Origin of the sequence: Streptomyces sp. NPDC050509 (genome assembly GCF_044457965.1) — a bacterium.
Classification (GTDB): domain Bacteria; phylum Actinomycetota; class Actinomycetes; order Streptomycetales; family Streptomycetaceae; genus Streptomyces.
On the sequence record NZ_JBITHL010000001.1, the window covers coordinates 55,501 to 113,171 of the forward strand.

The 57,671-nt window shown below is 71.2% G+C and carries 31 protein-coding genes and 1 pseudogene (2 of these 32 only partly in view); 14 read left to right on the plus strand and 18 right to left on the minus strand.

Annotated features, from left to right (window positions below; all coding sequences use genetic code 11):
• Nucleotides 1-922, minus strand: partial view of a DUF6397 family protein gene (locus ACIBJC_RS00270; protein WP_399285708.1) — the 5' portion only. Its footprint begins 140 nt before the window's first position; the window shows 922 of its 1,062 coding nt (coding positions 1-922); it begins with the start codon at nucleotides 920-922; the stop codon falls past the left edge of the window.
• A 112-nt stretch (nucleotides 923-1,034) separates the two neighbouring features.
• Nucleotides 1,035-1,448: a roadblock/LC7 domain-containing protein gene (locus ACIBJC_RS00275; protein ID WP_329822723.1), complete on the minus strand. Its 414-nt coding sequence runs from the start codon at nucleotides 1,446-1,448 to the stop codon at nucleotides 1,035-1,037.
• Between the two features lie 146 nt (nucleotides 1,449-1,594).
• Between ACIBJC_RS00275 and ACIBJC_RS00280 the strand changes: the two genes are divergently transcribed.
• The 4 genes from ACIBJC_RS00280 (at nucleotide 1,595) to ACIBJC_RS00295 (ending at nucleotide 4,130) form a co-directional block, all read left to right on the plus strand.
• Nucleotides 1,595-2,023 carry a PPOX class F420-dependent oxidoreductase gene (locus ACIBJC_RS00280; RefSeq protein WP_399285710.1) on the plus strand — a complete coding sequence of 143 codons (429 nt, stop codon included), beginning with the start codon at nucleotides 1,595-1,597 and terminating at the stop codon, nucleotides 2,021-2,023.
• Between the two features lie 49 nt (nucleotides 2,024-2,072).
• Nucleotides 2,073-2,672 carry a class I SAM-dependent methyltransferase gene (locus ACIBJC_RS00285; protein WP_399285712.1) on the plus strand — a complete coding sequence of 200 codons (600 nt, stop codon included), beginning with the start codon at nucleotides 2,073-2,075 and terminating at the stop codon, nucleotides 2,670-2,672.
• Nucleotides 2,673-2,845: 173 nt separating this feature from the next.
• The gene (locus ACIBJC_RS00290) at nucleotides 2,846-3,136 is read left to right on the plus strand and encodes a hypothetical protein (protein WP_399285714.1); all 291 of its coding nucleotides are present in this window, start codon (nucleotides 2,846-2,848) and stop codon (nucleotides 3,134-3,136) included.
• Between the two features lie 82 nt (nucleotides 3,137-3,218).
• Complete coding sequence (locus ACIBJC_RS00295; protein ID WP_399285716.1) at nucleotides 3,219-4,130, plus strand: hypothetical protein; 912 nt, start codon at nucleotides 3,219-3,221, stop codon at nucleotides 4,128-4,130.
• Between the two features lie 46 nt (nucleotides 4,131-4,176).
• Here the strand turns inward: ACIBJC_RS00295 and ACIBJC_RS00300 are convergent, their stop codons facing one another.
• The 3 genes from ACIBJC_RS00300 to ACIBJC_RS00310 form a co-directional block, all read right to left on the minus strand.
• Nucleotides 4,177-4,647, minus strand: a complete 471-nt coding sequence (locus ACIBJC_RS00300; RefSeq protein WP_399285718.1) for a GNAT family N-acetyltransferase — start codon at nucleotides 4,645-4,647, stop codon at nucleotides 4,177-4,179.
• A gap of 141 nt (nucleotides 4,648-4,788) precedes the next feature.
• On the minus strand, nucleotides 4,789-4,971 hold the full coding sequence (locus tag ACIBJC_RS00305; RefSeq protein ID WP_329822718.1) for a hypothetical protein: 183 nt from the start codon (nucleotides 4,969-4,971) through the stop codon (nucleotides 4,789-4,791).
• A gap of 68 nt (nucleotides 4,972-5,039) precedes the next feature.
• A complete protein-coding gene (locus tag ACIBJC_RS00310) occupies nucleotides 5,040-6,116 on the minus strand; it encodes a fatty acid desaturase family protein (protein WP_399285721.1) in 1,077 nt (358 codons plus the stop codon).
• A 368-nt stretch (nucleotides 6,117-6,484) separates the two neighbouring features.
• Between ACIBJC_RS00310 and ACIBJC_RS00315 the strand changes: the two genes are divergently transcribed.
• The 7 genes from ACIBJC_RS00315 to ACIBJC_RS00345 all read left to right on the plus strand — a co-directional run bounded on the left by ACIBJC_RS00315 (nucleotide 6,485) and on the right by ACIBJC_RS00345 (nucleotide 18,600).
• On the plus strand, nucleotides 6,485-9,454 hold the full coding sequence (locus ACIBJC_RS00315) for a DEAD/DEAH box helicase (RefSeq protein ID WP_399285723.1): 2,970 nt from the start codon (nucleotides 6,485-6,487) through the stop codon (nucleotides 9,452-9,454).
• Nucleotides 9,451-10,821 carry an SWF or SNF family helicase gene (locus ACIBJC_RS00320; RefSeq protein ID WP_399285725.1) on the plus strand — a complete coding sequence of 457 codons (1,371 nt, stop codon included), beginning with the start codon at nucleotides 9,451-9,453 and terminating at the stop codon, nucleotides 10,819-10,821. Before ACIBJC_RS00315 ends, ACIBJC_RS00320 begins: the two co-directional genes overlap by 4 nt.
• 99 nt (nucleotides 10,822-10,920) lie before the next feature.
• The gene (locus tag ACIBJC_RS00325) at nucleotides 10,921-12,174 is read left to right on the plus strand and encodes a GAF domain-containing protein (RefSeq protein ID WP_399285727.1); all 1,254 of its coding nucleotides are present in this window, start codon (nucleotides 10,921-10,923) and stop codon (nucleotides 12,172-12,174) included.
• A gap of 145 nt (nucleotides 12,175-12,319) precedes the next feature.
• Nucleotides 12,320-13,789 (plus strand): aldehyde dehydrogenase family protein, encoded by a 1,470-nt coding sequence (locus ACIBJC_RS00330; RefSeq protein ID WP_399285729.1) that lies wholly within the window; start codon nucleotides 12,320-12,322, stop codon nucleotides 13,787-13,789.
• Complete coding sequence (locus ACIBJC_RS00335; RefSeq protein ID WP_399285731.1) at nucleotides 13,786-15,345, plus strand: APC family permease; 1,560 nt, start codon at nucleotides 13,786-13,788, stop codon at nucleotides 15,343-15,345. The genes ACIBJC_RS00330 and ACIBJC_RS00335 overlap by 4 nt, the downstream gene beginning before the upstream one ends.
• A gap of 53 nt (nucleotides 15,346-15,398) precedes the next feature.
• On the plus strand, nucleotides 15,399-16,976 hold the full coding sequence (locus tag ACIBJC_RS00340) for a GMC family oxidoreductase (protein WP_399285733.1): 1,578 nt from the start codon (nucleotides 15,399-15,401) through the stop codon (nucleotides 16,974-16,976).
• Nucleotides 16,977-17,076: 100 nt separating this feature from the next.
• The gene (locus tag ACIBJC_RS00345; RefSeq protein WP_399285735.1) at nucleotides 17,077-18,600 is read left to right on the plus strand and encodes an aldehyde dehydrogenase family protein; all 1,524 of its coding nucleotides are present in this window, start codon (nucleotides 17,077-17,079) and stop codon (nucleotides 18,598-18,600) included.
• Between the two features lie 268 nt (nucleotides 18,601-18,868).
• On the opposite strand, the gene ACIBJC_RS00350 is transcribed toward ACIBJC_RS00345, so the two are convergent.
• On the minus strand, nucleotides 18,869-22,228 hold the full coding sequence (locus ACIBJC_RS00350; protein ID WP_399285737.1) for a S8 family serine peptidase: 3,360 nt from the start codon (nucleotides 22,226-22,228) through the stop codon (nucleotides 18,869-18,871).
• 360 nt (nucleotides 22,229-22,588) lie between these two features.
• On the opposite strand from ACIBJC_RS00350, the gene ACIBJC_RS00355 reads away from it, so the two are divergent.
• On the plus strand, nucleotides 22,589-22,822 hold the full coding sequence (locus ACIBJC_RS00355; RefSeq protein ID WP_399285739.1) for a hypothetical protein: 234 nt from the start codon (nucleotides 22,589-22,591) through the stop codon (nucleotides 22,820-22,822).
• 174 nt (nucleotides 22,823-22,996) lie between these two features.
• On the opposite strand, the gene ACIBJC_RS00360 is transcribed toward ACIBJC_RS00355, so the two are convergent.
• Complete coding sequence (locus ACIBJC_RS00360; RefSeq protein ID WP_399288008.1) at nucleotides 22,997-23,917, minus strand: IS3 family transposase; 921 nt, start codon at nucleotides 23,915-23,917, stop codon at nucleotides 22,997-22,999.
• A gap of 125 nt (nucleotides 23,918-24,042) precedes the next feature.
• Here ACIBJC_RS00360 and ACIBJC_RS00365 point away from each other — a divergent pair, with 125 nt between their 5' ends.
• Nucleotides 24,043-25,167 (plus strand): IS30 family transposase, encoded by a 1,125-nt coding sequence (locus ACIBJC_RS00365; protein ID WP_399285741.1) that lies wholly within the window; start codon nucleotides 24,043-24,045, stop codon nucleotides 25,165-25,167.
• Between the two features lie 8 nt (nucleotides 25,168-25,175).
• Here the strand turns inward: ACIBJC_RS00365 and ACIBJC_RS00370 are convergent.
• The 5 genes and pseudogenes from ACIBJC_RS00370 to dpgA form a co-directional block, all read right to left on the minus strand.
• A pseudogene (locus ACIBJC_RS00370) lies at nucleotides 25,176-25,397 on the minus strand (IS3 family transposase); the annotation flags it as partial.
• A gap of 47 nt (nucleotides 25,398-25,444) precedes the next feature.
• Nucleotides 25,445-26,767: a PLP-dependent aminotransferase family protein gene (locus ACIBJC_RS00375; RefSeq protein WP_399285743.1), complete on the minus strand. Its 1,323-nt coding sequence runs from the start codon at nucleotides 26,765-26,767 to the stop codon at nucleotides 25,445-25,447.
• Nucleotides 26,768-27,020: 253 nt separating this feature from the next.
• The gene (dpgC, locus tag ACIBJC_RS00380; RefSeq protein WP_399285745.1) at nucleotides 27,021-28,391 is read right to left on the minus strand and encodes a (3,5-dihydroxyphenyl)acetyl-CoA 1,2-dioxygenase DpgC; all 1,371 of its coding nucleotides are present in this window, start codon (nucleotides 28,389-28,391) and stop codon (nucleotides 27,021-27,023) included.
• Nucleotides 28,388-29,125, minus strand: a complete 738-nt coding sequence (gene dpgB, locus ACIBJC_RS00385) for an enoyl-CoA-hydratase DpgB (RefSeq protein WP_399285747.1) — start codon at nucleotides 29,123-29,125, stop codon at nucleotides 28,388-28,390. Before dpgB ends, dpgC begins: the two co-directional genes overlap by 4 nt.
• Nucleotides 29,126-29,145: 20 nt before the next feature.
• Complete coding sequence (gene dpgA / locus ACIBJC_RS00390; RefSeq protein ID WP_399288011.1) at nucleotides 29,146-30,183, minus strand: 3,5-dihydroxyphenylacetyl-CoA synthase DpgA; 1,038 nt, start codon at nucleotides 30,181-30,183, stop codon at nucleotides 29,146-29,148.
• A 2,031-nt stretch (nucleotides 30,184-32,214) separates the two neighbouring features.
• On the opposite strand from dpgA, the gene ACIBJC_RS00395 reads away from it, so the two are divergent.
• Nucleotides 32,215-34,749, plus strand: coding sequence for an ATP-binding protein (locus ACIBJC_RS00395; RefSeq protein WP_399285749.1), 2,535 nt, complete (start codon nucleotides 32,215-32,217; stop codon nucleotides 34,747-34,749).
• 158 nt (nucleotides 34,750-34,907) lie between these two features.
• On the opposite strand, the gene ACIBJC_RS00400 is transcribed toward ACIBJC_RS00395, so the two are convergent.
• From ACIBJC_RS00400 to ACIBJC_RS00425, 6 genes are all read right to left on the minus strand, one after another.
• Nucleotides 34,908-37,139, minus strand: a complete 2,232-nt coding sequence (locus tag ACIBJC_RS00400; protein ID WP_399285751.1) for a pyridoxal-phosphate dependent enzyme — start codon at nucleotides 37,137-37,139, stop codon at nucleotides 34,908-34,910.
• On the minus strand, nucleotides 37,129-38,046 hold the full coding sequence (locus ACIBJC_RS00405; protein ID WP_399285753.1) for a kinase: 918 nt from the start codon (nucleotides 38,044-38,046) through the stop codon (nucleotides 37,129-37,131). Before ACIBJC_RS00405 ends, ACIBJC_RS00400 begins: the two co-directional genes overlap by 11 nt.
• Nucleotides 38,043-39,533, minus strand: a complete 1,491-nt coding sequence (locus ACIBJC_RS00410; RefSeq protein ID WP_399285755.1) for an argininosuccinate lyase — start codon at nucleotides 39,531-39,533, stop codon at nucleotides 38,043-38,045. Before ACIBJC_RS00410 ends, ACIBJC_RS00405 begins: the two co-directional genes overlap by 4 nt.
• Entirely contained in the window at nucleotides 39,524-41,167 is a 1,644-nt protein-coding gene (locus tag ACIBJC_RS00415; RefSeq protein WP_399285757.1) for a condensation domain-containing protein, read from the minus strand. Before ACIBJC_RS00415 ends, ACIBJC_RS00410 begins: the two co-directional genes overlap by 10 nt.
• Nucleotides 41,168-41,213: 46 nt before the next feature.
• A complete protein-coding gene (locus ACIBJC_RS00420) occupies nucleotides 41,214-44,390 on the minus strand; it encodes an amino acid adenylation domain-containing protein (RefSeq protein WP_399285759.1) in 3,177 nt (1,058 codons plus the stop codon).
• Nucleotides 44,391-44,459: 69 nt separating this feature from the next.
• Nucleotides 44,460-57,671, minus strand: partial view of a non-ribosomal peptide synthase/polyketide synthase gene (locus ACIBJC_RS00425; protein ID WP_399285761.1) — the 3' portion only. 5,997 nt of this gene lie beyond the right edge of the window; the window shows 13,212 of its 19,209 coding nt (coding positions 5,998-19,209); the start codon falls outside the window, past its right edge — the gene reads right to left on this strand; the stop codon is at nucleotides 44,460-44,462.

Consider the following 57,671-nt stretch of genomic DNA (forward strand, 5'->3'; position numbering starts at 1 on the left):
CCTCGGCCCGCGGCGCCGGACGAGCCCGCCTCGCCTCCGCCAGAAACGTCTCCAGACTGGCGCGGTGCCAGCCGATCTCGTCCGGGTGGTCCGCCAGCAGCAGCCGCCCCACCGCCGACCTCGCCGCCTCCGACTCCGGATACGGGCGGAAGAGATCGGGCGCCAGCCGGTTCAGATAGGCGCGCTCGTACGGATCGCGCACCAGCTCGGCGAGATGGGCGGCGTCGAGCACACACCCCACGACGGCCACCCGTTCCCAGGGGTCCTCGCTCTCGTGCAGAAGATGGCCGATACGCCGACCCCTCCAGTTGCGCGGGCGCCGGTCGTCGCTCTCGTCGACCCCCGCACAGAGCCCTCGCGGCAGCCGCCCGACGCGCAGCCTCGGATCCCCGGCGGCGCACGCCCGCAACTCGTCGGCCAGATACAGCCAGACCACCGTGCGGTAACGGTTGAGGTAGAAATTCACCGGCGCGACGAAACCCGCCCTCGCCAGCCGGGTGAACCGGCCCGGACTGACGGACATCAGCGCCGCCCCCTCCGCCGTGCCCACCGTCCGCACCCGCTCGCGCAGCGCGTCCGGGAACCCCTCCGCCGCCCGCAGCCGCCCGATCTCCCGCCGGCTCACCTGCCGTCGGCCGCCGGCCGTCCCCGCCTCGGTGCGGATGTGCCCGAGCTGCGTCGCGAGCTCGAACTCTCCGCGCTTCAGTTGCAGTTCCCGCGCGGCCCGGATCAGTCCGACCCCGCCCGAGGCACTCTCCTCGACCCCGGCCTCGAACGCGGCATCGGCCTCGGCCTCGGTCTCGAACGCGATGCCGGACCCGATCCGTAACCCGGCGCCGTACCGGGCCCCGATCCCGAACCCGCCCCCGGCTCCCCCGTCGTCGCCGGTCCTGACCTGGGTCCGCGTCTCGCTGATGGACATGGTCGTCGTCCTCCCGTGAGTTGGAAACTACTCTCGGTGACGACCGTAGCGCGTCCGCGGACTTTCCCGCCCGGCCTGTGGATAACTCCGGCGGCCGAGCGAAGAGACCTGGTCAGAGGCCACTCAGCGTGGTGTGGTCGGGCTGTCTGGCCGCGACACCGAGATGCTCACCGACCCGGTTGACGAGCAGAGTCATCTCGTAGGCGACCTGGCCCACATCGGCCTCGGCCGCGGTCAGCACGCACAGGCAACTACCGTCCCCCGCCGCGGTGACGAAGAGCAGCGCCTCGTCGAACTCCACCATCGTCTGCCGCGCCTTGCCCGCCCGGAAGTGGCGTCCCGACCCCCGTGCGAGGCTGTGCAGCCCCGAGGAGACCGCCGCGAGGTGTTCCGCGTCCTCGCGTGCCAGCCCCGTACTGGCACCCGTGACCAGACCGTCGTTCGAGAGCACCAGCGCGTGCTTGATGTGCTCGACCCGTTCGGTCAGGTCGTCCAGCAACCAGTCAAGTCCCTTTTCGAGTGGCATTGCCGTCCCTCCCCGTTCAGATGTTCCCCAAGTCCCACGACGCCGTAGCCTTCCGCACCGACCGTCTCCGGGCAAGCCGCGCCCTGGACAAGGGAGTGTCGGTGCGTCACTTCGCGCCGCGTCACCTCACGCGGGAAAATGCGGGCATGGCGACAAACATGAGCAAGGACGAGTGGCACGCCTTCGTCTCCGAGGGCACGCGCACCGGCAAGCTGTCCACCGTACGAGCGGACGGAGCCCCGCACATCGCACCGATCTGGTTCGTCCTCGACGGGGACGACCTGGTCTTCAACACGGGCAAGGAGACCGTGAAGGGCCGCAATCTGCTGCGTGACGGACGGCTGGCGCTCTGCGTGGACGACGAACGGCCGCCGTTCGGCTTCGTGGTGATCCAGGGCCGCGCCGAGACCGATGAGGACCCAGAGCGGCTGCTCCACTGGGCGACGCGCATCGCCGCGCGGTACATGGGCGAGGAGCGCGCCGCGGAGTTCGGCAGGCGCAACGGCGTTCCGGGCGAACTGCTGGTGCGCGTACGGATCGAGAAGGTCTTGGCGTACACGGGCGTGGCGGACTGATCCGCACCCGCGCGCCGTGCGTGGCCCGGCCCTGGGGGATCATGGGCGTATGGCCCATGACCACACGCAGGTACGGGAATTCTTCGGCGCGCGGGCGGCGGGGTGGGACGCCCGGTTCCCGGACGACGGCCCCGCCTATGCCGCCGCCGTCGCCGAACTCGGGCTGCGCCCCGGCGACGCGGTCCTGGACGCCGGATGCGGTACGGGGCGGGCGCTGCCGCCCCTGCGGGACGCCGTGGGCGAGCGGGGCACGGTGCTGGGCGCCGATCTGACGCCGGAGATGCTGGCGGCGGCGGTACGGTCCCGGCGGCACCGTGCCGGGCGGCTCCTGCTCGCCGATGTGGGCCGGCTGCCGGTGCGGTCGGAGGCGCTGGACGCGGTGTTCGGCGCGGGCCTGATCGCGCATCTGCCCCGGCCGCAGGAGAATCTGTGCGAGCTGGCCAGAGTCGTACGGCCCGGCGGACGGCTGGCGCTGTTCCACCCCATCGGCCGGGCCGCGCTCGCCGCCCGGCAGGGGCGCCGGATCACCGAGGACGATCTGCGCGCCGAGCCCCGGCTGCGCCCCCTGCTGGCCGGTGCCGGCTGGCGTATGGAGTCGTACGCGGACGAGGACACCCGCTTCCTGGCGCTGGCGGTACGGGCCGGCTGACGGCCGGGGCGCCCTGGACGCGCCACGTCCGGCCCGGTGCCCGTGTCCAGGCCCCGGGCGCCGGTGACGCCGAGGGACCTCTTCTGTCGGGGCGCCGCCGCCCGTACGTTGGAGGGGCGGCCCGCTCAACCGTGCGGTTCGCATCGCACCAGGCAGCAGGGAAGGCGGACCCGGTGTTCAGCAGACTGCGCAGGATCCTTGTGTCGGACGGTGCCGCCGCACCGGCCGTGAACCACCCCCGGCCGCGGCAGCACAACCTGTTCGAGGCCGCCGCGACCTATGTGTCCGCGTGCGCGGAGGACGATCAGCAACGGATCGACGAGGCGGCGGGCTGGGTCTCGCCCGAGGCGCTCTCCTTCGGCGTCAACGAACTGGCCTGCCGGGCGGTGATCGCGCTGGCCCGCGAGCGGGACGAGTCGCCCCAGGCCGTGGCCCGCAGCCTGCTGGGCCTGCCGACCGCGTGAGAAGCGCGCCCTCCCGGCCCTCGACGCCCGGGTCACCGACTGGCTAGGGTGCGCCGACAGACCCTGGGGATGGGGAGGTGCCGTGGCCGCGACGGACGACTCCGTGGACGACGACGCGCTGTACGTGCTGACCGCCGCGCTGCTCACGCCCGCGCGGTTCCCCTCCGTGCTCGGCGACGACTACGCGCAGGCGTGCGCCGCCCTCGGGCTGGAGCCGTACCCGGGCGGATACGGCCTGGTCATGGGCCAGGACGGCGAGGGTGCCCGCTGGACGGTCGTGGTCGACGACGTCTCCCTGGTCGCCGTCGCGATCGCGTCCTGGGACTGCGGGATGGAGTACGACCTGTCCCCGGGCGAACGTACCGTCGTCTCCGCGCTGCCCGGCTGGCCCCTGGCCCTGGCCGTCGCGGCACCGGGCGTGCCGGCCCCGCACGACCCGGAACCGGCGGCCTCCGAGGACGCCGGAGCCGGGGAGAGCGCCGTACGGCTGCCCCTGACGCCGCCCGACACCGAGGCGTGGGGCCCGGCGCAGCGGCGCCTCGGGGCGGACGAGGTGGCGCTCCAATGGGCGTCGTGGCGTGAGCGGTTCGAGGGCGCCGAGGACTCTGCCCCTGAGGCCTCCGATGCACCCGCGGCTTCCGATGTGCCTCAGCCCTCCGATGCGCCTGAGTCCTCCGGGCTCCCCGCGGCCTCCGGAGCCGGCGGCATGCCGACGCCCTCGCATCCGGGGGTGGTGCGCGCCCTGGCGGAGCTGCGCGCCTATGTGGACGCCGGCGCGGCGCCGCCGCCCGGCCGGATACGGTCCGCCTTCGCCCCGGACGAGGCGCGGACGCTGCGCGCCGACGGCCCCGGCTGGTCCTTCGTGGCCAGGACCGACGACATGGCGTTCGTCCTGCTGGACGAGGAGCCGGGCGAGGTGCTGCCGGTCGGGCGCGGCCCCGAACTGCCCGGGCTGCTCGAAGCACTCGACGAGATCGCCGTACGCCCTGCCTGAGGCGGGCACGGCACCACCGCGGCGGCGGCGCTTTCACGGCACCGTGTCACAGGGGTTTCTGGAAGAACGTGCTGTCCGGATGGTCGCGGTAGAAGCCGAAGCCCGTGGTCGGCACATAGCCGCTGGACCGGTAGAGCCCGACCGCCTCGGCCAGCACATCGCCGGTCTCCAGGACCATCCGTACCCGGCCCGCGCGCCGAGCGCTCTCCTCCAGCTCCGCCAGCACCCGGCGGGCCAGCCCACGCCCGCGCGCCTCGGGGACGACGAACATCCGCTTCAGCTCCGCGTCCCCGCCCTCGTACCCCTCGGCCACCATGTCCTGGGCGCGCCAGCCGCCGGAGGCGACGGGCGCGCCGTCCCGGTAGGCCACGAGGAACAGCCCCAGCGGCGGGTCGAAGTACGACGGACGCAGGGGCGTCAGGTCGTCATGGCCGAAGCGTTTCAGGTACTCCGCCTGCGCCTCGTCACTGAGCTTGACGGCGTCGGGGTGGTCGAAGGCTATGGGGATGATCTCCACAACCGACGACCCTAGCGCCTCTCGTTCGACGCTCCGCGGCCGGAACCGGAAACGTATTCGCGGGGGCCGGGAGCGCGCGCGTAAGGCCCCGGACCGGTCACCCCGGTCCGGGGACCCCGCCTACGCGCCACGGTCCGCCGCTCAGCGGCCCAGCTCCTTGCGGCTGATCCTGCGCAGCCTGCGGCGCTGCGACGGGTCCAGCATCAGATACGCGGCTGTCGGCACCCCTATCACCACCAGCAGCGAGAACCAGAATCCGATCAACGGCATCAGAAGAAGGCCAACGGCCACTCCCCCAATGGCGATCTTCGCGCTTGTCGACATCTCGACGCCTCCTTCGCGGCGTGGCCGCTTCCTGCTCATTGAACGCACACGGTCGTCCGCCAGTTCCACTATGCGCCCGCGCGCAGCGGTTCGCCGACCTCGTGCATGTGGCTGAGCGCCTGGCGGTACGACTCGATCAGTCCGGTCTCGGTGTACGGGATCCCCAGCGTCCTGCAGTGCGCGCGGACCAGCGGCTGCGCGAGCCGGAGGTGGGGGCGGGGCATGCTGGGGAAGAGGTGGTGCTCGATCTGGTAGTTCAGCCCGCCCAGGAACCAGTCCGTGAACAGGCCGCCGCGGACGTTGCGCGAGGTGAGGACCTGACGGCGCAGGTGCCCCCAGTCCGCGCAGTTCTCCGGGTCGGGCATCTCCATGCCCTTGTGGTTGGGCGCGAAGGACATGCCGAGGTGCAGTCCGTGGAGCATCTGGTGGATCACCGCGAAGACGACGGCCTGTCCGACGCTGAGCGTGGTCAGCAGCAGCGTGGCGTAACCGACGGCGTGGGTCAGGAGCAGCAGGCCCTCCGTCACCCGGCGCCGGGCCGGCATCCGGTCCTCACCGCGTGCGAGGACGGCCTGGACGCCGTAGACCTTGAGGGCGATGCCCTCCAGCGTGGTCAGCGGGAAGAACAGCCAGGCCTGGTGGCGGGTGAGCCAGCCGCGCAGCCCGGAGCGTCCCTCGGTCTGGTGCTGGGTGAAGACGAGGATGTCGGCGGCGACGTCCGGGTCCTTGTCGATGTGGTTGGGGTTGGCGTGGTGCCGGTTGTGCTTGTCGTTCCACCATTCCTGGCTCATGCCGAGCAGCAGGTTGGCGTGCACGAGCTGGACGAGCCGGCTCTTCCCCCGGTGGGCGGTGATCTGTGAGTGCCCGGCGTCGTGGGCGACGAACGCCAGCCGCCCGGAGACGAGGGCCAGCGGTGGCGCCAGGAGCAGCGCCCACCAGGAGGGGCCGACGAGGACCAGCCCGGCGACGATGGCGGCCATGAGGAGGAGGTTGACGGTGATGCCCCGCGCGTACCAGGCGACGCGGCGTTCCAGGAGTCCCTGTTCCCTGACCGTCCGCAGGAGGGGTGCGAAGTCACTGCCGGCCGCGCGGGGCGCGGGGGCGGGTATGGGCTCCGCGACGGGGGCTGCGGCGGTTCGGGGCATGTCGGTCTCCGGTCTGTCGGCCGAGATGAGTACGGGACGGTGGGTACGCGGTGGGTGCGCGATGGGGACGGTGGGGACGGTGGGGACGTGAGGGGAACGGTGGGGACGGTGTGGACGTGATCGAGGGGCGAAGGGCGCCGCGCGCCTGACCTTCTGAAACGTACGGCGGCGCGGCCTACCCGGGCCATGGCGCCAACCCCCGGAAGGGGTGGGGGGTTTACGGGGGGTGGGGGTGTTGCCGGCTACACCTGTCCGGTCGGCGGGGTGAGCCACGTCACGGCCGCGGCAGCTCCGTGTGAGGGCGTGGGTGGGGTACCCTCGGCGGCTCCGACCCCGCATTAGTCAAATTTGAGGAATGCGTCTTCGCTGTGCACAGGCTTCCCGCGGCAACGCTCTCCCGGACCACCGAACTCGCCCGCTGTTCCACCGTCTTTCTTCCCGCGGATCCGGCCCGCGCCGGCCGGATCGCCTACTGGCATCCCGACGGCGCGGCGCCGCCGTCCGCCCCGGGCTCCCTGGAGGAACTGGCCGTCGTCGACACCGAGGGCCACCTTCTCACGGTCAGGGCGCTCCTGGTGCCCGTGGCCGGCGCGCTTCCCTCGCTGACCCGCGGACGCGCCGCGCCCGACGCCTCGCCGTCGGCCGCTTTCTGGGGCACGGCCGCCCTGTTCGCGCTGCAACTCGTCGCCCGCGGGCTGCTGTTGCCCGGCCTCACCGGTACCGATCACGACGGCTGGCGGGCCGGCCCGCTCACCGCACGGGACCTGGAGCACGTACGGGCACTCGCGGCGTCGATGCCGCCGACCGCACACGCCGTCCCGCTGCTCACCCCGCCCGCCACCACCGCCCGTACCACCACGCCGGCGCCCGACACGCTCCTTCTGCCCGCGCAGGAAAGGCTGTTGCGGGACTTCCTGGACGCGGTCGCGGACACGCTGCCGCGGACCCCCGCCGCCTCGGTCGTCGCCGGCGGGCCCGCGTTCGCCGCCGCCCCCGCGACGCCGCCGCGCCGGTTTCCCGAACTCCGCGGCTGGGCCGCCGATGTGGCCGCCGGACACGACGCGGGTGTGCGCCTCTCGCTCCGCGTCGAGCTGTCCGGCCTGCCGGGTCCCGACGTCCTCCCTGACCTCCCCGACGCCGCCGAACCGGCGCCCGCCGGGGGCGACATGGCTGCGGGGTCCGGGGCGGTCTTCCGCGCCGTGCTCCAGATGCACAGCGTCAGCGACCCCGCGGTCGTCGCCGACGCCGCCGACGTGTGGTCCGGCGCCGCGGGTACGGGCTTCGCCCCGCGCGCCCGGATGGACGCCCTGCTCGCCCTGCGCCGCGCCGCCCGCGCCTGGCCGCCGCTCACCCCGCTGCTCTCCGCCGCCGCGCCCGACGCCGTCGACCTCGCCGACGAGGAGGTCACCGAGCTGCTGGGCGAGGCGTCCGGGGCGCTCGCCGCGACCGGCGTCCAGGTGCACTGGCCCAAGGAGCTGGCCCGCAGCCTGACGGCACGCGCCGTGATCGGACCGTACGGCGACGACGCCGAGCCCGCCGACGGGCCGGGCCCGAGGGAAAGAGCGGACGGCGAACTGTCCTCCTTCCTCTCCGCCGACGCGCTGCTCGCCTTCGACTGGCACTTCGCGCTCGGCGATCAGCGGATCGGCCGGGCCGAGCTCGACCGGCTCGCCGAGGCGAGCCGCCCCCTCGTACGGCTGCGCGACCAGTGGGTGCTCATCGACCCGGCGGAGATCCGGCGGGCCCGGGAGAGCCAGGACCGCGAACTCACCCCGGTCGACGCGCTCGAAGCCGTGCTGACCGGCTCCACGGAGGTCGCGGGCCGCCGGGTCGAGGTGCGGGCGGCGGGCTGGCTCGCGGCGCTCCGCGACCGGATCGCGGACCCCGCGGGCGTGGAGCCCGCGATCGGGCAGCCCGCGGCGCTCGCCGCGACGCTGCGCGACTACCAGGTGCGCGGGCTGGACTGGCTGCACCGGATGACCTCGCTCGGTCTCGGCGGCTGTCTCGCCGACGACATGGGCCTCGGCAAGACCATCACCCTCATCGCCCTCCATCTGCACCGGCAGACCGACCCGTCGGCCGCCGGCCCCACCCTGGTCGTCTGTCCCGCCTCGCTGATGGGCAACTGGCAGCGCGAGATCGAACGGTTCGCGCCCGGCACGCCCGTACGCCGCTTCCACGGCGCCGCCCGCGCCCTGGACGGCCTGGCGGACGGGGAGTTCGTCCTCACGACGTACGGCACGATGCGGCTGGACGCGGAGCGGCTCGCCGGTACGGACTGGGGTCTGGTCGTCGCCGACGAGGCGCAGCACGTCAAGAACCCGTACTCGGCGACGGCCAAGCAGCTCCGCGTCCTCGGCGGGCGGGCCAGGGTCGCGCTCTCCGGCACCCCGGTGGAGAACAACCTCTCCGAGCTGTGGGCGATCCTCGACTGGACGACTCCCGGGCTGCTCGGCCGCCTCGGCACCTTCCGTACCCGCTACGCACGCTCCGTGGAGAGCGGCGACGATCCGGCGGCGGCCGAGCGGCTGGCGGCGCTGGTCCGCCCGTTCCTGCTGCGCCGCCGCAAGTCCGACCCGGGCATCGCGCCCGAGCTGCCGCCCAAGACCGAGACCGACCGGGCGGTCTCCCTGACCGCGGAGCAGACGGGGCTCTACGAGGCGGTGGTACGGGAGACCCTCGCGGCGATCTCGGCGGCGGACGGCATGGAGCGGCGTGGTCTGATCGTCGCCCTGCTGACCTCGCTCAAACAGATCTGCAACCACCCCGCGCAGTATCTGAAGGAGGAGCAGCCACGCCTCGCGGACCGCTCGGGGAAGCTGGAGCTGCTGGACGAACTGCTCGACACGATCCTGGCGGAGGGCGCGAGCGTCCTGGTCTTCACCCAGTACGTACGGATGGCGCGGCTGCTGGAGTCCCATCTCGCGGCGCGCGGCGTGCCGACGCAGTTCCTGCACGGCGGTACGCCGGTCCCGGTGCGCGAGGCGATGGTGGACCGCTTCCAGAACGGTGAGGTCCCGGTGTTCCTGCTGTCGCTGAAGGCGGCGGGCACGGGGCTCAATCTGACCCGCGCCGAGCATGTCGTGCACTTCGACCGCTGGTGGAACCCCGCCGTCGAGGCACAGGCGACGGACCGCGCCTACCGCATCGGCCAGCACCGCCCCGTACAGGTCCACCGGATGATCACCGAGGGCACGATCGAGGACCGCATCGCGGACATGCTCGCCCGCAAGCAGCGGCTGGCCGACGCGGTGCTGGGCTCCGGCGAGGCGGCGCTGACCGAACTGACCGACGCCGAGCTGGCGGACCTGGTGGAGCTGCGAGGGGGCACCCGATGACGAACGGCACGGAGAACGGTGGGGAGTTCACCCGTACGGAGGGCCACGAGCACGACACCGAGCGGACGTTCGCCGCGCTGCCGCCGGCCCATGGCCGCGGCTTCGCCGGGACCTGGTGGGGCCAGGCCTGGCTGAAGGCGCTGGAGGACACCGCGCTCGACGGCCAACAGCTCAAGAAGGGGCGGAAGATGGCCCGGGAGGGCGCGGTCGGCGCGGTCTCCGTACGGCCGGGCCGGATCACCGCGGTCGTCAGGGACCGGGACGGTACCGCGCAGCGCAGCGACGTGCTGCTCCAGCGGCTGGGCGCGGAGGAGTGGGACCGCTTCCTGGACATGGCGGTCGACCGGGCCGGCCATATCGCGGCGCTGCTGGACCGGGAGATGCCGCCGCACCTGCTGGAGGACGCGGCGGACGTCGGTATCGAGCTGCTGCCCGGCATCGGCGATCTGGAGCCGGAGTGCGGCTGTGAGGCGTGGGACCACTGTCCGCACTCCGCGGCGCTCTGCTACCAGGTGGCCAGGCTGCTCGACCAGGACCCGTTCGTCCTGCTGCTGATGCGCGGCAGGGGCGAGCGCGGGCTGCTCGACGAGCTCCAGGTACGGAGTGTCGCGCGGGCCGCGCGGACGCGTCAGGACGACGGGGAGGCGGCGGACTGCGCGGCGTCCGAAGGGCCTGAGGGGGTGTCCGCCGTGGCGGCCTTCGCGGCGGGCGGCCTCCTGCCGCCGCCGCCCGCTCCCCCGGAGCCGCCGGCCGGTCCCGGGCAGCCGCCGTCGCTCGACACGGAGGCCGCGCCGCCCGAGGGGATCGACGCCGACGCGCTGGAGTTCCTGGCCGCCGACGCGGCGGCGCGCGCCCTGCGGCTGCTCGCCGAGGCGCTGGCCCCGGACCCTCACGAGGCGCCGTGGGAGGAGGAGCTCACACCGCGTCAGGACGGGGTACGGCTCGCCGCCGCGAGCGGGGGCGAGCGGTTCGCGGCGCGGCTGGCCTCCGGCACCGGCCGGCAGCGGGCGGAGCTGGATCTCGCCGTACGGGCCTGGCGGTACGGCGGCGCCGCGGCCCTCGCCGTACTGGAGGACGAGCGGGCCCCTGAGCCCGAGGAGCTCGCCCGCGCCGGAGCGGCGCTCGACGCGGCGTGGGAGGGCGGGGACCGGCCGGGGCTGCGCGCCGTCGGCCGGGGCCGCTGGACCGTGCCGGGCGCGGGGGTCCAGCTCCGGTACGGAACGGACGGGCGCTGGTGGCCGTACCGCAAGGAGGGGGCCCGCTGGGCCCCGGCGGGACCGGCGGACCACGACCCGGCGGCGGCGTTCGCGGACGCCCTCGGGGCACAGGACGGCCCGTCACCGGGGTCCGAGGCGCCCGCCGGCTGACCCGGGCGCGGCCCGCGTTCCCGGCGCAGGACGCTTGCCGCGCCGGGGCGCCCGGGCGACGATGGTCGGGTCCGGTGGGATCCGACCGGGGAGGGCGCGGTGACCGACACCTGGGTGGCTCTCGAAGCGGGCGCCGACCCGGCCGAGCGCCGTGGCGCGCTGGGCAGGGCGTACGAGTCGTTCGCGACCGCCGGCCGGGTGGACCGGCCCGTACGCTCCGTGGTGGCGGCCTCCTGGCGGCGGTCGGCGCGGGCCCGGGTCAGCCCGGAGGGCACCGCGGCCGTCGAGCTGTCCGACGACGAACTGGCCGCGCACCGGGACGGCCATCCGCTGGCCGGGGTGATGCCGCTCATCCGCGAGTTGACGGACGCGTATGCCCTGGACGGCGAGCATCTGATGGCGGTGTGCGACGCGCACGGCCGGCTGCTCTGGGTCGAGGGCCACCCGGCGACGCGGCGGCTCGCAGGCCGGATGAACTTCGTCCCCGGGGCGCGCTGGGCGGAGGCGGTGACCGGTACGAACGCGCCGGGCACTGCGCTCGCCGTCGACCGCCCCGTGCAGGTCTTCTCCGCCGAGCACTTCCAGCGGCCCGTACACCCGTGGACCTGCGCGGCGGCGCCCGTCCACGATCCGCACAGCGGGCGGCTGCTGGGCGCGGTCGACATCACCGGCGGCGACCGGCTGGCCCATCCGCACAGCCTGGCGTTCGTCGGCGCGCTCGCGCGGGCCGCCGAGTCGCATCTCGCGCTGGTCGCGCCGCCGCCCGCCGCCGACTCCCTGCGGCTCTCCTCGCTGGGCCGGGACGAGGCGCTGCTCGTGGCGGGCGGCGACAAGCTCCGGCTCAGCCGGCGGCACAGCGAGATCCTGACCCTCCTCGCACACCGCCCGGAAGGCGTCGCCGGGGAGGAGATGCTGGTGGAGCTGTACGAGGACGAGTCGGTCACCCCGGTCACGCTGCGCGCCGAACTCTCCCGGCTGCGCGCGCTGCTCGGCCCCGGGCTGCTGCGCTCCCGCCCGTACCGGCTGGCGGCACGGGTCGACGCGGACTTCGACACGGTGGGCCGGCGGATCGCCTCGGGTGCCGTGACCGCCGCGATGAGCGTGTACGCCGGTCCGCTGCTGCCCGCCTCACGGGCGCCCGCGGTGGTACGGCTGCGGGAGCGGCTGGCCGGTGAGGTGCGCGCGGCGCTGATCGCCCGCGGCGACCCGGGGCTGCTGGCGGACTGGGCGTACAGCCCCTGGGGCGAGGACGACCTGCCCGTGTGGCGGGCGCTCGCCGCCGTGCTCCCCGTACCGCAGCGTCCGGCGGCGCTGGCGCGGGTCCGGGAACTCGACGCGTGGCAGCGCGCCTGACGGGACGTCCGGCGGCCGGGCGGCCCGCCCCCGCAGGCGAAACCGGGCATATCTCCTTACTGTCGGTGGAGAGCGCGCCCTGGTGCGCGGCCGGCGGGAGCCGCCGGACCGCTCCGGGCGCCCCATCCGAACCGGAGGAGCCCGCATGCCGGAGCTGTTCATCGGCGGCATCTGGACCGCCGCGGTCGGCGGGCAGGTGCGCGAGATCCGCTGCCCCGCGGACGGCACCCTGGTCGCCACGGTCGACGAGGCCGGACCGCCGGACACCGCCGCCGCCATCGTGGCTGCCCGTGACGCCTTCGACAGCGGCCCCTGGCCCAGGACCCCGGCCGCCGAACGGGGCCGACTGCTGCTGCGCGTCGCGGACCTGCTGGAACGCGACAAGGCGGTGCTCGCCCGAGCCGAATCCCTCGACACCGGGAAGCGGCTGGTGGAGAGCGCGTACGACATGGACGACATCGCCAACTGCTTCCGCTACTTCGGCCATCTGACGGCCGCGGGCGGCACGGACCGGATCGTCGACACCGGCGATCCGAACGTCGACAGCCGGGTGGTGCGCGAGCCGGTCGGGGTGTGCGCGCTGATCACACCGTGGAACTATCCGCTGCTCCAGACCTCCTGGAAGGTGGCCCCCGCGCTCGGCGCCGGCAACACCTTCGTCCTCAAGCCCAGCGAACTGACCCCGCACACCGCCATCCTGCTGATGCGGTTGCTGGCCGAGGCCGGACTGCCCGACGGGGTCGCCAATCTGGTCCTGGGCGCCGGGCCGACGGCGGGCGGGCCGCTCAGCACGGACCCCCGGGTCGACATGGTGTCGTTCACCGGCGGGCTGGTGACCGGACGGCACATCATGGCCGCCGCGGCACCGACCGTGAAGAAGATCGCCCTGGAGCTGGGCGGCAAGAACCCGAACGTCGTCTTCGCCGACGCCGACTACGAGGCGGCCGTCGACTACGCGCTGACGGCGATCTTCCTCCATTCGGGCCAGGTCTGCTCGGCCGGGGCGCGGCTGCTGGTCCAGGACGAGCTGCACGACAGGTTCGTGACGGACATGGTGGAACGGGCGCGGGCGATCCCGCTCGGCGGCCCGTTCGACGAGCACGCCCGTACCGGACCGCTGATCTCCGCCGCGCACCGCGCCAAGGTGGAGGCGTACGTGGCGGCCGGGCTCGCCGAGGGCGCGGTGCTGCGCTGCGGCGGCGCGCGCCCCGACGACCCGGCGCTGAGCGACGGCTTCTACTACCTGCCGACGGTGCTGGACGAGTGCACGCCGGAGATGTCGGTCGTACGCGACGAGTCGTTCGGCCCGGTCCTCACCGTCGAGCGGTTCCGCGACGAGGAGGAGGCGGTCGCGCTCGCCAACGACACCATCTACGGGCTGGCCGGGGCGGTCTGGTCGCAGGACGTGGGCCGGGCGCACCGGGTCGCGTCGCGGCTGCGCGCCGGCACCGTATGGATCAACGACTTCCAGCCGTACGTCCCGCAGGCGGAGTGGGGCGGGATGAAGCAGTCCGGCTTCGGCCGTGAACTGGGCCCGGCGGGACTGGCCGAGTACCAGGAGGCCAAGCACGTGTGGCGCAATCTGTCCCCGAAGCCGCTGGGGTGGTTCGAATGAGCACCGGTCCGGGACAGGAGCCGGCGGGCCCCGCGCCCGAGAACCGTACGGCCGACGAGATCCAGAGCCAGGACGACGACGACTCGCTCAAGGCGTTCGGCTACAAGCCGGAGCTGAAGCGCACGCTGGGCAACTTCCACACTTTCGCGGCGGGGATCAGCTACATCTCGATCCTGACGGGGACGTTCCAGCTCTTCTACTTCGGGGTCAAGTTCGCCGGTCCCGCCTACTGGTGGTCGTGGCCGATGGTCTTCCTCGGCCAGCTCATGGTGGCGCTCTGCTTCTGCGAGCTGGCCGCGCGCTACCCGGTGGCCGGTTCGATCTACAACTGGTCGAAGAAGCTCGGCGGGCCGCACATCGGCTGGCTGGGCGGGTGGATGATGGTGACGGCCACCATGGTCTCGCTCGCCGCGGTGGCCCTCGCGTACCAGATCACGCTGCCGCAGATCTCCAGCGTGTTCCAGGTGATCGGGGACGGCACCGGGCCGACCGACGCGGCGGCCAACGCCGTACTGCTCGGCACGGTCCTGATCGTCTTCACCACGCTCGTCAACGCCTTCGGCGTCAAGCTGATGGCCCAGATCAACTCCGCCGGGGTGATGATCGAGCTGATCGCCGCCATCGTGCTGATCGGGCTGCTGGCGGCCCACATCACCCGCGGCCCCAGCGCGATCGTGCAGACCAACGGCTACGGCACGGGCGAGTCGCTCGGCTACTTCGGCGCCTTCCTGACCGCCTCGCTCGCCTCCGCGTACGTGATGTACGGATTCGACACGGCGTCGTCGCTGGGCGAGGAGTCGCTCAACCCCAGCCGCAACGCGCCGCGGGCGATCCTGCGGGCGCTGATCGCGTCGTTCCTCATCGGCGGGCTGATCCTGCTGTTCGCGCTGCTCGCCGTGCCGGATCTGCACTCCCCGAGCCTGGCCGTGGACGGGCTCCAGTACGTGGTGCTCTCCACGCTCGGCTCCACCGTCGGGCAGATCGTGCTGTGGTGCGTGGTCGTCGCCATCACGGTGTGCGCGCTGGCGGTGCACGCCGCCGGCATCCGGCTGGCGTTCGCGATGGCCCGGGACAACTGCCTGCCCGCGTCCTCGTGGATCGCCCGGGTCAGCCCGCGGTTCGGGACGCCGGTGGTGCCCGCCGTCTTCATCGGGCTCGTCGCCATCGTCATCCTGGTGATCAACATCAACCAGCCGCAGATCTTCTCGGTGATCACCAGCATCGCGATCATCATGATCTACGTGGCCTATCTGCTGGTCACCGTCCCCATGCTGATCCGGCGGCTGCGCGGCACGTGGCAGGCGTCCGAGAACCACTTCTCGCTCGGCAGGTTCGGACTGCCGGTCAATGTGCTCGCCGTGCTGTGGGGCGCGGCCATGTCGCTCAACCTGGCCTGGCCGCGGCCGGAGGTGTACAACGCGACCGGTCCGCACCACTGGTACCTGCAATGGGGCGCGTTCCTCTTCGTCGGCATCGTCGCGATCGGCGGCTTCGCCTACTACTGGTTCGTCCTGCGCAAGCACACCGGCGTACTCGAAGCACACCGGTCCACCTGAACACACCCGTCCCATTGAACACACCGATCCCCCGTTCCGAGCCTGGAGCAGCGATGTCCCCGGAGAACCCTGCGCACACCTTCGACTATGTGGTGGTGGGCGGCGGTACGGCGGGAGCCGTCGTCGCCGCCCGGCTGACCGAGGACCCGGACGTCACCGTCTGTGTCGTGGAGGCGGGTCCCTCCGACGTCGGCGACGACAGCGTCCTGCGGCTCGACCGGTGGATGGCGCTGCTGGAGTCCGGCTACGACTGGGACTATCCCGTCGAACCGCAGGAGAACGGCAACAGCTTCCTGCGCCACGCCCGCGCCAAGGTGCTCGGCGGCTGCTCCTCGCACAACTCGTGCATCGCCTTCTGGGCGCCCGCCGAGGACCTCGACGAGTGGGGGGCGCTGGGCTGTACGGGATGGGGCGCGGCGGAGTGCTTCCCCCTGTACCAGCGGCTGGAGACCAACGACGCGCCCGGGGACCACCACGGCCGCTCGGGCCCGGTCACCATCCGTACCGTCCCGCCGAACGACCCGTGCGGCCGGGCGCTGCTGGAGGCGTGCGCGGCGGCGGGCATCCCCGTCACCCCGTTCAACACCGGCGCGACGGTGGTGCGCGGCGCGCACTGGTTCCAGATCAACGCGCGGGAGGACGGTACGCGGTCCTCCGCGTCGGTCTCGTATCTGCACCCCCTGATCGGCAGACGGCCGAATCTGGAGATCAGGACCGGACTCACGGCCGGACGGCTGACGTTCGACGAGGCCCGGCGCTGCACGGGCGTCGAGTACCTGGAGCCCGACACCGTCCACAGCGGCGCGGTGACGGCGCGGCGCGAGGTGATCGTGTCCTGCGGGGCGATCGACTCGCCGAAGCTGCTGATGCTGTCGGGCATCGGCCCGGCCGGGCATCTGCGGGACACCGGCGTGGACGTACGGGTGGACTCCCCCGGCGTCGGCTCGCACCTCCAGGACCATCCGGAGGGCGTGATCATGTGGGAGGCGAAGCAGCCCATGGTCACCACGTCCACCCAGTGGTGGGAGATCGGCATCTTCGCCGACACCGAACCGGGCCTCGACCGGCCGGACCTGATGTTCCACTACGGCTCCGTGCCGTTCGACATGAACACCTTCCGGCGCGGCTACCCGACCTCGGACAACGCCTTCTGCCTCACACCGAACGTGACGCGGGCGCGCTCCCGGGGCACGGTCCGTCTCCGTACCCGCGACTTCCGGGACAAGCCCGAGGTCGACCCGCGCTACTTCACGCACGAGCACGACATCCGGGTGATGACGCACGGGCTCCGGCTCGCCCGGGAGATCACCGCCCGGCCGCCGATGGCCGACTGGACCGGCGCCGAACTGGCACCGGGGCCGGGCGCGCGCACCGACGAGGAGCTGTTCGCGTACATCCGCGACACCCACAACACCGTCTACCACCCGGCGGGCACGGTACGGATGGGCCCGCCCGGCGACCCGGACTCGCCGCTGGATCCGTCGTTGCGGGTCAAGGGGGTGAGCGGGCTGCGGGTGGCGGACGCGTCCGTGATGCCGTTCCTGCCGGCCGTCAATCCGTGCATCACCACGATGATGATCGGCGAGAAGTGCGCAGACCTGATCAAGAGCGATCAAACTGCCTCTGTCTGACCACGGCTGCGGCAACCTGCTTGCAACGTACGAGTCCCTAGCGTGCGCAAGTGGCGTCGTCCAACGGCGGGCGGCGCCGGAAATCCGGGAGGCCACAGAGATGACCCGTTACGCAGCGCCCGGCAGCGAGGGCGCCATCGTCTCGTACGAGTCCCGCTACGACCACTGGATCGGCGGCGCGTACGTCCCGCCGGCCCGGGGCCAGTACTTCGAGAACCCCAGCCCGGTCAACGGCCGCCCGTTCACCGAGATCGCCCGGGGCACCGCCGACGACGTCGAGCGCGCCCTCGACGCGGCGCACGGCGCGGCCCCCGGCTGGGCCAGGACCTCCGCGGCGGACCGGGCCGGCGTGCTCAACCGGATCGCCGACCGGATGGAGGCGCACCTGGAGGAGCTGGCGGTCGCGGAGAGCTGGGAGAACGGCAAGCCGGTACGGGAGACCCTCGCCGCCGACATCCCGCTCGCCATCGACCACTTCCGCTACTTCGCGGGGGCGCTGCGCGGCCAGGAGGGCACGCTCAGCGAGATCGACGACGACACCGTCGCGTACCACTTCCACGAGCCGCTCGGCGTGGTGGCACAGATCATCCCGTGGAACTTCCCCATCCTGATGGCGACATGGAAGCTGGCGCCCGCCCTGGCCGCCGGGAACACCGTGGTGCTCAAGCCCGCCGAGCAGACCCCGGCCTCGATCCACCTCTGGATGAGCCTGGTGGCCGACCTGCTGCCGCCGGGTGTCGTCAACATCGTCAACGGCTTCGGCGCCGAGGCGGGCAAGCCACTGGCGTCCAGCCCGCGCGTGGCGAAGGTCGCGTTCACCGGGGAGACCACGACGGGGCGGCTGATCATGCAGTACGCCTCGGAGAACATCAAACCGGTCACCCTGGAACTCGGCGGCAAGAGCCCGAACCTCTTCTTCGACGACGTCTGGGCCGCCGACGACGACTTCCGCGACAAGGCACTCGAAGGCTTCACCATGTTCGCCCTCAACCAGGGCGAAGTGTGCACCTGCCCGTCCCGTGCGCTGATCCAGGACGGCCACTACAGCGAGTTCCTGGCGGCGGGCATCGCCCGTACGGAAGCGATCGTTCCGGGCCACCCCCTGGACACGGACACGATGATCGGCGCCCAGGCCTCCAACGACCAGCTGGAGAAGATCCTCTCGTACCTGGACATCGGCCGGCAGGAGGGCGCGAAGGTTCTGACGGGCGGTGAACGGATCGACCACGACGGCGAACTGGCCGGCGGCTACTACGTCCAGCCCACGATCTTCGAGGGCCACAACCGCATGCGGATCTTCCAGGAGGAGATCTTCGGCCCCGTCCTCGCGGTGACATCGTTCAGCGACTTCGACGACGCCATCAAAACCGCCAACGACACGCTGTACGGCCTCGGCGCGGGCGTCTGGACCCGGGACATGAACACGGCGTACCGCGCCGGCCGCTCGATCCAGGCGGGCCGCGTCTGGACGAACTGCTACCACGCCTACCCGGCACACGCCGCGTTCGGCGGCTACAAGCAGTCCGGCATCGGCAGGGAGAACCACCGGATGATGCTGGACCACTACCAGCAGACCAAGAATCTACTGGTGTCGTACTCGCCGAAGAAGCTCGGCTTCTTCTGAGGGTACGAAGAAAGGCGCCTGAACTGGGCTTTTGCCCGTCAGGCGCCTTCCGCTCGATCCGCTCAGACCTCAGCCCGATGTGCGTCGCAAATCCAAAAATCGTCCCGCTGGTATCCAACCCCTGACCAGCTGTTCCGGACCAGTCGCGGACCAAGACACCGGCTCATCTGTCAGGAGCGGCACCCCGACCGACACGATCCCACTCCTCCATCGACTGCTCGATGAGGTGGTTGGCCCGATCCCGCACACCGTCCAGGAACTTGGAGTACTAGCGTGTCAGGCGGTACGCGTCGGTGATCGTCACCGTGTGTGTGTTCCTGCCCGTGTCCGTCAGACGGGCTCGGAAGGAGACGGACCCGGCGTCCGCGGGGTGGGTCAGCGTCACCTGGCGCGTGCTCCCGGAGGAACGGACGTCCGTCTTCCGCCAGGTGGCCCCCGCGTCGTACGAGACCTCGACCGTGAGCGCCTTCACTCCCCGCGTGGCCGCCGCGCCCTCGACGACGAGCGGCACCGTCAGACGGGTGCCCGCCTTCGCCGTGCTCGCTGACGTCAGTTCGGGGGCGAAGCGGACCGAGGACAGCGGCAGTACGGCTTCACGCGTGCCGGACACACGGCCAGAGACGAACGTCCAGGAGGCGCTGACCCGGGTGCTGACCCCGGAGACCTCGGCAGGCCGGGAGAACTCCGAGGTGAGGCGGTAGGACTGCCGTGCCGTGGGGAGCGTGGTGACGGGCCGGCAGCGCAGGTACTTCCTCTCCAGTGCGCTCGATGTGCGGTACAGGTAGGGGACGCCGCCCGAGGTGAGGGTGACCTTGGCCGTCCCGGTCACGGAGTCGCCGACATGGCCTGAGCCGTCGGTGAACTGCGGCAGACATATCTTCAGGTCGTCACCGGTACGCGACACGCCTCCGCCACCCGGTCCTTCGGCCAGGCTGGGCCCGAACACTCCGGTGTTGAAGGTCTCCGAGTAGCTCCGTCCGGCCCGGTACGTCCGGCCCGCGCTGCTCTGGTACGTCTCGTGGCCGCCGTCCGCGCCCTTCTGCAGGAAGTCGAAGCCCCAGGTGTAGTTCTTGGGCACGGTGACGTAGTGCCGCTGACGCCCCGGGAGGGCGAAGTCGGTGGCGGCAACGCTGTAGCCCTCGTCGAACGGCGAGTACCAGGCGGCCCCGACACTGCCTGTCTTGCCCGCCGCGGGAGCGCCCGCGCTGATGTCCGCGCGCGCGAGTTCGCTCGTACGTGTCGTGTGCGAGAAGCCGTCGAAGAACGAGCCGGATTTGGTGTACAGCAGGTCGTACGCGGTGTCGGTGCCCTTGCTGAAGGTGGCGCCGACCTGGGCCTCGAAACCGTCGGCGGGTGATGCCGAGGCGCCGGACCGGGCGATCCTGAGCCGCGAGAAGTCACTGCCGGTCAGAATGCCCACGGCCAGACCCGACCCGGCCGCGCGCATCACGTACGAGGCGTAGGCGCCGTTGGACGTGGCGTCAGGGTCCGGTGGGGTGAGCGAGACCGGCTTGGCCTCACGGGCGTCCAGGACCGTGCGGGTGTCCGCGGTCAGCGACAGCCGCGGCTGCACCAGTTCCGCCGTCCCCGCGGCCGCACCACTCCAGGTGGTGACAAGGGCGAAGACGTTGTACGCCCCCTTCGGCGCGCGGAACCGCGCGATGCCGTCGGTGTCCCGCTGGTTCCACAACAGGGCCGGGCTGTCCAGGCCGTAGAGGATGATGAACGGGAAGTACGCCGGGTCGCCGTTGCCGTCGAGGACGTTCACCTTCAGGTCGTACGACTCCACCTCGGCGTCGGCCGCCAGGGCGGTGCGTACGCTCTGGCCGCCGCCGGTGGCGACCAGAGCGCCCGAGTAGTCGCCTCCCGCCGGTACGGTGCGGGTGTCGGCGGTCACGTCCACGGAGGCGGTGCCGCCCGCGGGCACGGTGACGCGCTTCGGCGAAGCGGTGAACAGCCCCCGGGGAGCGTGCTTTCCGTCGGCGTCGGTCGCCTGGACGGCCAGGCGGAGGGTGACTGCCGAGGTGCCGGTGTTGCGGTACGTGAACTTCTTGGTCAGCGGAGTGTCGTCGGTGTGCGGCCACTGCTGTGCACCGAAGCCGACGGACGACGCCTCACTGCTCACCGTCTGTCCGACGGCTTTCGCGACGTCCACCCGCCCGGTGCCCTGCTGCTGCGCGGTCAGGCCGGCCGTGGGCTTCGTGGAGGAGACGAGGGCCTGCTTGAGCTGCTGCCCGGTCCAGTCGGGGTGCCGCTGGGCGAGGATGGCCGCGGCGCCCGCGACATGCGGGGTGGCCATCGAGGTGCCGTTGAGGGAGACGTACCCGTCGCCGGCGGGGGCGCCTATCGTGCCCTCGGCCGCCTTGGCTGCGACGATGAACCGGCCCGGCGCGGTGAGGTCGGGCTTCAGGGAGCCGTCCTGGGTGGGGCCCACGCTGGAGAAGGTGGCGATCCGGTCCTGCTTGTCCACCGCGCCGACGGTGAGCGCGGCGGCCGCGCTGCCGGGAGAGCCGACGGTGCCGGCGAGGGGCCCCGCGTTGCCGGCGGCTACCACGAACAGTGTTCCGGTCGTGGCGGACAGGGTGTTGACGGCCTCTTCCAGCGGGTCGGTGCCCGCGGTGTCGGTGCCACCCAGGGAGAGGTTGACAACGTTGGCATTCTGGTCGACGGCCCACTGCATACCGGCGATGATGTCCGACTCGGAGCCCGATCCGCTGTCGTTGAGGACCTTGGCGTCGAGGATCTTCGCGCCGGGGGCGACACCCTTGTAGCGGCCGCCGGACTTGGCGCCGGAACCGGCAGCGGTGGAGGCGACATGGGTGCCGTGGCCGACCCGGTCCACGTTGTCCGGCGAGGAGCCGAAGTTCTTCTCGGCGATCTCCTGGTCAGCCAGATCCGGGTGGGTCTGGTCCACGCCCGTGTCCAGTACGGCGATGGTGACGCCCTCGCCGTCGTAGCCGGAGGCCCATGCCGTGGGCGCGCCGATCTGCGGCACGCTCTGGTCCAGGCTCGCCGTCCGGGCGGCGTCCAGCCACACCTTTTCGATGCCGGAGGCGATCCGGGTGGCACCCGCTCTGGCGCCCGTACCGGCGTCCGTGAGCGCGTGCCACACCTGCGAGGCGTCGGACCCGGCCACCTCGACCGCCTGGCCGTTGATCACCGGCAGGTTCCGCTCGACGTCCGCGTCGGCGGCGGCGAGCTCCCGTTTCGCCGATGCCTCACCGGCCGTACGGTAGGTCACGATCAGCGGCGTCGAGTTCCGCTGTGTGTCGCCGTTGTCCGAGGCGAGCAGCTCCGTCACATCGAACAGCCGCCGGTCCACGGTGCCCTCGGCCAGCAGCCGCACCGCGTCCCCGGGAATCACGTAGCTGCGGTCCTGGTAGCGGTGGACCGAGATCGCGATGTCCTCGCGTCCCTCACCCGCCCGGACCCCGGTGACCCGCCCCGTACCGTCGGTCGTCACCGTGTCCCCGGTGATCAGGGTGACGGTGCGGCCGCCACTGTGCGCCGTACCTCCCGCCGGTGCGGTCTCCGCCGCGGCCGACAGGCCGGGTCTGATCCCGGGCGCCATGCCCAGGGCCAGCGCGGCGGCAACCGCCACGGTCCCCGAGCGCATCCATAGCCTCATGCAAACTCCCTTGTATCCATATGAGTTGAGCAGCATTCAGGTGCTGCCTTCGCGGGCGGCGGCCTCATGATCCCCATTGCGGTACCTCCGCACAAGGTCTCCCTGTTCGGGGTCGCGTTGCCATACCACCACCAGCCGCCGCAGCTCCCAGCGGCCCGCTTCTACGACTCATTCGCCCGATCAATTACGTCTGAAGACTTGACGGCGACGTTCCATGTCGCTGATTCCGCGAGTCGTCCAATGTGTCGGCGCGAGGAGACGACGCACGCCCGGATCATCCTCGCCCAGACGCATATTCCTCGGATCTCTGACGGCGAGACAGCAATCGACGCTGCCGTGAGCCCTCAGGAGGCCGAAGCCATGACTCCGATCTCCCGGCGAGCCTTCGTCGTGGGCAGCTCAGGAGCCGCGCTCGCAGTCGGCTCCCCGGTGGCCTGGGCAGACCGCTCGCGCCACCGCGACGTGCACGGGGGCCTGCTCGACGACGCCGCGATGGCCTGGAAACGCCTCCCCGACAGCTGGCAGGTCCCCGATGCAATGCGTACCGACCAAGGACAAACCGCCGGGCTGCGCCTTGTCCCCGGGAGGCGGTAGCTGTTGGGCGGCCGATCCGCAGCCTAGAGGCTGAGCTTCAATTCGGCACAAGGGGGTTGGAGTTCTCTTCGGCGACGTCGAAGCCCGCGCGCATGCGGTATGGACGCCTTGCCGCCCTCGACACCGCCTGGTCGGCGCCGTCAAGACTGAACCGTTCCGGGTTTGATCGAGACTCTAGATCTTGACTGCGACCTGGGGTTTCGTGGTCTTGCTGTAGTAGTTGGTCTCGTATTCGACGGGTGGGAGGTGTCCTGTCTCACCGTGCAGGCGGCGGTGGCAGTACCAGTCGACCCATTCGGCGGTGGCCGGCTCGACCTCGGAGAGCGTCTTCCAGGGGCGGCGGCGCTTGATCAGCTCGGTTTTGAACAGGCCGATCGTCGACTCCATCAGGGCGTTGTCGTAGGCGTCACCGACGGATCCGATCGATGCGGCGATGCCTGCTTGGTCGAGGTGCTCCGCGAGCGCGAACGATGTGTACTGCGACCCGGCATCGGAGTGGTGTATCAACTCACCTTTCTGGTACTGGTGTTGGTCTCGGTCACGCTGCCACAGGGCCATCTCCAGGGCATCCAGGACAAGCCGTGTCTCCTTGGAGGTGGCAGCGGACCAGCCGACGATGCGGTGGGAGAAGGTGTCCACGACGAAGGCGACGTAGACGACGCCGGCGAACGTGGCGACGTGGGTGAAGCCGGCGACCCAGCAGCGGTTCGGGGCAGGGGCGACGAAGTCGCGGTCCACCAGGTCCGGGGCCCGCTCCGCGCTCGCGTCGGGAATCGTGGCGATCACCTTCTTGCCGCGGACCGCGCCGGTGATGCCGAGGTCCCGCATGAGGCGCTCGACGGTGCACCGGGCGACCGTGACCTCTTGGCGGTTCAGGTGCCGCCAGATCTTCCGGGCGCCGTAGACACGGTAGTTGGCCTCATACGCCCGCAGGATGAGGTGCTTGAGTTCGGTATCGCGCAGGGTGCGGGCCGCAGGTACGACCTGGCGTTTGTGGTGGGCGTAGTAGGTGGAGGGGGCGATCTTGCAGTCGTGGTCGGTGAGGACCCGGCAGATCGGCTCGACGCCGCCGAAGCGGCCCTTGTGCTCGTCGATGAACGCTACGAGCGTGTGTGTGGCCGGTCGAGCTCGGCCGCGAAGAAAGACGCCTTAGATTCAACCGGTCAGAGCAACAGTGCTGGTTGAGGACGGTATACGTGGCGAGATTGGGTCGGCCGGGGATGTCGGACGAGATGAAGGCCGACCTGTGGCGGCGGTGGAGGTCCGGGGAGTCGATCAGCGTCATCTCGAGACAGATCGGCAAACCACCCGGCTCGGTGTTCACCGTCCTCAAGCACCACGGAGGAATCGCTCCCGCGCCCCGCAAGGCGCGCGCTGGAAGCCTGACCTTGGGCGAGCGGGAGGAGATCTCACGCGGGCTTTCTGCCGGCCATTCCTACCGGGCGATCGCCCGCCTGCTGGGGCGTGCGGTGTCGACGATCAGCCGTGAAGTCGGCAACAACGGCGGACGCGACGTCTATCGGGCAATCGCTGCGCAGGAACGGGCACTTGACCGTGCCCGGCGCCCGAAACAGTGCCTGCTCGCCGCCAGACCGGCGCTCAGGCAGACGGTACTGACCCTGCTCTGCGAGGAGTGGTCACCCGAGCAGATAGTCGGCCACCTTCGTCGTTATCACGGCAATGACCCGACGATGGAGATCAGCCACGAGACGATCTACCGGTCGGTCTACACCACCCGGTGGAAAGTGATCCCCCGCGAAGTCTGCAAACGCCTTCGCACCGGCCGCCCGATCCGGAAGAACAAGCGACACACGGTGAAGGGGCAAGGGCGCTCGCAGATCACCGATGCCCGGCCGCTCGAGCAGCGCCCCCAGGCCGCGGAGGACCGCAGCGAGCTCGGGCACCTGGAAGGCGATCTGGTCATCGGCTCGAACAACAGCCAGGTCGCCACACTGGTCGACCGGAAGACGCGGTTCCTCACGGCCGTGAAACTCGCCAGCCGCCACACCAACGTGGTCGTTCCAGCTCTGGCCGAGACATACACGCGCATGGACTCCCGACTACACGGCACGCTGACCTGGGATCGCGGCATGGAACTGGCAGCCCACAAGCGTCTCAGCGCTGACACCGGCGTCGACGTGTTCTTCGCAGCCCCGCGCAGCCCCTGGCAGCGCGGCACCAACGAGAACACCAACAAGCTGCTCCGGCAGTACCTGCCCAAAGGGACGAACCTCTCGACGTTCAGCCAGGGCGACCTTGACGCCATCGCGGCGAAACTCAACAACCGCCCCCGCAAGTGCCTGGGATTCCGCACCCCGGCCGAGAGTGTTGCCTTGACCGGTTGAATCTAAGGTTTCAGTTCGGCCGATTCCTCGCTCGTAGTGCCGGGCCTGGCGCCGGCGTCGATCTGGTCCTGCCGCACCCATTTGCGCAGGGTCTCGGTCGTGCCGATGCCGAGCTTCTGGGCGACCGCTTTCATCGCCGCCCACTCGGTGTCGTAGTCGGGCCGCACCTCAGCGACCATGCGCACCGCACGACGGCGCAGCTCAAGCGGGTACTGGGAAGGACGTGCCACGACTCGATCCTCTCAAACGATCGAGTCTCTACCAAGCCCGGAACGGTTCACTCTTCGGACAGCAAGGTGCAGCCGCTGTCCAACCGGCGTTCGACTTCCTCCGACAGGAAGGCGGCCAGGCGCCGCACCCCCTCCCCGATTTGTTCGGGATCAAGGTAGCTGCACGAAAGCCGAAGTTGGTGATCGCCTGCCTGATCCAGGTAGAACTGCCGCATCGGAGTCCACAGCACACCGTATTTGGCCGCGGACACCTCCAGCAGAGCGGCATCCGCGGGGACGGGCAGTTGCACCCGGACGAAGAACCCACCGCAAGGGCGGTTCCAGCGGATTCCGGGATGCGATCCGTCTCCCAGATGCCGGTCCAACGCATCGACCAGGCGGGTCAGATTCCGTTGGTAGATCTCGGACTTGCGACGGCTCAACTCGATCAGAGAACCTCCGTGTTCCAGAAGCATCCCGCCGATCACGGCCTGGCACAGTGGGGACGTGTTCACGGTGACCATGCCCTTCACGGCCGCCAGCTCGTCCGCGAGCAGTGTTTCGCCGCGAGGCGATCCGATCGGCTGGTCAGCGATCACATAGCCGACTCTGGCTCCCGGAAAGGCAACCTTGGCGAACGTGCCGATATGCACCACACATTGAGCAGTGTCAAGGGCCTTGAGCGGAGGCAGTTCCGATCCGGGCGCCGCTGTGAACCCGTAAGCGTTGTCCTCCATAACGAGAAAGCCCTCGCGCTCGGCAAGGTCGAGAAGTCGCCGGCGGGAGCCGAGCGACATACGTGCCGCACCAGGATTGGAGAAATCGGGTGCGACATACAGCGCACGAACCGGCCGGCCGGCTTCCCTGGAAGAACGACACGTCTGCTCCAGACCGTCGAGATCGATCCCGGCGTCCGTCTCGTCGACCGGAATCACATCGATGTCCAGGAGCCGGGCCGCCCCGATGATGCCCACGAAGCACGGATTGGCCACCGCGAGCACACCCTCGGCCGAGCGGAACAGCGCACGCAACACGAGCAGCATCGCTTCCTGAGCACCGACCGTCATGACGAGCGAGTTCGCGGGGGCATCGATCCCGTGGTCCCGGCGCAAGGCGTCAGCGACAATGTCGTTGACGATACCGCCGCTCGGCCCGTACTCGAAAAGCAGTCGACGTGCCTGCCCCGGGCTCCGTCCCTTGTGGACGAGATAATCGAGGAATCTGCTGACGTACCGTTCGGTGTCGATATTCTTGAGTGTGTCCGGATGCGGTGCGCCGGGTGCGAAGGATATCGCCTCCGGATAGCGGTTCATCACCTCGTTCAGAAATCCGATCGAACCGATAACCGGATCCCGCAACGAGCTGTGCAACGAGGAGGAATACAGCCTCATCCGCCTGACCTCCTCATGCCCGCGCGAAGGTGAACGCCACCTGCGCGTCCCCACCCCGGCCGACGCGCCGTCACCACGCTCTCCGTCCCGCCGTGAAGATCCACGACCTGGAACTGAACGAACTCGCGGTGCGGGGCGGAGGAGGCGGCGTCCAGGTAGTGGCCCCTCACCTTGTCGAGGAGGCCGATCCTGCCGAGGACCGGCTCTGGGGGCGATCCGTGCTGTCGGCCGGTGTGCGGGACGGGTTCGGTGCTCACCGGACGCTCCCCCGTGCCGCGCGCCGCCGTTCGCGTTCCTGCCAACGCCGTTCTACCTTGGCCAGAACGTCCGGGGCGTAGACGCGTTCGGCCTGTACGACGGCGAACTCGGCAAGGTAGGCACGGTACAGGTCGAGAGGTTCCTCGGCGACGGTCAGCATGTGGCGATTGGCCGGGACCGCGGGCGCGCAAAGCGCTTCGACAGCCCTGTCGACGGCGCCGTCCATATCCTCGGCAGCCACCACGGCGTCGCACACATAGCGGACCTCCGGCTCCGTCGCGGCGATCCGGCGCCCGCCGAGCACCACCTGACGGGCCAGCCGGGCCCCGGTGAGCCGGGTGAGCCGGAGGTTGCCGAGGCCGGGCACGATGCCCTCTTCTGCGGCGGGCAGGCTGATGTAGGCGTTCTCCTCGATGATGACGTGGTCAAGGACCAGCAGGAGCTGCATACCACCGCCAATCGCGAAGGTGTCGACGGCGCCGATCCACGGCTTGCCGACGCTCCGTTCGCACCGGTCACCTGGCGATGGGGCGGTGAGCAGACCGCGAAGCATCTTGTTGACGTAGCCGAGCTCGCGGCCCAGGAGGAACTCGACGAAGGAGATCCGCCCGTCGCGTAGGTCGGTCAGGTCGACCCCGGCGCTGAAGACACGCCGTCCCCGGTACTTGGGGTGATCGACGGTGCCGCCGCGCAGCACACCGACCTTGACCGCATCGTCGAGCAGAACGAGGTCGACAGCGGTCTCCAGGTCCGCGATCAGCCGGTCGTCCTCCGCGTTCAGCCGGTCGACGTTGCGGAACTCGATGTGACCGGCGACACCCTGACGCTCAAGGTACACGGTGTCCAGCTCGATCCGGCCCGCGGTGCGGAAGCAGTCGAGCATCGTGAGGGCACGTGGGGTGGGCCTGAGCATTGTCTCGACGAGGTGCCGGCCGGCGGTGGGCGAGCGCAGCACCGCACCGCAGAAAATGCCCTGGTCGATCTCCCGGCCCTCCTTCTCCACCTGGACGAAGCGACGCTCGGCCGCCATCTGGGCGCGGGTCGGCACCAGGCCCGGGAACCGGTCGGCGGCCTGGTAGAGGAGGTCCGCCAGGCGTACAGGCCGGGTCAGGCCGTCGGTGAGCACCCCGTAAACGGTCTCGGTGTGCCGGGCGAGAAAGGCCCGGCGGGCCCGGCGGGCGCGCGCGTGGACCGCGGCGGCGCGGCCTCGGTCGTCGAGGGCGCGGTCGGGAACGGGGGGCAGTGCCGCGAGCTGCCGCTCCGTGCCGGCGATGTACCCGGCCAGTCGGCGGGCGTCCGTGTCGACGCCGCCGGTCGGCTCGGGTACGGAATCGAGGGCGGCGCCGCTGGGCGCACCGGCGCTCATCCGGCCGCCCCGGCGCGGCCCGCCGCCGTACCGGCCGAGGTGCCGGGCCCGCTGTTCCGCAGGCGGCGCAGCTCGCGGTCGCAGGCGGCAAGATGCGCGCCGAAGGCGTCCTGGTACTCGGCGGAAGCAGCCTCCTCCAGCAACCGGCGGCGGATCCCGGCCTCCCCGTCGGAGAGCCCTCCGCGCAGTAGGGCCGCGTTACGGACGGCCCCGGTCACGTCGTTGCTGACCTCGTCGATGATGCCGAGTTCGATGGCGTCGGGGAGAGGGATCTCGGAGGCCCACAGCACAATGCGACGGGCACGGGCCGGACCAATGTGCCGGACGAGCCGGTAAAGGGCCATACCGGGCCAGAACTGCCCATTGTTGACCGGAAGTACCAGCTTCAGGTCCGGGGTGCCGATCCGGAAGTCGGCGGCCAGCAGCAGGTCGAGGACGGGGCCGCCGCACGTACCCTGGGCCGCGGCGATGGTGACGTTGTCGAGGCGTTCCAGGCGACGGACGGCGCGTTCCCAGCGGTTGACCTCATGGATGGAGACGTCGCCGGGCCATTCGCGGGCCCCGGGCGGTGACGGTGCGAACCGGAGGGCGACGACCGTCCGTTCGCGCTGTTCCTCGGCCTCCTCGCACACGGCGTTCAGCGCCGCGGTCAACTCAGGCAGCGGGCCGCCGTCCAGCCGGGCCAGGATGCCCAGGCCGTCGGGCGGCGGGGTCCGGTCGGGCTCGGTCTTCATGTCGGCAAACCTTTCTTCCGTCACCAGCCCACCAGGGCCGTCTCGATGGTCGACCCGGGCCCCATGGTCATCAGCACCCCGAGGTCACCGGGTACCGCGACCCCCTCGTCACGCAGTCGCTCGTAGGAGAACAGGAACGAGGCGCTGGAGAGGTTGCCGTGGTCGCGCAGGACCCCGGTGGTGTGCCGTACGTCGTACCGGGACAGTCCGAGGTTCACGCGGACCGAGTCGATGACCTTCTTGCCGCCGGAGTGCACCACCCAGTGGGCGATGTCGCCGACGCGCAGGCCGGTGCCCTCCAGGAGCCGTGCCACGGCGGTCCGTGCGTTGGCCCCCACGACGTAGGGGACCTCGGGGTCGAGGTAGAAACTGAACTTGCCGTGCCCGTCGTCCCAGTCGTAGCGCATCGCGTCGACCGCCTCGGGGATGATGTGGCTGGTGAACCGCAGCAGAGCCGGGTCCTGCGGGGGCACCTGTGGAGCGGCGCGGACCGCGACGGCCGCCGCTCCGTCGCCGAACAGGCTGTTGACCACCGAGGAGCGCATGGTGCCGTCGAAGACGTAGGCGGCGGAGCAGACCTCGACGCACACCACCAGGGCGAGCTCGCCCGGATGGCCGGCTGCCCAGCCGACGACGGCATTGAGGGCGTTCAGCCCGGCGTTACAGCCCATGCCGACGACGTCCAGGCGCTGGCAGGACTGTTCGATACCCAGGTCCTTGATGAGCAGCGCGGAGAATCCGGGGGTGAGCAGTCCGGTGGAGGTGACGCAGCAGAGGTATCGGATGTCGCCGGGCACGGCGCCTGCGTCCTTCAGGCAGCGTCCGACGGCCTCGCGTCCCATCCGCAGCCCACTCACGGCGTGTTTGCTCAGCAGGTCGCCCTGGGACTCGACGGCGGGGAGCCCGTCGGGGCCGGTCGGGGGCAGGGTGAGGTTGCGGCGTTCGATGGCACCGCCGAGGAAGACGGAGCGGATACGCCGGTCGGTGATGCCGAAGGTGTCGAGGATTTCCTCTTGTGTGTAGGAGGTCATCGGCACGGCGGTGCCGACGCCGGTGATACCCGGGGCACCGGAGCCCGTCCGCTCCGGAGGGCTTTCCTGAGCCGAGGCCGCCGGTTGCTGCGTTGCGCGCACGTTTCTCCTCCGTATGACACGTGACCGGCCCGGCCGACCGGTCACGGGTTTCGGCCGCGTGAGCCGCCGGGCCGTCGGACTCGGACGAGGTGGTCCGCGGGGCCGTTTTCGTGGACGGTGGCCAGGGTGAACCCGTGGAGCGCGCCGCCGGACAGCCGCCGGTGCCGGACAGGCACCGCGGTGCGCTCGGCCTCGACACCGACCTGGCGGGGGGTGGTGACGTCGGTGCCGTGCGGCGGCGGCCGGTGACGCCGAGGAAGCGCAAGGCGGCGCCGGGGCCGCCCTCCAAGGCCCTCGGACGTCTCTTCGGCGTGGTGCCGGGGCGACGGGCTGCCGCTACCGGTCCACGCCCTCGCCGCGCGCGGTCAGCCAGGGGGAACGCCACTCCGCTCGGAGCGTCCCGGCGGGGCGCCGCCGGACTCCGTGTGCCCCGTGTTCTCGAGGACGGGAGCATCACGGAGGAGAACGAAGGACAGTTCACATTCGTACGAGGCATGGGTCTTCGCCGATCCGGCGGTTATTTCGCACACGGTGACCACGCGTCCAAAAATCACTCAGAAGCACGCGACAGACCACCCGTTCTTCCTTCGCCTCGACATGAACGCGATGCTCCAGAAAATTTCCGTGAGCGGCGCCAGTGCTTGCCGCAGTTACGGGAGGCCGAGCGTCCGTGACAGGCACGGTCGTCCTTGCCGTCGCACTCCGGTGCGACCCGGAAATCTCGGGGACCGCCGCCGGCGGTCGGCGCCCTTCCCGAGACTCACGCCCGGGAGACTCACAAGCCGGGGCATCCTGGTCTGCCGTACCGCTGCGTCCGGCCTGTCCCGCTGCGTCCGGCACCATCGCGTCCCGGCGTCTGCCGCCGAGGAGCAACAGGGGACATGACGGCGCCAGGTCGGCACCCCGGGAGCGAGGACACAGACCGCGCCGTGCTCGTCCGCCCGCTCCACGACTGCCTTCGGAGAAGCCGCGGCAACTCCTTCTGTCGGTACGCCCGGCCACCATCCGGTCGCCCCGAACCCCGGGCCTCGAAGTCGCCGTCTCCACCGTCCGGGAGCTCCCGAGGAGCACGACCTCCCCACCCGCGCCCGGGGCCGGCGAAACGCGACCCGGGCCGACGCCCTGCGCCCAAGCGGAGGGGCCGCTCGCCCGCGACGAAATCACCCAAGGGGCAGCGCACTTATGTCATTTCTGGAATAAAGGGGAGCATTTCACTGCCGCATGCGGGCAGGATTCGGGCAGCGATGAAAACAGAACGGGCTTGGGTCATGCGTTCAATCATGATTAGATGCAAGCGCGGCGTGATTGGCATGGGACGCCAAACCGCTGACGGGGTGCAGCTACCGCACGGTCACGAAAGTGACATCGAGGTCCGGAACCCGAAAGGAGAGCTCCGGTTTGCGTCTTACCCACGCGAATGAGCTCATCAGCGGCCTTTCATCTCCCGGCGCGGGGAAGGCGTACGTGCCGTGGGTGTCGACCGGCCAAAAACCCTGGCGTCCCACTGCAGGAGGTACGAGAAAGCACCGGCCTCTCCCCCCACCTGTTACTCCCTGAGCCGATAACCGACCCACGCTGCGGCGCATCATCCTGGCACGGCAGCGACTACAGCGTTCGGCCCAAAAACGCCCGACAGAACGTCACACGTCAGATTTTCATCCATGACGACGTCTCTTCCTCCCTCCGGTTCTCCCCGGGCGGTAATCCCTGACCGGGTGGCGCCGGTGCGCCCTTTTCAACGCTGCGCCCGTCGTCGAATCCCATGGAACAGCCGGTCGCACCAGCCGCAGCCGGCAGCGCTGGGCCGCACCCCGGAAATCACTTCCGACGACAAGCACCACTGCGTTCGTTCGCGGGTGATCCAGCCTCATTCACGCAGTACAGCCGTATGCCATCGTCGCAAAATCCTTCAGTCAGTCACAGAAGATGTGACCCCCATGACACGGGGCGACGCCAATGCAAGGCAGCACGTACGGAGAGGTGCCGGAATTGACCTCAGAATCCCCCCACACCACTAATTCCTGCAACATGTGCGGCAAGCACATGTACAAGAGAAACCCCGAAAGCGCGACACCGCTTCGCTCCCGGTACTGCTCGAACGCCTGCCGACAGCGTTCCTATCGGCAGCGGCAGAAGGCCGGCGGGATGGGAACGGCGGTCGGCGGCGGCCCCCTGACCCAGTTGAGCAGCTTTGTCGGCCGGACCGACGAGATGGTGGAGTTGAGCCGGTTACTCCGCAGCGTACGACTGCTGACGCTGACGGGACCCGCCGGGGTGGGCAAGACGCGCCTGGCCCTGGAACTGGCCGGTCAGGAGCAACGCAGCAGGCACTGCGAAGTCGTCGTCGTGAAGCTGGCGACACTGACCCACCTCGACGAGATACGGCGGCAGATCCTGATCGCCGTCGGCGAGTCGGCCGAAGACAGTGCTCCGTGCGCACCACAGGCGGCCCCGTACGCGAACGAGCGAGACCGCATTCTGGTGCTCGACGACTGCGAGCACGTCCTGGACGAGTGCGGGTTGATTCTCAGCGAACTGCTGCCGAGACATCCGTGTCTGTGGGTCGTCGCCACCAGCCGTGAACCGCTGTGCCTCCCGGGGGAGGCGATATTCTCGCTGTCCGGTCTGGCGCTGCCCGATATGAACGGCGATTCGTTCTTCTCGGAGTGCCTGCGGTCGGACGCCGTGCTTCTTTTCCTGGACCGGGCACGAGCAGTGGTGCATGATTTCCAGCTCACCCAGGAGAACGCCAGGCACGTCGGCGAGATCTGTATCCGGCTCGACGGCCTGCCGCTCCCCATCGAGATGGCTGCCCGGCTGATAAAGATGCTTCCGTCGGCCGAGGTCAGGGCCCGCCTGGACGACCGCCTGTCCCTGCTGACAAACGGATGGCGCCTGGCGGACCAACGGCATCAGAGCCTGCGGGCCTCCCTCCAGTGGGGCTACGATCTGCTGAATCCGGCCGAACGGTCGCTGCTACGGAGACTGTCCGTCATACCGGGCGGGTTCGGGCCTGAGACGGCTGCCGCGGTGGCCGCCGACGACAACGCGGCGAAACCGGGAACGTCCGAACTGCTGATCGCCCTTTCGGCCAAATCCGTCATCACCCCGTACACCGATCAGGACGGCCTGGCCCGGTTCCGGCTGCTGGAATCGATGCGAAGTTTCGGTCACGAACGGCTGGTTGCCGAAAGCGAGGACACCGAGACGTACGGGCGGCTGGTGACCTGGCTGACACGGTTGTCGGAACCGCTCCACAGGGAAATCTTCATCCAGCCCGCGGTGCTCCGGCGTCTGGAGGAGGAACACAGCAATCTCACCCATGCCCTCCGCTGGCTGATAACCGGCACGGACGAGCGCCAACTGCTCTTGGTCGGCGCACTGGCCACGGTGGAGTTGTCAGGGGGATCCGCGGGCGACACGCTGACGCTGGTCTCACGCGTCCTGGACCGCGGCATCGAGTCGCCGACCTACCGGAGCGTCGCCCTGGCGTCCGCGGCTGCTCTGGCGGGGCGGCAGGCGGACTTCGGCGCGGCCCTGCGCTACGCCGCGCAGGCCGTGGAGCTGGAACGCGGCCACGGCCGCGATCCGTTCCTCAGCCGTCTCCTGCTGCTGCGCAGCGCGCTCCACGAGACACGCGGCGACCAAGGCAGTGCTGTGGCGGACCTGTGGGAGTGCCTGAAGATCGGCCACCGTCTGCGCAACGAGACCCTGACGGCCCTCTGTCGGGCCGGTCTCGCCCGGTACCAGCTGCTGAACGGTGAGGTGGGCCGGGCCGAGCAGGTGATCGAGGAGGTCCTACCCCTTCTGCGGATGAAGGTGTCGCCGCGGTGGCTGCACACGAGTCTCGTCACGGCGGGCGCGCTCGCTCTTGAGAAGGGCGACCTGCCGACGGCAGAGGCGTACTTCGCCGAGTCGTCACGCACTCCCGCGGTGCACACGCGGGGTCCGGTCGACTCGCTCCAAGGACTGGCCATCGTCGCCGCCCGCGCCCACCGGTTCGAGAAGGTACTCCAGCTCATCGGGGCGGCCGAGCAGATCGGCCCGCGTGCTTCGTGGGGTGACGCGTGGTGGCAGGAGCGGGTGGACGCGGCACGGTCCGCGGCGCTGAGGGCCCTGCCGGCCAACCGGGCCAGCGCCTCGCTCGAAGCCGGACGCGCGATGCAGCACCACCATGTCCTCGCCTTCGCCCTCGGCTCCCAGGCGAAGGACACGACCGCGGAAGCGGCCGACAGCCTGCTGAGCAAGCGGGAACGGGACGTGACCACTCTGGTGGTCGAAGGCTTGACCAACCGGCAGATCGCCGCCCGTATACATGTGTCGGTGCGCACCGTCGAGACGCACATCCGCCACATCAGAACCACCCTGGGCCTGCGCTCGCGTGCGCACATCGCGGCATGGGCGGTGCGGCAGCGAACGGCGACCTCGCACCGCACCGTGCTGTCCCCCCGGGGCCGGGGGGTGCTGGCTGACGGCGGTCCGCTCGTGTAGGTGCCCGCAGCGAGTGCGGCCCGGTCCTCTCGATCGCGTGAGCTGCGGGGCGCGCGAAGCGGCGGACGACCGCACCGCGGGTCCCGGGCCGAGCGGGGGCCGCACATGTGCGGCCCCCGCTCGGCCCCCGCCGCACCGGCGATGGCGTACGCCGGCGGTCAGTCCCGGACCGTCACCACGTCCACCAGCCGCACGGCGGCGTCCAGGGTCTCCTCGACCTCCCGGACCGAGCCGCCGCCCGCGATCACATGGCCGAGTCGGTCATAGGCGTCCCGCGGCGGCCGTACCGCACGGCCCGGGGACCCGGTGGTCACCACACGTTCGACGCCCGGCACACGCTCTGCCTCCGCGGTTCCCGTGATGGCCACGAGACGTCCCGCCTGACGCGCGGTCAGGAACCTGATGCCCGTGTGCCGGGTCCGGTCCGGAAGCAGCCGGACGGGGTAGCCGGCCGCGGCCCGCACCTGCTGCTCCAGAAGGTCGATCCCGGTCGCCGCACGGACGAGTTCGGGGATCATGCCACCGGCGAGCCTGCCGTTGATCTCGATGACCGCGGGACCTGTGTCCGTCATCCTGATCTCGACGTGCGCCGGACCCCGATCGAAGCCCACCGCCTTGAGTGCTTGGCGGGCGGTTTCCGCGAGTTCGCCGGAGGCGGCCTCCGGCAACTCGGCGGGAAAGACATGGCCGGTCTCGACGAAGTACGGCAGCGCGCCGACGGTGCGCTGGGTCACCCCTATGCAGGTCGCCTCCCCATGGTCGCAGAACATCTCCACGCTGTATTCGGGCCCGCGGGTGTACTCCTCCACCAGGACCTTACGGGCGGTGGCCTGTCCCCGGACGTTCTCGGTGACGGCCAGGACGCGTGTGGCGTGCTCCGCGGCCGTGGCGGCGTCGTCGCACCACAGCACGTCCTGCGACCCCGATCCGCCCACGGGCTTGACCACGCACGGCAGGCCTACGGCGGCGACGGCACCGGCGATGTCGGCGGAGTCGCCGATCACTTCGAACGCCGGCTGTGGCACCCCCGCGTCCCTCAGCGCCACGCGGGTCAGCGACTTGTCGCGGCAGGCCGTCATCGTCTCCGAGGCGTGGCCCGGCAGGCCGAGCGCGGCGGCCAGCCGCGCGGTGTGTTCCAGATAGAAGTCACTGGTCGTCGTGAGCCCTGCGACGGTCCGCTTCCCGGTCGCTTCCCGGACCGCCCGGAGGACGTCCGCGTCGTTCTCGGTGTCGCAGATGACCGTCCGGCAGCCGGCGGCGTCGAGGCCGGCGTAGCGAGTCGGGTCCTTGGCCAGCAGGACCGGCTCGAAGCCGAGCCGCACCGCGGTGCGCAGCGCGAGCATGCCGGTCCCTGTCGTGTTCGACTCCAGGAAGGCCAGGACGGGACGGTTCCCGCGCGGGATCGAGGCGAACGACCAACGGGTGACCGTCGTGCCGTAGGGGACCTCGACAGGCCGGGCGGCGATGGGGCCCGCGGGCCGGTGACGGTACACGCTGTCGACGTAGCGGTCGCCGCGGTCCGGCAGGATTCCCACCAGACGGGTGCCGGGCGACGCTTCGGCGGCGAGGTGGGTGAGGATCCGGTACACCGACCCGGACGTGTTCCCGGCGAATATCTTCTGTTCCCGGGCGAGCCGCCGGGTGGCGTCGAACGCCTCGTCGTCCGAGAGCCAGTGCACCTCGTCGAGGAGGCGGTAGTCGATGTTGTCCGGGTACAGGCTGTTGCCCAGTCCGCTCTGTTTGCGGGCCGGTACGTCAGGTTGGCCGAAGAGCATGCTGCCGACGCAGTCGACACCGACCACCTTCAGGTCGGGCAGCCGCTCCAGCAGCGCCGTGGACGTGCCGCACAGGGAGCCGCCGCTGCCGACGGAGCCGACCACGACGTCCACCGTTCCCAGGTCGCCGATCAGTTCGTCGGCCAGCGTGCGGTACGCAGCCGGGTTCTGCGGGTTGCTGTACTGCTGGGGCCAGTAGGCGCCGGGCATGCCGCTCATCAGCTCCGCGAGCCGCTCCAGCCGGGCACCCTGCCACCCCTGCCCGGTCATCGCCTCCACCACGTGGACCACGCACCCGAGGGCCTCCAGCTTGGTGAGGGTGATCGGGTCGATACGGGGGTCCGTGACGATGTGCACGGCGTGCCCCAGGTAGGTGCCGACGAGAGCGATTCCCAGCGCCATCGTGCCGGACGAGCTCTCCACGATGGGTGCGCCTTCTGCGAGCGCACCGGACCGGCGGGCCTCAAGGATCATCTGCCGGGCGACGCGGTCCTTCATGGCGTAGGGGTTCAGCAGCTCCAGCTTGGCGTAGACCTCGACCCCCTCGGCGGCGTCCACCCTCAGCCGTACGACCGGGGTGTTGCCTATAGCGTCGACGACGGTGTCACAACGCATGCGCGCTCCCTGGTGACGTGAACGAACGAAAGACGGTGGTGGCGCCGGGCAGGCGCGAGCATGCCGCCGCGGCGGCCGACAGCTTGTGCCGGTGGTCGGGGTCGCCGGCGTCGAGCAGGAGGCCGAGCATGGTGCCGCTGTGGGCGCAGACCACGCCCAGAGCGCCGATCTCGTCGCGGACCCGGATCATGGCGTCGAGGTTCCGTTTGGGAACCAGCCGCTGGTTGAGGACCGCGCTGCGTGTGGCGATCGCGCCCACCCGGGCGAGGTCACCGTGCTCGACGGCCGTGGCGAGGTCCCGCACCAGGCGCTCGTACTCGTGCTTCTGGGCAGCCGTGCGGCGGTGGGGCCGCTGGTTGAAGGCCACCGTGTCGAGGTGACCGCCCTCGTCGACGGCCACCACCGTGGCCGGGGGCAGCGTGCCGAGCGACGCGCGCAACCGGACCCTCCGGTGTTCGAACACCACGATGCCCGGGTGCATCACCCCGTCCGTGGGCTCGATCGGGCGCAGCCAGCCCTCGACGGCCGCGGGCGAGGTGTCCACGCCGAGCACCGCCCCCACGGCCCTGACCGTGGCGACCAGGTCGGCGGAGGAACTGGAGAGCCCCTTCCCCACGGCCAGGCTGCTGTCGAGGACCAGGGAGCCGCCGCCGGCCCCTTGGGCGTCGAGCATGGCTCGCGCCACGCGCAGCGACTTGGTCTTGTGGGAGGGGAAAACACTCAGCGGGCCGTCGCGGTCGTACCGGAACCACGCCCGGGTGCCGCGGGTGATCGGGAACGTGACGAGGAAGCCGGCCCCGTCGGACAGCGCCCCTTGCAGCAGTTCGCCGAAGGTTCCGCAGGCGGTGCCGACGCCCTCGCGCAGGTCCACGCCCGGCCGGCGGGTGACCAGCGCCGGCTCCCTCATGACCGCCGCTCGGCCGTTGCCAGCAGGTCGTCCCGTCGGCGGGCGGCATCGGCGGATTGCCGTTCGCGCAGCGACCACTCGTCGGTGAGCCTCGCGAGTTCGGCGTCCTGGTCGGCGAGCATCGCCCGTACCTCGTCGGGGTGGGCCGAGCCGGCCGATCGTTTGGCCCGCAGTCCTTCGTCCACGTCGAAGGCGGCGACGAGGAGGGCGTCGGCGCGCGCGACCTCGTATTCCTCGTCGGCGCAGAGGGCGGAGAGCAGCGGGCCGTCCGGTTCGACCGGCCTCAGCCCCTTCTCCAGGGCGCGCTTGATGTACCGCCCGGAGATCACCTGGGCCGTCCGCCAGGGGATGCCGCACTCCAGCGTCAACCGGTTCGCGAGGGTGAATCCTCCCAGATACTCCCTTGCACACGCCTCGCGCATCCGGTCCGCCGAGAAGGCCGCTCCGGCGACGACCGCCCGCGTCAGCCGCAGCACCGAGCGCATGGCGTCGAACTGGGTGCGCAGGTGGCCGCCCGCCTCCTTCGACACCTCCACGGTGTTGGTGTACGCGGTGTTGCGCTGCCCGGCGGCGAGGTCGGCCGCGCACCCGGTGACGTGGGCACACCGGCCGCGGATGCGCTCCAGTACGGGGAAGTTGCGCTTCTGCGGCATGGCCGCGGAGATGCCCGACAGCTCGTCGGGAAGTTCCAGGAAGCCGAAACCGCTGCCGCCCCAGGCCATGAGGTCGGTGGCGAAACGGCTCAGTGTCACCGCGTAGCCGGCCAGGTCGCCGGCCATCGCCAGGGCCCAGCCGCGGGAGGCGACGGCCACCAGCGCGTGCGGCTGAACGCCGGAGAAGCCGAGCAGTTCGGCCATGCGCGCGCGGTCCCAGGCAAGCTCCTGGCCGGCCATGGTTCCCGAACCGAGTGGGCAGGCGTCGACCTCGTCGTAGGTGTGCAGCATCCTGCGCAGAGTGACCGTGGTCTCGGCGGCGAGGGCCGCGAGGTGGAAGCCGGGGCTGATGATCTGAGCGGCCTGGGCATGGGTGTATCCCGGCATGGGCACGTCAGCGTGCCGGGCTGCGAGCGAGGTGACCGCACGGCCCAACGACAGCAGGTCGGCGGCGACAGCGGTCAGGTTCTCGCGAGCGGACATCAACTGGGCGCAGACCTGGAGGTCGTTGCGGCTGCGGTCCACGTGCCACGCGGGGAACGGCGGGACAGGGCCGGACAGGACGTGCCGCTCGACAGCGAAGGAGATGTCCGACATGTTCTCCTTCGGGTCGGCGCGGACGCCATCCGGGGTCAGCGAGTCGAGCCGGGCTCCGATTCCGGCCGCCCCGGTGGCGTCCACCAGTCCCATCCGCACGTACTCCAGCAGCAGGACCTTCTCGATGGCGAGGTAGTGTCCGAGGAGGTGCTCCGCTTCGTAGGCGAACTGCGGGGCGAGCACCTCCTCGTGCCAGATGTCGCTCGGTACGCCGTCGATCCTGCCCGTCACCGCCATGCCGTCCTCCTCGGGCGCTTGCGTTCGAGTTCGGTGGCGAGACCGGCCACCGTCGGGTCGGCGAAGAACGCCCGGATACTCAGCTCGGCGTCGTGCTCCGCCGCGAGGCGCGTCAGCATGCGCAGGGCCTGCACCGAGTGACCGCCCAGGTGGAAGAAGTCGTCGTGGACGTCGGTCACCGCGGTGCCGAGGACGGCGCGCCACGCGTCGGCGACCAGCTTCGCCGTCGCGGTGCGTGGCGCGCCGCCCGTGGCCGTCCGGGCGGGGCGCGTCACATCAATGTCTCCCGGTCGGGGCGCGACCGGGAGACACGGCAGGGGGGCGTCCGCCGCGGACAGTCCCTCGACGAGCAGCGCGAGGTAGTCGGCGAGCAGCGCTTCGGCGGTGCTCTTCTCGACGAGTGCCGCGTTGTACTCGATGCGGACCGTGTCCGCCGTGATCTCCAGCAGCAGGTCGTCCTCGCAGCCGGCGGAACCGGAGGAGGCCGCCCCTGGGCCGCCGCCGACGGGCACGTGGTTGAAGGCCAGTTGGTACAGGGGCGGCACCCCGGGCAGCCGTGGCGCGGGCAGCAGTTCGACGAGGGTCTGGAAGGGAATGTCGTACCGTTCCTCGACATGGGCCGCCGCCCGTACCCGGCCGACCAGTTCGGCGAAGGTCGGAGTGCCGCTCACATCGACCCGGACCACCAGCATGTTGACGAACGTGCCGATCATCGGCAGCACGTCGGCCTGGCGACGGCCCGTCACCGGCAGACCGACGACGATGTCCTCCTGCCCCGAGTGGCGATGCAGCAGGGCCACATAGGCGGCGAGGCAGAGCATGACGGGCTCGGTGCCGAGCCGCCGTGCCGAGCCCGGCAGCGACGCGATGACCACCGAGGGGAGGCCGGCCCGTACCTCGGCCCCCGCGAACGTCCGGGCCGCGGGCCGCGGGCGGTCGAGCGGCAGGCGGTGGACGGGTGGGAGCCGGGCCAGCCGCGTGCGCCAGTACGCGGCCAGCTCGATGCGCCGGCGGGGCGACAGCCGGTCGCGCTCCCGCCGGGCGTAGCCGGTGTAGCTCAGCGGAAGCTCCGGCAGCCTCGGCTCCCGCCCCTGTTCCACGGCCGCGCAGATCTCGGTGAGCTCGACGTGGAGGTTGAACCGTGAGGCGGCGTCGTAGATGACGTGGTGGGCGGCGAACACGACCGCCCATTCCGTCTCCCCGAGCGCGAGCAACTCCGCGCGCCACAGGGGGGCTCGCTCCAGGTCGAAGGGCAGCCGCACCAGCTCTGCCCTGCGAGAACGCCGGACGTCCGCCTTCTGGGCGTCGTCCGCGCCGGTCAGGTCGGTGTGGCGGAGCGCCGGGTCGATCCGCGGGAGTACGTACTGCGTGAGCCGTCCGTCGACGATCCGCAGGGCGGTGCGCAGGGTCTCGTGGCGCTGCACCAGCAGGGCGAAGGCACCCCGCAGGTCGGCCTCGGTCACCTCGGCGTGCACGACCAGCTCGTCCACGATCCGATACGCCGACGCGTCGGGCGCCATCCGGCTGGCGAACCACACGCGCTCCTGTGCCGAGGACGCGGGAACGGCGCGCGGCGCGGCACCGGGAACCGGCCGCGGCCCGACGCTCGCCGCGCGCCCTGGTCCTGCCGTCATGGCGCGGGGTGGGGCGGGCACGGCCGGGGTGCGGAGCGGGCTCCGGTCACGCCTGCTCACCGCCGGTGTCCGGCCGTACGTGGCCGGGGATCCGCACCGCGTCGCCCATGACCACCGCGATCTCGCGCTCTCCCTCGAACGGTTCCCGGCTGTGGGCCATCCGCAGGTTGTCGACGACGAGGACGTCTCCGCGTCGCCACGGCTCGCCGACCGTGAATCGGTCGTACACGGCGTTGACGGCCTCCACGGTGTCGCCGTCGATGACCGTGCCGTCACCCACCGCGGTGTCGAACGGCAGGCCGTGCGGCCCGTAGACATCGGTGAGGTACTCGCGGACGGCCGGGTCCATCGTCTGCCCGTTGAGGAAGGCGATCTGGTTGAACCATCCGGGCACGCCCGTCGTGGGATGGCGTACGACGGCGGCGCGCCGCTGACGGGTGCGCAGCCGGTCCCCTGCCAGCCACTCGTGGCCGATGCCGGCGGCGGCGCAGTACGCGTCCACCTCGGCGCGGTCGTCGGTCCCGAACGCTTCCGGCCACGCCATGCCCACCTCGTGGTACATGCGGGTCAGCAGCCAGCCGTGACGCTCGAACGGGGCGACGAGACCGGGCGGCAGCGCCTTGAGGACCTGCTGGGAGTCCGCGACGTTGGTCCTGCCGCCCCGGTCGGGGGCCGTGAGGCAGCCGAAGACCAGGGTGCCGGGGACGGCGGCGGCGTAGCTCAGTTCATGGTGCATGCACATCGGCTCGTCCGACGGCCAGTGGCTGGAGGAGTACAGCCCCGGCGAGTGGGCGGTCCTCGGGGCAAAGCCTTCGCGTTCGGTCATCGCGGTGATCCCGAGCCCTTCCGCGACCGCGGCGACGTCGGCGGCGGTGCGCACTCCGAGGCCGCGCAGCAGCACGGCGCCGGACTCGGCGAGGGCCGCGCGGACGGCGGTGCGGTGGCCGGCGGCCCAGGCGACGGGGCCCTTGCCGGGCCGTACGGCGAGCACGCGGAGTGCGGGCCGCGACGCGGTGTCCGGCGCCGCGGCGCCCTTGCGGTCGACCAGGGCGGCGACGTCCGCGACGGTGGGGGTGTCCCACAGGTCGGCGACGGTCACCTGCCGGTCCAGGGCGATCGAGAGGCGGATCGCGGAGAGTGAGGTACCGCCGAGTTCGGTGAAGCGGGAGTCGCGCCCGATCCGCTCCGGCGGGACCTTCAGCACCTGTGCCCACAGGTCCGCGATCCTCCGCTCGGTCTCCGTGGTGAACTCCGTGTCCGGCACGTACTCGGTGGTGTGCCGCTGCCGCCGGGCGAGATCGGTCAGGGAGATCCTGTCGATCTTCCCGTTGCCGGACAGGGGCAGCTCGGGGGTGTGGTAGAGGCGCGGCGGGACCATGTACCCGGGCAGGGTCCTGGCGAGCGTGCTGGCGACCTGCCCCGCGTCCGGCGCGTCCGCGCCGGTGTAGAAGCCGACGAGCTGCGGCTCGGTGGCGGATCCGGCGACGACCACAGCGCCGTCCCGGACGCCGGAAACCTGGAGGAGCCGGTCCTCGACCTCGCCGATCTCGATCCTGAACCCGCTGATCTTGACCTGCGAGTCGCGGCGGCCGAGGTACTCGAGCTCGCCGGAGGGCAGCCAGCGGCCGAAGTCGCCCGAGCGGTAGAGGCGCTCGGACGGCCGGTGGGGGTCGCGGCCGAAGACGGCCGCCGTGCGCTCCCGATCGTTCACGTATCCGCGGCCCACGCAGACGCCGGCGATCACGATCTCACCCGGGAAACCCACCGGGAGAAGGTGGAGCCGCTCGTCCATGACGTAGACGCGCGCGTTGCGCACGGGGTCGCCGAGCGGCACGGAGCGGTGGGCGGGCAGGGCGCTCATGACACCGTGGTTGCAGTCGTCGCTGATCTCGGTGAGGCCGTAGCAGTTGACCACCGGCACGGTGGGGAAGGCGTCGAACCAGCGGCGTACCAGATCCTTCTTCAGCGCCTCGCCGGTGATCGCCATGACGCGTAGGCAGGGCAGCTCCCGGTGTCCCTCGGCCAGTGTGGCAAGGACGAGTTCGAGGTACGTGGGCACCAACTGCGCCACGTGGACGCCGTTTTCGGCCAGGGCGTCGATGAACGTGTGCACGTCCATGATCACGTCCTGTTCGACGATGAGCGTCCGGCCGCCCATGAGGAGCCCGGAGACGAGCTGCCACAGCGAGATGTCGAAGCACTGCGGCGCGGTCTGCGCCACGACGTCCCCCTCCTGGACGCCGAGGTCCTCGATCTTGGCGTAGAGGTGGTTGAGAAAGCCGTCGTGCTCGCACATGGCGCCCTTGGGTTCGCCGGTGGAGCCCGAGGTGAAGTAGATGTACGCGAGCTGGTCCCCCGCGACGGCGAGGTCCAGGTCGTGGCGCGGGCCGCCTCCTCCGAGAAGGTCCGCCACGTACAGGCGCCGCGTGTCCTGGCCGGCCAGCGCCTCCTCCAGCGGCGCGACGCCGTGGTCGGCCAGCACCCACCTGCACTCCGCCCTGGTGAGTGTGTTCGCCATCCGCTCGGCGGGGAAGTGCGGTTCGAGCGGCAGATAGCAACCGCCCGCCTTGAAGACGGCGATGACGGCCGCGAGCCATTCCAGGGTGCGTTCCGTCACCACCGCCACGACGTCCTCGGCGCACACCCCTTCCCGGTGCAGGGCCCAGGCGATGGCGTTGGCGTTCTCGTTCACCTCGCGGTAGGTCCAGCTTCGGGCGCCCTGGACGGCGGCCACCGCATCGGGGTGGCGGCGTGCCCGCTCCTCGAACAGCTCGTGGAAACGACGCCCCGGCAGCGGCTTCACCGGACCGGAGCAGAAGGCGATCGTCGCCTCGGTCTCCGCCTCGGACAGCAGGCCGTGGCCGCTGTGCGGTTCGTCGGGGAATTCGGTGAGCACGCGCAGAGCGACCCGCACATGGCCGCCCAGGCGCTCGACGGAGAGGTGGGGCAGCCCGGTCGCGCTGTCCCAGGCGTCGTCGGCCTCCTTCCGCCCTCCCTGCGTGGCCACACGCCGGATCAGCTCACGCCATGTGACGTCGGGGGAGAGGACGGGTGCCCCGGTCGCGGCGGCAGCGACCTTCAGCCGGGCGACGGCCTCGACCGTCTCCACGCCGACGCCGCAGGCGCGGGCGAGAACGGTGACGGCGCCGGTCGGCTCTTCGGACGGTTCCGGGGCAGGTGTGGCCCCCGCGTCGTCCGCCCCGCGAGAGGTTGTGTCCTGCATGGAGTTCCTCCTCATCGATGACCCTGCGGCAGATCGGTACCCGTGAAAGGGAATGCACCCCGAAAGGGGCTAATCGGTCTCGGCGGAGCCCAGCTCGTTCGCCACGATGTCCCAGACCTGCTGCGCGGCCTTGGAGTTCAGCAGCATCTCGCGGTGCGGGCGGTCGAGCGTGTGCTCCCGGACCTCGCCGGACACCGAGGGGCGCCACAGGTCGGCCTTCGTGTCCGAGTCACCGGAGATCAGCAGCAGGTCACCGACCGTCTTCCGCGTCCGGTGCGCCAGCAGGATCTTCGTGTTGTTGCGGACGATCCGGACGTACGCCTCGTGCTCCACGCCGGTGAGAGCCTCGGCCACCGTGTTCTCCTGCTCGGCGAAGTCCGCCCGCACCTCGGCGGTAGGGCGGCCGTCCACCGGGCTCGAATCCACGACGACCAGGGCCGCCACCTCTTCGCCGGCCTCCTCCAGTTGAGCGGCCATCTCCTGGACGACATGGCCGCCGAAGGACCAGCCCAGCAGGTGGTACGGGCCGTTGGCCTGCACGGTACGGATCTGCGCGACGTAATCGGCGGCCATCTGCGAGAGGGAGTCAGGCAGTTCGGCCGAGCCCGCGTCCAAGCCCCGGGGCCGCAGGGAGTAGAACGGGTACCGCTCCGGCGCGCAGTCGGCCAGCCAGCCGTACTCCCAGCCGAGCCCCATGATGGCGTGGGCGCAGAAGAACGGCGCGTGGTCGCCGGTCGGCCGAATGGGCACCAGCACGTCCGTGGGCCTCTGCTCGCCGCCCTCGGCGCTCCGGGCGAGGAGGCCGGCCACGGTCGGCGCCTCGAACACCGCCCGCATCGGCACCTCCATGCCGAGGACCGCCCGGATCCGGTTGACCAACCGCACCGCCATCAGCGAGTGTCCACCCAGCTCGAAGAAGCTCTCCTCGGCCCCGACGGACGACACTCCGAGCACCTGCTCGAAGATCGAGCAGAGCAGTTGCTCCCGCAGCGTGGCGGGGCCCCGTCCGCCCCTTCCGGTGCCGGCCGAGTAGTCCGGTGCGGGTAGCGCGGCCCGGTCCAGCTTGCCGTTCGCCGTCAACGGCAGCCGCTCCAGCACCGTCACCGCCGACGGCACCATGGACTCCGGTAGCCGGCTCGCCGCGAACTGCCGCACCACCGTGTCCAGCGGCACTCCGCCGTCACCGGGTCCGGCCTCACCGGTTGCCCCGTCACCGGCCCCGGCTTCCGGAACGACATAGGCCACCAGACGCGGGGCATCGGGGGTGTCCTCACGGGCGACGACCGCCGCCTGCGCCACCCGCTCGTGCCCGGCCAGCACCGCCTCGATCTCACCCGGCTCGATCCGGACACCCCGGATCTTCACCTGCTCGTCCACGCGGGCGACGAACTCCAGCCGCCCCTCGGCGTCCCACCGCACCACGTCCCCGGTCCGGTACATCAGCTCACCCGCCGGCCCGAACGGGCAGGCCACGAACCGCTCGGCCGTCAGCGCCGGACGTCCCAGATAGCCCCGGGCCAGCCCGTCGCCGGCCACGTACAACTCACCCGCCACACCCGGCGGCACGGGCCGGAGCCCTCCGTCGAGCACATACGCCCGGATGTTCCGGAGGGGCCGTCCGATCGGCACCGTCGCGCCGTCCCGCCGCGGATCGCACCGCCACGAGGTGACGGCCACCGATGCCTCGGTGGGGCCGTAGAGGTTGTGCAACGGCACCGCCAGCACCGTGTGGAAGCGGTCGCGCACCGCTGCGGGAAGTGCCTCCCCGATGCAGATGACCGTCCGCAGACTGGTGCACTTCTCCACGGCGGCGGCGTCCTCCAGGAACGCCCGCAGCATGGAGGGAACGAACTGGATGACCGTCGCCTGTTCCCGGTTGATCAACTCGGTCAGGTACGCGGGATCCCGGTGGCCGCCCGGTCGGGCCATCACCATCCCGGCGCCGTTCAGCAACGGCCAGAACAGCTCCCACACCGAGGCGTCGAACGCGAACGACGCCTTCTGCACGATCCGGTCCGTCACGCTCAGGCGGAACTCCTCCTGCATCCATGCCAGTTGGTTGACCACCCCATGGTGCGGGACGGTCACGCCCTTCGGGGTGCCGGTGGACCCGGAGGTGTACATCACATAGGCCGGGTGGCCGGGCAGCAGGGGCGTCGTCCGGTCGGCGTCGGTGACCATCCGGGCGTCCGACGCGGCCACGGCCGCCCGCACCACCGGATCGTCCGGCCTGATCCACTCCGCCGCGGAACGCGCCAACCGGGTTTGGCCGGATTGGAGTTCGAGCAGACGGGCGGTGATTTCTCCGTTGCTCACCACGACCGCGGGCGAGGCGTCGGCGAGCACCTGGTCGATACGCACGAGCGGCTGGCCGGGGTCGATGGACAGGTAGGCGCCGCCGGCCTTGACGACGGCCAGGAGTGCGACGACCTGTTCCACCGAGCGGTCGAGCACCACGCCGACCACGGCTTCCGGTCCCACGCCACGGGCGATCAGGTACCGGGCGAGCCTGTTGGTCCGCGCTTCCAGCTCCGCGTAGGAGATCCGCCCGCCCTCGAAGACGAGTGCGACGGCGTCGGGGGTACGGTCGGCCTGCCGGCGGAACAGGTCACCGAGGGTCGCGTCCGGCACCGGGCGGGCGGTGTCGTTCCACTCCTGGAGCATCCGGCGCTGTTCCGCGCCGTCGAGCAGGTCGATGCGGTGGACCGGCACGGTGGGATCGGCTGTGACCGCCTCCAGTACCCGCACCAGCCGGGCCGCCAGAGTCTCCACGGTGAGCTGGTCGAACAGCTCGGCCGCGAACACGATCCCGCCGTCCAGGCCGACCGGCATCCCCGCTTCATCACGACGCTCATGGACCTCGATGTCCAGGTCGAACCTGGCCGACAGCAACCCGGCGGGTTTCTCGGTCACCCGTACACCGGGCAGCCGCGGCGCCGTTTGAGAGTTGTTCTGCACGGCGAGCAGGACCTGGAACAGCGGGGGCCTGGCCATCGAACGCGCGGGGGCGAGCTCCTCCACCAGCCGCTCGAAGGGAACGTCCTGGTGCTCGAACGCCTCCAGGCTGGTCGCGCGCACCCGGTCGAGCAGTTCCACGAAGTCCGGGTCACCCGACAGATCGGTGCGCAGCACGAGGGTGTTGGCGAAGAACCCGACGAGGTCGTCCAGGGCCTGATCCAGACGGCCGGCCACCGGGCTGCCGATCACGATGTCCCGGCCGGCTCCGCTCTTCGACAACAGCACCGCGACCGCCGCGTGGAGCAGCATGAACATCGTCACGCCCTGACCGCGCGCCAGCTCGGTCAGCCCTGTGTAGGTCTCCGCCGGGATCCGCAGCGGCACCCATCCGGCACGGCGGCTCGCCACCGCCGGCCGCGCCCGGTCCACCGGGAGGGCGAGCTCCTGCGGCGCCCCCCGCAGCCGGTCCTTCCAGTAGGCCACCTGCCCGGCGAGCACACTCCCCGGGTCGTCCGCCTCGCCCAGCAACTCGCGCTGCCACAGCGTGTAGTCGGCGTACTGCACCGGCAGCGGCTCCCACCCCGGTGCGCGTCCCGCACACCGCGCCGCGTACGCCTCCGACAGGTCCCGCCACAGCGGGCCCATCGACCACCCGTCCCCCGCGATGTGGTGGAGGACCACCGAGAGCACCCACTCCTCGCCGCCGGGTGACTCGCCGTGGGCCAGGCGGAACAGGTCGGCCCTGAGCGGGAGTTCGGCGGCGAGGTCGAAGGCGTGGGCGGCGAGCCGGCCGAGGCGCTCCTCCAGCTCCTCGGCCTCGACTGCGGTGACCGGCAGCTCGACGGCCGCCTCTCCGACGGGCCGGACGCGCTGGGACGGTTGGTCACCCACCAGGGGAAAGGTGGTCCGCAGACTCTCGTGCCGGGCCACGACATCGGCGAGGGCGGCCCGCAGCGCCGCGGTGTCCAGATCCCCGGACAGCCGCAGCCTCAGACAGATGTTGTACATGTGGTTGGGACCTTCGAGCCGGTCCAGGAACCACAGTCGGCTCTGCGCGGAGGACACCGGCAGCTCGCGCGGACGCGGCACGGCCACCACCGCCGGCCGCGCCGGACCGCCGGACCGCGCCAGCCCCCGGGCGAGACCGGCCGGGGTGGGCGCCTCGAACACGGTCCGCACGGAGACCTCCACCCCGAGGACCGCCCGGATGCGGCTGACGAGTCGCACCGCCAGCAGGGAATGCCCGCCCAGGGCAAAGAAGTCGTCCTCGACCCCGACCCGCGGTAGCTCCAGTACCTGCGCGAACGCCGCGCACACGAGCTCCTCGCGGGCGGTGGCCGGCGACCGCCCCGCACCCGGGTGGCGGTCCGGCTCCGGGAGCGCGGCACGGTCGACCTTGCCGTTCGCCGTCAGCGGCAGCCGCTCCAGCTCCACCACCGCCGACGGCACCAGGTGCGCCGGCAGCCGGGCCACCAGGGACTCCCGTATCGCGGGGGCCACCGCGGTCCCGCCCGGTTTCCCGGCGAAGGCGGCGTCGGGCCGGAGCACCACGTAGCCGTGCAGGCGCTTGCCACCCGGGGCGGCCTCGCGGGCGACGACGGCCGCCTGGGCGACCAGTTCGTGAGCGGCCAGCGCCGCCTCGACCTCGGCGGGTTCGACACGGAAGCCGCTGATCTTCACCTGGTCGTCCGTACGGCCCACGAACTCCAACTGACCGGCACGGTTCCAGCGCACCAGATCGCCCGTCCGGTACATCCGCGCACCGGCCCCCTCGAAGGGACAGGCCACGAACCGCTCACCGGTCAGCCCCGGACGCTTCAGATATCCCCGGGCCAGCCCGGCTCCGGCCAGATACAGCTCTCCCGGCACACCCATCGGCACCGGAGCCAGCCGCTCGTCCAGCACGTACGCCCGGGTGTCGGCCAGCGGACGCCCGATGGGGATGTCGTCCCCGTCGCCGACGTCGGCCCAGGTGACCGGGTGGGTGTGGGTGTAGGTGGTGCTCTCCGTCGGGCCGTACCCGTTGACGAGCCGGGTGCCCGGCAGGGCTTCGAGCAGGGTCCGGCACTGCGGTACCGAGAGCACGTCCCCGCCCGTGAGGAGGCTGCGGACGCCTCGCAGCGCCTCGACGTCGATGTCCACCACCTGGTGCAACAGGCCCGTGGGCAGCGCCGCGACGGTGACCCGGTGCTGGAGCAGGAAGCGACCGAGGGCGGGCACGGACAGCGTCCCGGCGGGGCCGACCGCGAGTGTCGCCCCGTTGACCAGGGGGATCCACATCTCGAAGGTGGTGCAGTCGAACGAGACCGAGGCGAGGTGCGCTACGACGTCACCGGGACGTACGCCGGCGTACGTGGCCGGACGCACCAGACGGTCGATTCCCCGGTGGGTGACCGTGACGCCCTTGGGCGTGCCGGTGGAGCCCGAGGTGTAGATGACATAGGCAGCCTGGTCGGGACGCGGCGGTACCGCTCGGTCCAGCCGGGTGAGCGGGGCGTCGTCGTTGTTGGCCACCGCTGCCCGCACCGCCGGATCGTCCAATGTGATCCGCTCCGGGCCTGACCCGGGGTCGAGGAAGTCCGAGTCGGGCCGGTCGAGTTGGCCGGCGAAGGACGCGGTGGTGACCAGGGCGGCCGGAGCCGCGTCGGCCACCATGAGACCGATGCGACCGGAGGGGTACGACGGGTCGATCGGCAGATAGGCGCCCCCGGCCTTGAGCACCGCCAGCAGCAGGACGACCCTCTGGGGCGAACGGTCCATCACCACCGCCACCACGGACTCGGAACGCACCCCGTGGTCGATCAGGTACCGGGCGAGGCGGTTGGATTCCGCGTCGAGCTGCGCGTACGTCATCCGCGCCGCGCCGCGGACCAGCGCGACGGCGTCGGGGGTGCGGGCGGCCTGCGCCCCGAACAGCTCGGGCACGGTGGCGGCGGGTTCCGGGCGTGCCGTGTCGTTCCACTCGGTCAGGATGCGCTGCCGCTCGTCGGCGTCGAGGAGGTCGATTCCGTTCAGGGACCGGTGGGGGTCGGCCGCGACCGTGCGCAGGATGTGGACCAGCCGGGTGACCAGCGCCTCGGCCGTGGCCCGGTCGAACAGGTCGGTGGCGTAGGTGAGCCCGCCGTTCAGACCGGCCGACCGCCCCTGGTCGTCGAAGCGCTCTTCGACGTGGAAGTCGAGGTCGAACTTGGCCATGCGGACCTCGGAGGGCCGGGCTTCGATGTCCAGGCCCGGCAGGTCGATCGTCGCCTCAGGAACGTTCTGCACCGCCAGCATGACCTGGAACAGCGGGTGCCTGGCCAGGGAACGGGCCGGGGCCAGCTCCTCCACCAACCGCTCGAACGGCACCTCCTGATGCTCCAGCGCACCCAGCACCCTCTGCCGCACCCGGCCCAGCACCTCGGCGAAACTCGGACCACCCGACAGATCGGTACGCACCACCAGCGTGTTCACGAAGAACCCGACCAGACCCTCCAGAGCCTGATCGTTACGACCGGCCACCGGACTACCGATCACAATGTCCTCCCCCGCACCCACCTTCGACAACACCACCGCCACCGCGGCCTGCCACACCATGAACACCGTCACACCCTGCCGGGCCGCCAACTCCACCAACCCCGCATGCAGCTCGGCCGGCAGGGTCAGCGGCACCCAGCCACCGCGGCGGCTCGCCACTGCGGGCCGTCGCCGGTCCGCCGGAAGCTCCAACTCCTCCGGCGCACCCCCGAGCTCCGCCTTCCAGTAAGCCACCTGGCCGGCCAGCACACTGTCCGGATCATCCGCCTCGCCCAGCAGCCCCCGCTGCCACAGCGCATAGTCCGCGTACTGCACCGACAGCGGCTCCCAGTCCGGCACACGCCCGGCGAGGCGGGCGGCGTAGGCGGCCGACAGACCTCGTAGGAGTGGCCCCATGGACCAGCCGTCACCCGCGATGTGGTGCACGACCAGCACCAGCACGGACTCGCCCGTGACCACCGACCCGGCATCGGGCGACGGCCGACCGGCACCCGGAGTGAACAGCGTGGCCCGCAGCAGCACCTCACGCCCGAGATCGAAGACGTACGAACACGCCCGGTCGATCTCCGCTTCCAGCACCTCGGAGGCCACCGGGACCACCGGCAGATCCACACCCGCCTCACAGACAGGCACGACCTCCTGATACGGCTCCCCCTCCACCGCCGGAAAGCGCGTCCGCAGACTCTCATGCCGCGCCACCACATCACCCAACGCCGCCCGCAACGCCGCCACATCCAACCGCCCCGACAACCGCAGCACCAGCGGAACGTTGTACAGAGCACTCGCACCCTCAAGCCGGTCCACGAACCACAACCGACGCTGGGCATACGACAACGGCAACACCCCCGCACGCGCCCCGGCCACCACCGCGGGCCGCGCAGGCACACCACCGGCCCCCTCCAACCGCACCGCCAGACCGGCCACCGTCGGCGCCTCGAACACCGCCGGGACCGGGACCTCCAGACCCATGACCGCCCGGATCCGGCTGACCAGCCGCACGGCCAGCAGCGAATGTCCGCCCAGCGCGAAGAAGTCGTCCTCCACGGTGACCCGGGGCACATCGAGCACCTGGGCGAACACCGAGCACAGAAGCTCCTCGTACACGGTGGCCGGTCGCCTGCCCGGTCCCGTGCCGGAGGCGTGGTGCGGCGCGGGCAGCGCGGCCCGGTCGACCTTGCCGTTCACCGTCAGCGGCAGCCCCTCCAGCACCACGACCGCCGACGGCACCATGTACTGCGGCAGCCGACTCGCCAGGAAGTCCCGCGCCACCGTGGCGAATTCCGCGTCGACCGCGTCGTGGGTGAGGACGGCGTAGGCGGCGAGGTACTTGTCACCAGGGGTGTCCTCGCGGGCGAGGACGACCGCCTGGGCGACCAGCTCGTGCCGGGCCAGCACCGCCTCGACCTCACCCGGCTCGACGCGGAAGCCGCGGATCTTCACCTGGTCGTCCGCCCGGCTCACGAACTCCAGCTGACCGGCGCGGTTCCAGCGCACCACGTCACCGGTCCGGTACATCCGCGCACCGGCTCCCTCGAAGGGACAGGCCACGAAGCGCTCACCGGTCAGTCCGGGACGGTTCAGATACCCCCGGGCCAGCCCGGCGCCGGCGATGTACAGCTCGGCGGCCACCCCCGCCGGCACGGGGTTGAGGTACTCGTCGAGTACGTACATCCGCGTGTCGTCCATCGGATACCCGACCGGCACGACGTCCCCGAGCGACTCAGGATCCTGGATCGGGATCTGAGTGCCGATGACGGTCACCTCGGTCGGGCCGTACGTGTTGCGGACCGTGATCGAGGGCGCGGCCTCCAGCACCTGCCGTACCGCCGCGGTGGGGACCACGTCTGCGCCGGTGAACACTTCGTGCACCCCGGCCAAGGCGGTGGGGTCCTCCTCGGCGATCACTCGGAACAGGCCCGCGGTCAACTGGACGTGGGTCAGCTTGTGATCGCCGATCAGCGACCTGAGCAGCGCCGCGTCGATCCGGCCCCGGGGGGCGACGACCACCTGTCCGCCGGTCAGCAGCGGAACCCACAGTTCGAGGGTGGAGCCGTCGAAGGTGTGCGGCGCCGCGAACAGGCCCCGGGCCTGCCCGGGGAAGTGCCAGCAGCGGTCACCGGCCAGTTCCCTCACGTCCCGGTGGGTGGTCGCGATGCCCTTGGGCTCACCCGTCGATCCGGAGGTGAACATCACGTAGGCCAACTGGTCGGGCAGGACCCGCACCGGTACGGCCGAGTCCGGCGCACCGGCCCACGGAGCCTCCGGCCCCTCCTCGCCGGCCACGACCACCGTGCCGACGTACTCCCGCACGGTCGGCACGTACACCGGGTCGACCAGGCACACGTCCACGCCCGCCTGCCGCAGCACCTGCCCGATGCGCTGGGCCGGCTGACCGGGGTCGACGGGCACATACGCGCCGCCTGCCTTCATCACCGCCAGCAGAGTGGTCACCAGGTCGATCGACCGGTCCATGACCACCCCGACGAGGGACTCGGGGCCCACCCCGCGGTCGTGCAGATACCGGGCGAGACGGTTGGACCGGGCCTCCAGTTCACCGTACGGGACCCGTTCCTCGCCGGACGCCAGGGCAATGGCCCCGGGGGTACGGGTGGCGTGCTCGGTGAACAGCGCCGGCACCGTGACGGCGGCCGGGCGGCGGTCGCCGTTCCACTCCGTCAGCAGTCGCCGCCGCTCGGCGGAGTCCAGCAGGTCCAGGCGGCTGATCGGGCGGGCGGGGCCGGCGGTGACGGTCTTCAGGAGGCGGATCAACCGATTGACCAGCGTCTCGGCCGTGGCCGGGTCGAACAGGTCGGTGGCGTAGGTGAGCCCGCCGAGCATGCCGTCGGGCCGCCCCTGGTCGTCGAACCGCTCGACGACCTGGAAGTCGAGGTCGAGCTTGGCCATGGTGACCCCGCCGGGGCGGGCCTCGACATCGAGGCCGGGCAGATCGATCGTCGCCTCGGGAACGTTCTGCACCGTCATGGTGACCTGGAACAGCGGGTGCCTCGCCATGGAACGCGCCGGGGCCAGCTCCTCCACCAACCGCTCGAACGGCACCTCCTGGTGCTCCAGCGCACCCAGAGCAGACCGCCGCACCCGGCCCAACACCTCGGCGAAGCTCGGGTCACCGGACAGGTCGGTGCGCACCACCAGCATGTTCATGAACAACCCGACCAGATCCTCCACCGCCTGGTCGGTCCGTCCGGCGATCGCGCTGCCGATCGGAACGTCCTTGCCCGCACCCAGCTTGGACAGCAGCACCGCCAGGGCGGCCTGCCACACCATGAACATCGTCACGCCCTCGGCACCGGCCAGCTCCGCCAGGTCGGCATGGAGTTCGGGTGGAACGTCGATCGCCGCCCAGCCGCCTCGGTGACTGGCCGTCGTGGGCCGTCGCCGGTCCGCCGGAAGCTCCAACTCCTCCGGCGCACCGCCGAGTTCCGCCTTCCAGTAGGCCACCTGGCCGGCCAGCACACTGTCCGGATCATCCGCCTCGCCCAGCAGCCCCCGCTGCCACAACGCGTAGTCCGCGTACTGCACCGGCAACGGCTCCCAGCCCGGCACACGCCCGGCACACCGCGCCGTGTATGCCACCGATAGATCCCGCCACAGCACTCCCATGGACCAGCCGTCACCCGCGATGTGGTGCACGACCAGCACCAGCACGGACTCACCCGTGACCGCCGACCCGGCATCGGCTGACGGCCGACCGGTGCCCGAGGTGAACAGCGTGGCACGCAGCAGCACCTCGCCCCCGAGATCGAAAACGTACGAACACGCCCGGTCGATCTCCGCTTCCAGCACCTCGGAGCCCACCGGAACCACCGGCAGATCCACACCCACCTCGCAGACAGGCACGACCTCCTGATACGGCTCCCCGTCCCGTTGCAGGAAACGCGTCCGCAGACTCTCATGCCGCGCCACCACATCACCCAACGCCGCCCGCAACGCCGCCACATCCAGCCGCCCCGACAACCGCAGCACCAGCGGAACGTTGTACAGCGGGCTCGCACCCTCAAGCCGGTCCACGAACCACAACCGCCGCTGGGCATACGACAACGGCAACACCCCCGGACGCGGCCCCGCCACCACCGCGGGCCGCGCAGGCACACCACCGGCCCCCTCCAACCGCCCCGCCAGACCGGCCACCGTCGGCGCCTCGAAGAGGACACGGACGGGCAGTTCGACCCCCAGCACGGTGCGGATCCGGCTGGCCAGCCGCACCGCCTGCAACGAATGCCCGCCCAGCGCGAAGAAACTGTCGTCGGCCCCGACCTGCGGCACGCCCAGCACCTGGGCGAAGACCGCGCAGAGAAGCTCCTCGCGCACGGTGGCCGGTCGCCTTCGTGGCGTGCCGGACCGGGACTCGGGGGCAGACGGGGCGACGGAAGGGGGTTCCGCCTGCTCCTCCGCCCGGCGCACGAGCTCCAGCCGACCGGCGCGGTCCCATCGCATCACGTTCCCGGTGCGGTACATCCGTGCGCCGGGTTCCTCGAACGGGCAGGCCACGATCCGCTCGGCGACCTGACCTGGACGGTCCCGTTCCCCACGGGCGAGCGCGGCACCCGTCACATACAGCTCACCGGCCGCCCCCGGCGGCACCGGTTCGAGGGAGTCGTCCAGGACGTAGACACGCGTGCCGACCGGCGGGTGTACGAGGGATGCGCGCTCCCCGCCGGGTACCGACGTCGCGGGATCGGGCGTACGCGCGGGCTGCGCGGCGAACAGCTCGGGCAGCGTGTCCGCAGGCAGTGCACGAGCGGCGTCGTTCCACTCCGTCAGGATCCGTTGCCGCTCCGGGGCATCCAGCAGGTCGATACCGCGGATGGGCCGACGGGGGTCGGCGACGACCGCCCGCAGGACCCGGATCAGCCGGGTGACGAGCATGTCCACCGTGGCCTGGTCGAACAGATCGGTCGCATACACGATGCCGCCATCAAGACCGGCGGGCAGACCCTGCGCGTCGAAACGCTCGACGACCTCAAGGTCCAGGTCGAACTTGGCGCCCTGTGCCCCGGGCGGCAAGGCGCCGACCTCGACCCCGGGCAGGTCGAGCGCCACGTCCGGGACGTTGTGCAGGGTCAGGGCGACCTGGAACAGCGGGTGCCTGGCCATGGAACGGGCCGGGGCCAGCTCCTCCACCAACCGCTCGAACGGCACCTCCTGATGCTCCAGCGCACCCAGCACCCTCTGCCGCACCCGGCCCAGCACCTCGGCGAAACTCGGACCACCCGACAGATCGGTACGCACCACCAGCGTGTTGGCAAAGAACCCGACCAGATCCTCCAGAGCCTGATCGTTACGACCGGCCACCGGACTACCGATCACAATGTCCTCCCCCGCACCCACCTTCGACAACAGCACCGCCACCGCCGCCTGCCACACCATGAACATCGTCACGCCCTCGGCACCGGCCAGCTCCGCCAGCTCCCTGTGCAGTTCCGCGGGCATCCGGAAGCTCGCCAGCCCTCCCCGGTGGCCGGCCTCCGCGGGCCGCGGCCGGTCCACCGGCAGGGCCAGTTCCTCCGGCGCCCCGGCCAGCGCCTTCCGCCAGTACGCCATCTCGCCGGCCAGCACACTGTCCGGATCGTCCGCCTCGCCCAGCAACTCCCGCTGCCACAGCGTGTAGTCGGCGTACTGCACCGGCAACGGCTCCCAGCCCGGCACCCGCCCGGCACACCGCGCCGCGTACGCCACCGACAGATCCCGCCACAGCAGCCCCACCGACCACCCATCGGCCGCGATGTGGCGCACGACCAGCACCAGCACGGACTCACCCGTCACCACCGGGGCGTCCTCCGACGGAGGCTGGTCCGGGTCGAGCGCGAACAGTGTGGCCCGCACGGGCAGTTCGGCCGCCGGGTCGAAGGCGTGGAAGGCGGCCCGTTCGATCCGCTCCTCCAGCTCGTCGGCAGCGGCGACCGGGACCAGAGGCAGAGGGACACCCGCCTCGGCGACGGGCACGATCTCCTGGTACGCCTCCCCCTCCACCGCCGGAAAGCGCGTCCGCAGGCTCTCGTGCCGCGCCACCACGTCGGCCAGCGCCGCGCGCAGCGCCGTCACGTCCAGCCGCCCGGACAACCGCAGCACCAGCGGGACGTTGTACAGCGGGCTCGCGCCTTCGAGACGGTCCAGGAACCACAACCGGCGCTGGGCGTACGACAGCGGCAACACTCCCGGACGCGGTCCGGCCACCACCGCGGGCCGCGCAGGCACACCACCGGCCTCCGCCAACCGCACCGCCAGACCGGCCACGGTCGGCGCCTCGAACACCGCCCGCACCGGCACCTCCGCACCGAAGACCGCGCGGATCCTGCCGACCAGCCGCACCGCGAGCAGCGAATGCCCACCGAGGGAGAAGAAGTCGTCCTCGGCCCCGACGCGGGGCAGTCCAAGCACCTGCGCGAAGAGCGAGCTCAGAAGCTCCTCGCGCATGGTGACAGGCCGCCGCCCCGCGGGGGCGTGGAACGGCACCGGCAGGGCGGCCCGGTCCAGTTTGCCGTTCACCATCAGCGGCAGCCGTTCCAGTACGACGATCGCCGACGGCACCATGTACTCCGGCAGCCTGCCCGCCAGGTACCCGCGTACTGCCGACTCCAGCCTCTTGCCGGCGACCGCGCCGGGGTCACCGGTGGGGAGGAGGTAGGCCGCCAGACGCTTGTCACCGGGAGTGTCCTCCCGGACGACGACCACGGCCTGCGCCACCCGCTCGTGCGCGGCCAGCACCGCCTCGACCTCGCCCGGCTCGATCCGGAAGCCGCGGATCTTCACCTGGTCGTCGGCGCGGCCGACGTAGAGGAGCTGGCC

Coding starts and splice junctions, on each gene's coding strand:
- ACIBJC_RS00275 (WP_329822723.1), bottom strand. CDS start 1,448: ATGCCACTCGAAAAGGGACTTGACTGGTTGCTGGACGACCTGACCGAA.
- ACIBJC_RS00280 (WP_399285710.1), top strand. CDS start 1,595: ATGGCGACAAACATGAGCAAGGACGAGTGGCACGCCTTCGTCTCCGAG.
- ACIBJC_RS00285 (WP_399285712.1), top strand. CDS start 2,073: ATGGCCCATGACCACACGCAGGTACGGGAATTCTTCGGCGCGCGGGCG.
- ACIBJC_RS00305 (WP_329822718.1), bottom strand. CDS start 4,971: ATGTCGACAAGCGCGAAGATCGCCATTGGGGGAGTGGCCGTTGGCCTT.
- ACIBJC_RS00310 (WP_399285721.1), bottom strand. CDS start 6,116: ATGCCCCGAACCGCCGCAGCCCCCGTCGCGGAGCCCATACCCGCCCCC.
- ACIBJC_RS00320 (WP_399285725.1), top strand. CDS start 9,451: ATGACGAACGGCACGGAGAACGGTGGGGAGTTCACCCGTACGGAGGGC.
- ACIBJC_RS00330 (WP_399285729.1), top strand. CDS start 12,320: ATGCCGGAGCTGTTCATCGGCGGCATCTGGACCGCCGCGGTCGGCGGG.
- ACIBJC_RS00335 (WP_399285731.1), top strand. CDS start 13,786: ATGAGCACCGGTCCGGGACAGGAGCCGGCGGGCCCCGCGCCCGAGAAC.
- ACIBJC_RS00340 (WP_399285733.1), top strand. CDS start 15,399: ATGTCCCCGGAGAACCCTGCGCACACCTTCGACTATGTGGTGGTGGGC.
- ACIBJC_RS00345 (WP_399285735.1), top strand. CDS start 17,077: ATGACCCGTTACGCAGCGCCCGGCAGCGAGGGCGCCATCGTCTCGTAC.
- ACIBJC_RS00350 (WP_399285737.1), bottom strand. CDS start 22,228: ATGAGGCTATGGATGCGCTCGGGGACCGTGGCGGTTGCCGCCGCGCTG.
- ACIBJC_RS00355 (WP_399285739.1), top strand. CDS start 22,589: ATGACTCCGATCTCCCGGCGAGCCTTCGTCGTGGGCAGCTCAGGAGCC.
- ACIBJC_RS00365 (WP_399285741.1), top strand. CDS start 24,043: ATGTCGGACGAGATGAAGGCCGACCTGTGGCGGCGGTGGAGGTCCGGG.
- ACIBJC_RS00375 (WP_399285743.1), bottom strand. CDS start 26,767: ATGAGGCTGTATTCCTCCTCGTTGCACAGCTCGTTGCGGGATCCGGTT.
- dpgC (WP_399285745.1), bottom strand. CDS start 28,391: ATGAGCGCCGGTGCGCCCAGCGGCGCCGCCCTCGATTCCGTACCCGAG.
- dpgB (WP_399285747.1), bottom strand. CDS start 29,125: ATGAAGACCGAGCCCGACCGGACCCCGCCGCCCGACGGCCTGGGCATC.
- ACIBJC_RS00395 (WP_399285749.1), top strand. CDS start 32,215: ATGCAAGGCAGCACGTACGGAGAGGTGCCGGAATTGACCTCAGAATCC.
- ACIBJC_RS00400 (WP_399285751.1), bottom strand. CDS start 37,139: ATGCGTTGTGACACCGTCGTCGACGCTATAGGCAACACCCCGGTCGTA.
- ACIBJC_RS00405 (WP_399285753.1), bottom strand. CDS start 38,046: ATGAGGGAGCCGGCGCTGGTCACCCGCCGGCCGGGCGTGGACCTGCGC.
- ACIBJC_RS00410 (WP_399285755.1), bottom strand. CDS start 39,533: ATGGCGGTGACGGGCAGGATCGACGGCGTACCGAGCGACATCTGGCAC.
- ACIBJC_RS00415 (WP_399285757.1), bottom strand. CDS start 41,167: ATGACGGCAGGACCAGGGCGCGCGGCGAGCGTCGGGCCGCGGCCGGTT.
- ACIBJC_RS00420 (WP_399285759.1), bottom strand. CDS start 44,390: ATGCAGGACACAACCTCTCGCGGGGCGGACGACGCGGGGGCCACACCT.